This window comes from Rheinheimera sp. (assembly GCF_030690345.1).
Lineage (GTDB): Bacteria > Pseudomonadota > Gammaproteobacteria > Enterobacterales > Alteromonadaceae > Alishewanella.
This window is the reverse complement of the sequence record NZ_JAUYGV010000007.1, coordinates 1-57671: the sequence shown is the minus strand read 5'-3', so window position 1 is coordinate 57671 and position 57671 is coordinate 1. Positions and strand designations below refer to the sequence as shown.

General features: G+C 49.2%; 47 protein-coding genes, 1 other RNA gene and 2 pseudogenes (1 of these 50 running past the window's edge). 18 read left to right on the top strand and 32 right to left on the bottom strand.

What is annotated here, in order from left to right:
• The 3 genes from Q8O77_RS10870 to Q8O77_RS10860 all read right to left on the bottom strand — a co-directional run.
• Nucleotides 1-1084, bottom strand: partial view of a DUF4331 domain-containing protein gene (locus Q8O77_RS10870; protein ID WP_305552895.1) — the 5' portion only. Its footprint begins 497 nt before the window's first position; only the first 1084 of its 1581 coding nucleotides appear in the window; it begins with the start codon at nt 1082-1084; the stop codon falls past the left edge of the window.
• 136 nt (nt 1085-1220) lie between these two features.
• Nucleotides 1221-1901, bottom strand: a complete 681-nt coding sequence (locus tag Q8O77_RS10865; protein WP_305552894.1) for an anti-sigma factor domain-containing protein — start codon at nt 1899-1901, stop codon at nt 1221-1223.
• Entirely contained in the window at nt 1898-2452 is a 555-nt protein-coding gene (locus Q8O77_RS10860) for a sigma-70 family RNA polymerase sigma factor (RefSeq protein ID WP_305552893.1), read from the bottom strand. Before Q8O77_RS10860 ends, Q8O77_RS10865 begins: the two co-directional genes overlap by 4 nt.
• Nucleotides 2453-2644: 192 nt before the next feature.
• Between Q8O77_RS10860 and Q8O77_RS10855 the strand changes: the two genes are divergently transcribed.
• Nucleotides 2645-3685 carry a glutathione synthetase gene (locus Q8O77_RS10855; RefSeq protein WP_305552892.1) on the top strand — a complete coding sequence of 347 codons (1041 nt, stop codon included), beginning with the start codon at nt 2645-2647 and terminating at the stop codon, nt 3683-3685.
• Between the two features lie 86 nt (nt 3686-3771).
• Nucleotides 3772-3966, top strand: coding sequence for a PA3496 family putative envelope integrity protein (locus tag Q8O77_RS10850; RefSeq protein WP_305552891.1), 195 nt, complete (start codon nt 3772-3774; stop codon nt 3964-3966).
• Nucleotides 3967-4022: 56 nt separating this feature from the next.
• On the opposite strand, the gene fabB is transcribed toward Q8O77_RS10850, so the two are convergent.
• Complete coding sequence (gene fabB, locus Q8O77_RS10845) at nt 4023-5237, bottom strand: beta-ketoacyl-ACP synthase I (RefSeq protein ID WP_305552890.1); 1215 nt, start codon at nt 5235-5237, stop codon at nt 4023-4025.
• A gap of 174 nt (nt 5238-5411) precedes the next feature.
• On the opposite strand from fabB, the gene mnmC reads away from it, so the two are divergent.
• Complete coding sequence (gene mnmC / locus Q8O77_RS10840) at nt 5412-7277, top strand: bifunctional tRNA (5-methylaminomethyl-2-thiouridine)(34)-methyltransferase MnmD/FAD-dependent 5-carboxymethylaminomethyl-2-thiouridine(34) oxidoreductase MnmC (protein WP_305552889.1); 1866 nt, start codon at nt 5412-5414, stop codon at nt 7275-7277.
• A 137-nt stretch (nt 7278-7414) separates the two neighbouring features.
• Nucleotides 7415-7747, top strand: coding sequence for a hypothetical protein (locus Q8O77_RS10835; RefSeq protein ID WP_305552888.1), 333 nt, complete (start codon nt 7415-7417; stop codon nt 7745-7747).
• 32 nt (nt 7748-7779) lie between these two features.
• On the opposite strand, the gene Q8O77_RS10830 is transcribed toward Q8O77_RS10835, so the two are convergent.
• Nucleotides 7780-8649 carry an OmpA family protein gene (locus Q8O77_RS10830; protein WP_305552887.1) on the bottom strand — a complete coding sequence of 290 codons (870 nt, stop codon included), beginning with the start codon at nt 8647-8649 and terminating at the stop codon, nt 7780-7782.
• Between the two features lie 165 nt (nt 8650-8814).
• Between Q8O77_RS10830 and rnt the strand changes: the two genes are divergently transcribed.
• Nucleotides 8815-9495 (top strand): ribonuclease T, encoded by a 681-nt coding sequence (gene rnt, locus Q8O77_RS10825; protein WP_305552886.1) that lies wholly within the window; start codon nt 8815-8817, stop codon nt 9493-9495.
• Between the two features lie 46 nt (nt 9496-9541).
• Here rnt and Q8O77_RS10820 read toward each other — a convergent pair whose 3' ends face one another.
• On the bottom strand, nt 9542-9883 hold the full coding sequence (locus Q8O77_RS10820; protein WP_305552885.1) for a Grx4 family monothiol glutaredoxin: 342 nt from the start codon (nt 9881-9883) through the stop codon (nt 9542-9544).
• A gap of 239 nt (nt 9884-10122) precedes the next feature.
• Here Q8O77_RS10820 and sodB point away from each other — a divergent pair, with 239 nt between their 5' ends.
• The 4 genes from sodB (at nt 10123) to Q8O77_RS10800 (ending at nt 15704) form a co-directional block, all read left to right on the top strand.
• A complete protein-coding gene (gene sodB, locus Q8O77_RS10815; RefSeq protein ID WP_305552884.1) occupies nt 10123-10707 on the top strand; it encodes a superoxide dismutase [Fe] in 585 nt (194 codons plus the stop codon).
• A 227-nt stretch (nt 10708-10934) separates the two neighbouring features.
• Nucleotides 10935-12857 carry a PrkA family serine protein kinase gene (locus Q8O77_RS10810; protein WP_305552883.1) on the top strand — a complete coding sequence of 641 codons (1923 nt, stop codon included), beginning with the start codon at nt 10935-10937 and terminating at the stop codon, nt 12855-12857.
• Nucleotides 12858-12877: 20 nt separating this feature from the next.
• On the top strand, nt 12878-14143 hold the full coding sequence (locus Q8O77_RS10805; RefSeq protein WP_305552882.1) for a YeaH/YhbH family protein: 1266 nt from the start codon (nt 12878-12880) through the stop codon (nt 14141-14143).
• Between the two features lie 31 nt (nt 14144-14174).
• A complete protein-coding gene (locus tag Q8O77_RS10800; RefSeq protein ID WP_305552881.1) occupies nt 14175-15704 on the top strand; it encodes a SpoVR family protein in 1530 nt (509 codons plus the stop codon).
• Here Q8O77_RS10800 and Q8O77_RS10795 read toward each other — a convergent pair.
• Nucleotides 15701-16675, bottom strand: coding sequence for a sensor domain-containing diguanylate cyclase (locus Q8O77_RS10795; RefSeq protein WP_305552880.1), 975 nt, complete (start codon nt 16673-16675; stop codon nt 15701-15703). The genes Q8O77_RS10800 and Q8O77_RS10795 overlap by 4 nt on opposite strands.
• Nucleotides 16676-16677: 2 nt before the next feature.
• Nucleotides 16678-17694, bottom strand: a complete 1017-nt coding sequence (locus tag Q8O77_RS10790) for a response regulator (RefSeq protein WP_305552879.1) — start codon at nt 17692-17694, stop codon at nt 16678-16680.
• Between the two features lie 129 nt (nt 17695-17823).
• On the opposite strand from Q8O77_RS10790, the gene tpx reads away from it, so the two are divergent.
• A complete protein-coding gene (tpx, locus tag Q8O77_RS10785) occupies nt 17824-18444 on the top strand; it encodes a thiol peroxidase (RefSeq protein ID WP_305552878.1) in 621 nt (206 codons plus the stop codon).
• 69 nt (nt 18445-18513) lie between these two features.
• On the opposite strand, the gene adk is transcribed toward tpx, so the two are convergent.
• The 14 genes from adk to Q8O77_RS10715 all read right to left on the bottom strand — a co-directional run bounded on the left by adk (nt 18514) and on the right by Q8O77_RS10715 (nt 38445).
• The gene (gene adk, locus Q8O77_RS10780) at nt 18514-19158 is read right to left on the bottom strand and encodes an adenylate kinase (protein ID WP_305552877.1); all 645 of its coding nucleotides are present in this window, start codon (nt 19156-19158) and stop codon (nt 18514-18516) included.
• A 237-nt stretch (nt 19159-19395) separates the two neighbouring features.
• Nucleotides 19396-21327, bottom strand: a complete 1932-nt coding sequence (locus Q8O77_RS10775; RefSeq protein ID WP_305552876.1) for a methyl-accepting chemotaxis protein — start codon at nt 21325-21327, stop codon at nt 19396-19398.
• A 141-nt stretch (nt 21328-21468) separates the two neighbouring features.
• Nucleotides 21469-23403: a molecular chaperone HtpG gene (gene htpG / locus Q8O77_RS10770; RefSeq protein WP_305552875.1), complete on the bottom strand. Its 1935-nt coding sequence runs from the start codon at nt 23401-23403 to the stop codon at nt 21469-21471.
• Between the two features lie 115 nt (nt 23404-23518).
• A complete protein-coding gene (gene recR / locus Q8O77_RS10765) occupies nt 23519-24121 on the bottom strand; it encodes a recombination mediator RecR (RefSeq protein WP_305552874.1) in 603 nt (200 codons plus the stop codon).
• Nucleotides 24121-24447 carry a YbaB/EbfC family nucleoid-associated protein gene (locus Q8O77_RS10760; protein ID WP_068232296.1) on the bottom strand — a complete coding sequence of 109 codons (327 nt, stop codon included), beginning with the start codon at nt 24445-24447 and terminating at the stop codon, nt 24121-24123. The genes recR and Q8O77_RS10760 overlap by 1 nt, the downstream gene beginning before the upstream one ends.
• Nucleotides 24448-24575: 128 nt before the next feature.
• Nucleotides 24576-26744 carry a DNA polymerase III subunit gamma/tau gene (gene dnaX / locus Q8O77_RS10755; protein ID WP_305552873.1) on the bottom strand — a complete coding sequence of 723 codons (2169 nt, stop codon included), beginning with the start codon at nt 26742-26744 and terminating at the stop codon, nt 24576-24578.
• 46 nt (nt 26745-26790) lie between these two features.
• Nucleotides 26791-27339 carry an adenine phosphoribosyltransferase gene (gene apt / locus Q8O77_RS10750; protein WP_305552872.1) on the bottom strand — a complete coding sequence of 183 codons (549 nt, stop codon included), beginning with the start codon at nt 27337-27339 and terminating at the stop codon, nt 26791-26793.
• 234 nt (nt 27340-27573) lie between these two features.
• Nucleotides 27574-28335 carry a DUF2063 domain-containing protein gene (locus Q8O77_RS10745; protein ID WP_305552871.1) on the bottom strand — a complete coding sequence of 254 codons (762 nt, stop codon included), beginning with the start codon at nt 28333-28335 and terminating at the stop codon, nt 27574-27576.
• Nucleotides 28336-28339: 4 nt separating this feature from the next.
• Nucleotides 28340-29194 carry a DUF692 domain-containing protein gene (locus Q8O77_RS10740; RefSeq protein WP_305552870.1) on the bottom strand — a complete coding sequence of 285 codons (855 nt, stop codon included), beginning with the start codon at nt 29192-29194 and terminating at the stop codon, nt 28340-28342.
• A gap of 54 nt (nt 29195-29248) precedes the next feature.
• Complete coding sequence (locus tag Q8O77_RS10735) at nt 29249-29668, bottom strand: hypothetical protein (protein WP_305552869.1); 420 nt, start codon at nt 29666-29668, stop codon at nt 29249-29251.
• 91 nt (nt 29669-29759) lie between these two features.
• Nucleotides 29760-31238, bottom strand: a complete 1479-nt coding sequence (locus Q8O77_RS10730; protein ID WP_305552868.1) for a sulfotransferase — start codon at nt 31236-31238, stop codon at nt 29760-29762.
• Nucleotides 31239-31340: 102 nt separating this feature from the next.
• Nucleotides 31341-34307, bottom strand: coding sequence for a TonB-dependent receptor (locus Q8O77_RS10725; RefSeq protein ID WP_305552867.1), 2967 nt, complete (start codon nt 34305-34307; stop codon nt 31341-31343).
• A gap of 260 nt (nt 34308-34567) precedes the next feature.
• Nucleotides 34568-35542: a class I SAM-dependent methyltransferase gene (locus tag Q8O77_RS10720; RefSeq protein ID WP_305552866.1), complete on the bottom strand. Its 975-nt coding sequence runs from the start codon at nt 35540-35542 to the stop codon at nt 34568-34570.
• A gap of 80 nt (nt 35543-35622) precedes the next feature.
• Nucleotides 35623-38445 (bottom strand): TonB-dependent siderophore receptor, encoded by a 2823-nt coding sequence (locus Q8O77_RS10715; protein WP_305552865.1) that lies wholly within the window; start codon nt 38443-38445, stop codon nt 35623-35625.
• Between the two features lie 492 nt (nt 38446-38937).
• Here Q8O77_RS10715 and dinG point away from each other — a divergent pair, with 492 nt between their 5' ends.
• Genes dinG through Q8O77_RS10695 form a run of 4 tightly spaced genes read left to right on the top strand, consistent with a single transcriptional unit; the run spans nt 38938 to nt 43254 of the window.
• Nucleotides 38938-40977 carry an ATP-dependent DNA helicase DinG gene (dinG, locus tag Q8O77_RS10710; RefSeq protein ID WP_305552864.1) on the top strand — a complete coding sequence of 680 codons (2040 nt, stop codon included), beginning with the start codon at nt 38938-38940 and terminating at the stop codon, nt 40975-40977.
• Nucleotides 40978-40989: 12 nt separating this feature from the next.
• Nucleotides 40990-41772, top strand: coding sequence for a TSUP family transporter (locus Q8O77_RS10705; RefSeq protein WP_305552863.1), 783 nt, complete (start codon nt 40990-40992; stop codon nt 41770-41772).
• Nucleotides 41773-42312 (top strand): primosomal replication protein PriC, encoded by a 540-nt coding sequence (gene priC, locus Q8O77_RS10700; RefSeq protein WP_305552862.1) that lies wholly within the window; start codon nt 41773-41775, stop codon nt 42310-42312.
• A 3-nt stretch (nt 42313-42315) separates the two neighbouring features.
• A complete protein-coding gene (locus Q8O77_RS10695; protein ID WP_305552861.1) occupies nt 42316-43254 on the top strand; it encodes a histone deacetylase in 939 nt (312 codons plus the stop codon).
• Here Q8O77_RS10695 and Q8O77_RS10690 read toward each other — a convergent pair.
• The gene (locus tag Q8O77_RS10690; protein ID WP_305552860.1) at nt 43225-44322 is read right to left on the bottom strand and encodes a tryptophan 2,3-dioxygenase family protein; all 1098 of its coding nucleotides are present in this window, start codon (nt 44320-44322) and stop codon (nt 43225-43227) included. The genes Q8O77_RS10695 and Q8O77_RS10690 overlap by 30 nt on opposite strands.
• Nucleotides 44323-44448: 126 nt before the next feature.
• Here Q8O77_RS10690 and Q8O77_RS10685 point away from each other — a divergent pair, with 126 nt between their 5' ends.
• Both Q8O77_RS10685 and Q8O77_RS10680 read left to right on the top strand, forming a co-directional pair.
• On the top strand, nt 44449-44709 hold the full coding sequence (locus Q8O77_RS10685; protein ID WP_173500918.1) for a late competence development ComFB family protein: 261 nt from the start codon (nt 44449-44451) through the stop codon (nt 44707-44709).
• Nucleotides 44710-44844 (top strand): annotated as a pseudogene (locus Q8O77_RS10680) (DUF2496 domain-containing protein); the annotation flags it as partial.
• Nucleotides 44845-44873: 29 nt separating this feature from the next.
• Here Q8O77_RS10680 and ffs read toward each other — a convergent pair.
• From ffs to Q8O77_RS10665, 3 genes are all read right to left on the bottom strand, one after another.
• Nucleotides 44874-44970: signal recognition particle sRNA small type (gene ffs / locus Q8O77_RS10675), an RNA gene on the bottom strand.
• 79 nt (nt 44971-45049) lie between these two features.
• Nucleotides 45050-46675: a methyl-accepting chemotaxis protein gene (locus tag Q8O77_RS10670; RefSeq protein WP_305552859.1), complete on the bottom strand. Its 1626-nt coding sequence runs from the start codon at nt 46673-46675 to the stop codon at nt 45050-45052.
• Between the two features lie 134 nt (nt 46676-46809).
• On the bottom strand, nt 46810-47664 hold the full coding sequence (locus tag Q8O77_RS10665; RefSeq protein ID WP_305552858.1) for a DUF3014 domain-containing protein: 855 nt from the start codon (nt 47662-47664) through the stop codon (nt 46810-46812).
• A gap of 113 nt (nt 47665-47777) precedes the next feature.
• Here Q8O77_RS10665 and Q8O77_RS10660 point away from each other — a divergent pair, with 113 nt between their 5' ends.
• Together Q8O77_RS10660 and Q8O77_RS10655 are read left to right on the top strand one after the other, a co-directional pair.
• Complete coding sequence (locus Q8O77_RS10660) at nt 47778-48917, top strand: patatin-like phospholipase family protein (protein ID WP_305552857.1); 1140 nt, start codon at nt 47778-47780, stop codon at nt 48915-48917.
• Nucleotides 48918-49056: 139 nt separating this feature from the next.
• On the top strand, nt 49057-49956 hold the full coding sequence (locus Q8O77_RS10655; protein ID WP_305552856.1) for a GGDEF domain-containing protein: 900 nt from the start codon (nt 49057-49059) through the stop codon (nt 49954-49956).
• Nucleotides 49957-49967: 11 nt separating this feature from the next.
• Here the strand turns inward: Q8O77_RS10655 and tilS are convergent, their stop codons facing one another.
• From tilS to Q8O77_RS20085, 6 genes and pseudogenes are all read right to left on the bottom strand, one after another.
• Nucleotides 49968-51275 (bottom strand): tRNA lysidine(34) synthetase TilS, encoded by a 1308-nt coding sequence (gene tilS, locus Q8O77_RS10650; RefSeq protein WP_305552855.1) that lies wholly within the window; start codon nt 51273-51275, stop codon nt 49968-49970.
• Nucleotides 51276-51366: 91 nt separating this feature from the next.
• A complete protein-coding gene (accA, locus tag Q8O77_RS10645) occupies nt 51367-52323 on the bottom strand; it encodes an acetyl-CoA carboxylase carboxyl transferase subunit alpha (RefSeq protein WP_305552854.1) in 957 nt (318 codons plus the stop codon).
• Between the two features lie 17 nt (nt 52324-52340).
• Nucleotides 52341-55811 carry a DNA polymerase III subunit alpha gene (gene dnaE, locus Q8O77_RS10640; protein ID WP_305552853.1) on the bottom strand — a complete coding sequence of 1157 codons (3471 nt, stop codon included), beginning with the start codon at nt 55809-55811 and terminating at the stop codon, nt 52341-52343.
• On the bottom strand, nt 55808-56407 hold the full coding sequence (gene rnhB / locus Q8O77_RS10635) for a ribonuclease HII (protein WP_305552852.1): 600 nt from the start codon (nt 56405-56407) through the stop codon (nt 55808-55810). Before rnhB ends, dnaE begins: the two co-directional genes overlap by 4 nt.
• On the bottom strand, nt 56385-57551 hold the full coding sequence (lpxB, locus tag Q8O77_RS10630) for a lipid-A-disaccharide synthase (protein ID WP_305552851.1): 1167 nt from the start codon (nt 57549-57551) through the stop codon (nt 56385-56387). Before lpxB ends, rnhB begins: the two co-directional genes overlap by 23 nt.
• A pseudogene (locus Q8O77_RS20085) lies at nt 57551-57671 on the bottom strand (acyl-[acyl-carrier-protein]--UDP-N-acetylglucosamine O-acyltransferase); the annotation flags it as partial. The gene lpxB and the pseudogene Q8O77_RS20085, both read right to left, overlap by 1 nt.

Genomic DNA, 57671 nt, shown 5'->3' with positions numbered 1-57671 from the left:
TCACGTAATCGGCAAACTGGCCGTCATCGGCAGGTTTACTGCTGTTAAACTTATCTTTATCGGCCAGACCAATCACCAGCTCATTCACCAGCGGGTTACTTAAACGCGATACCTGTACTAAAGCACCACCATTAACCTCTGGCCGTGCAAAGTTAGCATTGGGATTTAAAATACGCGCCTGCGGCAAGCTGGCGGTGGTCCAGGCGCCAATAACGCCGTTACCGCTGCCGGTAATACAGGCTTTAGGTACCTCTATTGCCAATGCAGTGACGTTTTTATCGTTTAAATCGTCATTGGCACTGCTTTGGGTGATACCACCGGGAAAACCGCCGCCATCGCCGGCGCCGGGCGCGCTGTCACCTTCAACCGGCACATAGTTTACCAGGTCAAAGGTTTCGCCCAGGTTCACCACAAAAGGGTCCTTACGCTGGCCGGCAAATACCCGCGCCATCCCATCACAACCCGGCAGCGCTACCTCGTACAGGTATTGATTAGCATAAGCCTGATAGGCTGCAGCATCACCAAAGGTTTTGTTACCGACATAATCGTAAGGCTTGGTAAAGCTGGTTGCGCCTGCCGGAGCCAGCATGGCGCTGTCATTACCGCGGCTCAGCTCCAGCGTGTAATTCTCGATAAAATTCAGCGCCGCTGAACTGTCAGCACTAATGCCGCCAACGTTCTTCAGTGGCACCGCCACCATTTTTTGGTTATCTGCCGGGCCAATAGGTAACTGCACACCGGCGCCATCGTTAACCAGGCTGTTGCTAAAACGGAAGTTAAAGCTGAGGTTAGCCATCGCATCGCCATCATTATCAATGTGGATGCTATATACCGCCTGTGGGTCCATGGCGAAATAATTTGGCCCGCCGTAGGCATCCTGCAACGGAATATAATTGGCAATTAGCGTGACATAATCATCACGGCCGGCTTCATAACTGTTAAACAGATAAAAGTCGGTGGCATCCAGGGTTGGCATCCGGGTGATGTTTGGCGCTTCGCGGTGGCTGGATGCCTGCACGCTGCCAATCAGACTTAAGGCGCTTAAAGCGGCAGTAACTGCCAGAAAAGTTGTGGTACGTTTCATTGTTGTCGTCCTTTAAGTTAAGTTGCCACCCAGTAACGACTGACTTGCGGCATTGGATGCAGCCAGGTGCAGTCAAAGTTAAATAAATATAAAAAAAACCGCCGCAGCGGTTTTTTTATGTTGTTCTGAAGCCTGGTTACAACGTCACTATTTCGGCAGTAAACAGCACCGGCCCGGTAGGCGCCCCGGTAGTCGAGCCGCCCGGTGGCTCAAGACTCACGGCCAGGGCTGCTATCGCAATGCCATTCGCCGCTGCCGGCCAGCTTAGCGCGCGCTCGCCCTGCTGTGGCAATAAACCTAAAGATATCGGTGCCTGACCATCAGCCGGTAACATCCACAGCTCGTAGTCATGCGCAATATCATCCGTTACCGCAGAAGTGGCCTTAACCCGCAGCATGTTTTTGGCTTTACTTACCAACCACCATGCTTTAGCGTCACTGGTTTGAATAACCGCAATGTCCTGCGGCAACGGGCTTAGCAGCAAAGGTCGCAGCATAACGACAGCCAACAACAATGATGCGGCCGTGGCCAGTGCCAGCCAGTATTTACCGGTTCTGGCCGGTGCCGTTGTTGGCGGTGCAGCCGCAACCCAGCCCAGACGCTGCTGAATGCGCTGCCATACGGCTTTATCGGGCATCGTTGCCGGCAAACTTTCAGCCAGCGGGTTTAAATGCTGCTCCCAGCGCCACACCGTCTGGCGCACGTTCGGGCTGGCCATCATCAGGCGTTGAAATCTCTTGCGTGCAGCGCCTTTCATGGCGCCAAGAATAAAATCGACCGCCAGGGCGTCAAGTAACTCCTGATCCTGATACTTCATGCTTCAAGACACCTTTTCAGTTGGGTTAAACCGCGGCGGATCCAGCTTTTCACCGTTCCCAGTGCTGAGCCGGTATGTTGGGTAATTTCCTGATGGCTCAGCCCGTTAAAATAAGCCAACTGGATTGACTGGCGGTGCTCGTCACTCAGTCCCTGCATACAGTCATCCAGCTTCACCTTTTCACGAACCAAGCCTATCACCTCCCCCGGTTGTACCTCATCGCTGCTTTGATCATGTACCGGCTCTGAAATATCCAGATGCTCGGCCTTAACCCGGCGTGATTTCAACAAGTCGAGCGCACGGTAGCGGGTGATGCTAATCATCCAGCTCATTACACTGCCTTTTTCGGCATGGTAGTCGGCGGCGTTGTGCCAGATACGCACATAAGCATCCTGCAACACATCTTCGGCCCAGTCATTACGGCGCAATAAGTGCAGGCTGACAGAGAATAACTTGCCTGATGTGGCCTGATATAACTGTTCAAATGCCTGCTTATTACCCTGAGCCGTGGCATATAACCATTGCAGCAATTGTTGTTGTGATTGTTCCATTTGCAATCCTGTTAAGTTGACTCCTGCAGACAGTTACGACGCACGGCACGGTTCAGATGCAGTCACCCAACAGCATAATGCAAAATTCACGTGTGTTTTTTTGCGCATCCGCTATCATCCGCTTCCTTTTTTCTGCCGCTCTCGTATGCTTAGCGCAAAGTGGTAAACGTTAACGGCAAACCAGAGAAGCTTATGCGCATTTGTTTTTTAATGTACCCGTGGGAAAAAGTGCAACCGGATGGCGACAGCACTATCCGTATGATCCACGAAGCGGTAAGCCGCGGCCACAGCGTGGCCATTACCCATGCCACCAATTTAACGGTGCGTGACAGTATTGCTCAGGCATTTTGCAAAGTGTTTGTTAAAGGCCAGAAAATCTCCAGCAATATTGCCAGCTTTTACCGCAATGCCCAGTTTAACCAGCAGAAACTGCCACTGGCAGCCTTTGATGCCATCTTTATCCGCTTAAACCCGCCGCTGGATCCGATAGTGCTGAACTTTCTCGATTCGGTGCGGGAAGACACCTTTATTATGAATGATCTGGACGGTGTGCGGATTGCCAATAATAAGATGTACACCGCGTCGCTGCACGACCCGGATAACGAATTTATTCCGGTAACCCATGTGTCGAAAAACAAAGATTATCTGGCACGGGTGCTGGCAGAATCACCAAATGAAAAAATGATCTTAAAACCGCTGAATGGCTATGGTGGCAAAGGCGTTATTTTGCTGGAAAAATCTGCCGCACAAAGCGCCCGCTCGCTGCTGGATTTTTATATCGGCGATACCGAGCGCGGTAACTACGTTATTTTGCAGGAATACGTAGAAGGCGCAGAGCTGGGCGATATCCGCATTTTAATGCTCAATGGTAAAGCTATAGGTGCTATGCGGCGTATTCCGCCGGCAGACGATGTGCGATCTAACGTGCATGCCGGCGGCAGCGTGGTTAAACATCAACTGACAGAGCAAGAGAAGCGGTTGTGCGCCCATATAGGCCCGAGGCTGGCACGTGACGGCTTATTTTTTGCCGGTATCGACGTCATAAACGGCAAGCTGATTGAAGTCAATGTGATGAGCCCCGGCGGCATAGCGCGGATAAACCGCCTAAACGGCGTGCGGCTGCAGGAAAAAGTTATCGATTTTATTGAACAGGTGGTATATAGCAAAACCTTGCTGTCGCCACGTAAACAAGCGTTCAGGCCGCTGCTGAGCGAAGCCGAAGCGCTTATTTAAAAACTTTTCATCGTCGGTAAAAAAATATTTCGCTGTGGCGAATCAATAAATCCGGTAAATAAGCAGAAAAAATCTGAGGTGCGCTTATGTCACAGGTAGAGAGTAACGATTTTGAGCTGGAAGAGCCGATAGACGACGTGGAGATCATCAAAGAGTTGTCGCCCAAAGACAGCAAAGCCAGGCAAAAGCTGGAAGCCAGGCGTCGCATTGATGACCTGCTGGAGCAAAAGCGTCTGCGCCAGTTGCTGGATGATTGGGAGCTGGACGATACTGATGCATAAAACAAAACGGGCGCTTAAAGCGCCCATTTTTTATCGGTGTTGGCTAACGGTTGTTATTAGCCGCGATATTTCTGCATGACTAAAGTGGCGTTAGTGCCACCAAAACCAAAGCTGTTTGACATCACGGTATTCAGCTCAGCCGGTGTCGCTTTAGTAACAATATTCAGCCCTTGCGCTGCTTCATCCAGCTCGCCGATATTCACCGACGGTGCAATAAAGCTGTGCTTCATCATCAGCAATGAGTAGATGGCTTCATGCACACCCGCCGCGCCTAAGGCATGGCCGGTCATCGCTTTGGTGGCGCTGATGGCCGGCGACTTACCGGCAAACACTTGCTGAATAGCACCCAGCTCTTTTACATCACCTACCGGTGTGCTGGTGCCGTGAGTGTTAACGTAATCGACTTCAGCTGTCACGCCATGCATCGCCATTTGCATACAACGTATGGCGCCTTCACCGCTTGGCGCAACCATATCGTAACCATCTGACGTAGCGCCATAGCCAACAACTTCAGCATAAATAGTCGCGCCACGGGCCAGCGCATGCTCCAGCTCTTCTACCACCACCATACCGCCACCGCCGCTGATGACAAAGCCGTCACGGTTGGCATCATAGGTGCGTGATGCCAGCTCAGGGGTGTCGTTATATTTAGTCGACAGCGCGCCCATCGCATCAAATTCCATCGCCAGGGTCCAGTGCACTTCTTCGCCGCCACCGGCAAAGACCACGTCCTGCTTCCCCAGTTGGATCAGCTCTACCGCATGGCCGATACAGTGCGCACTGGTGGCACAAGCCGAACTGATCGAGTAATTCACGCCTTTAATTTTAAACGGTGTAGCCAAACAAGCAGAACAGGTGCTGGACATGGTTTTAGGTACAGCATAAGGACCCACCCGCTTTACGCCTTTTTCGCGCAGAATATCTGCCGCTTCTACCTGCACCTTAGATGAAGCACCGCCGGAGCCGGCTACCAGGCCAATACGCGGGTTGGAGATTTGCTCTTCAGTAAAACCGGCGTCCAGCATCGCTTCTTGCATCGCGATATAGGCGTAAGCTGCGGCATCGCCCATGAAACGCATGGCTTTACGGTCAATCAGCTCTGACGGTTCCAGTTTAATGTTGCCCCACACCTGTGAGCGCAGGCCCATTTGCGCAAATTCTTCTGCGCGGGTAATACCGGAACGGCCCGCCTGTAACGACGCCAGTACTTCATCTTTGTTATTGCCAATACTGGAAACAATACCAATACCTGTGATTACCGCTCTTTTCATGCTTACTCCCATCAACCGGTCTGATGCCGGCAAGGTTAAAATAATACTGTGCGCCATTGTACGTATTTTGTTTTACTAAGTGGTCAGCTTTCAGCGCACACTTGTACTCTGTTTTCAATTCTGCGGTAGCTTAGGGTAAACTACAAGCCGAATTTTGTGGTGGACCCGCCTGTTATGTCACAACCTAACACCAGCCAGATTAGCAACGCCAAAATACACTTTAATGACCAGGGCGCCCCGGTCGCGTCTGACTTTGACGATATCTATTTTTCCGAAGACGGCGGCATGGCCGAAACCGACTACGTGTTTTTACAGCAAAACGGTTTACCACAGCGCTGGCAAACACACAATAAGCCGGCATTTCATATTATTGAAACCGGCTTTGGTACCGGGGCTAATTTTTTGCTGACCTGGCTGCGTTTTCGCGGGCACAAGCAGTTATCCGGCGGTGCGACTTGCCAACGTTTGTATTTCAGCAGCTTTGAGAAATTCCCGCTAAGCCATGCCGATTTAAACCGCGCGCTGGCGGTACATACCGATCTGCAGGAGCTGTGTCAGCTGCTGCTGGCCGCTTACCCACCCGCCGTTGCCGGTTGCCACCGGCTGAGTTTTGACAACGGCAGCGTGATACTGGATTTATGGCTGGGCGATGTGAATGCCCTGCTGCCTGAGGTGAGCGCTACTGTCGATGCTGTTTATCTGGATGGCTTTGCGCCAGGTAAAAACCCGGACATGTGGCAGGACGAGCTGTTCAGCGGCCTGGCCAGGCTTAGCCAACACGGCAGCACAGTGTCTACCTTTACTGCTGCAGGCATAGTAAAACGCGGCTTGCAACAGGCAGGGTTCAGCGTAAAAAAAATTAAAGGTTTTGGCCGTAAACGCGACATGCTAACAGCCTGTTTTGATACACCAACAGCGCTGCCACAGCCTGCGCCAACGCAGGTTACCCTTGTCGGCGGTGGCATTGCCTCCATTTGTACGGCGCTGGCGCTGCAGCAGCGCGGCATAGCGGTACACCTGATTTGTGAAGACAGTAACGTGGCACAGCAGGCATCACAAAACCGCCAGGGCGCGGTGTACCCTAACCTGCATGCCAACCTGACAGACGACAGCCAGCTGCATGTGCAGGCGTTTTTATATGCCCGGCATTTTTATCAGTACTGGCATACACAAGGGCTGGATTTTGCTATGGATTGGTGCGGCTTATTGCATCTGGCCAGCAATAAACTGCTGCAACAGCGCCAGCAAAAGTTAATTGATAATGCCTTGTGGCCGCAGCAGCTGGTGCAGGCCGTTGACGCTGCCACAGCAAGCGAGTTGGCCGGTTTAACACTGCCACACGGCGGCATTTATTTACCGCTGGCCGGCTGGTTAAACCCGCAGCAGTTTTGCCAACAGGCGCTGGCCTGGCTGCAACAGCAAGCCTCGTTCCGGCTTAGCCTGAACTGTAACGTCAAGGCGATAACGACCAATGCCAACGGCGACTGGCTGTTGCAAACAACAGCTGGCCAGCTTACTGCCAACAACCTGGTGCTGGCCTGTGGCAGCAAGCTGGCGCAATTTGCGCCAACAGCAAAGCTGCCACTGAATAAAATCCGCGGCCAGGTCAGCCATGTGCAAAGTAAAGCCATGACAGCGCTGAAAACCGTATTGTGCCATAAGGGCTACATCACCCCGGGCTGGCAGGGGCTGCATTGTGTTGGCGCCACCTTCGACCGCACTGCAACAGAAGCCTTTGTCAGCGAGCAGGACAATATTGAAAATTTACAGCTGGTTAATGATCAACTTAACCAACCGGACTGGTTTGCTGACAGCAAGGCAGTCAGTGCGGCAGCAGCGTTTCGGGCTACGGTGCCGGATCATTTGCCGCTGGCAGGAGGCATAGACGGGCAGCCAGGTTTATATGTGCTTGGGGCTATGGGAGCCCGCGGCATTATGCTGTCACCATTGCTGGCAGAGCTGCTGGCATGCCAACTTTGCACTGAGCCCGCGCCGTTAAGCCGGCAGCTTATTGGCAAAATAAGTGCATCACGCTATTAACTTTGGTCGCTATGCACTTGTTAGCAAACCAGATCTTAGCCTCTGCCTGAACTGCGCCCACAATATAATGTCGGGCAAAGGCAAAAAAAATTTGCTAAGGTAAGCCAAAATATTGTTCTTGAAGCAAAGGAAAGATGATGCGTTCAGCCGTTTTATTATGCCTGGCCTTAACCTGTGGCAGCTTAAGCTCTGCGCTGCAGGCTAACGATTTTTACCAGATCCCAATCCCTGCAGATGCACGGGAATTTTCCCGGCTTGACAGCAAGATGCCGGCAGTACTGAGCTTTTTCAGTCAGCAAACCGAAAGTGAGTTACGTGATTACTATATTCAACAGTTAGGCGAGCCGGCAAACGAGCAAACGCTATATGGCCGGCAGCATTTATACTTTAACGTTAACAATAATCAGGTAAGAATTTTGATCTCCGGCCAGAATGACTGGCGCCAGGTAGATATTATGGTGCAGAACTAAAGCTGCAAACTACCAGCAGCTTGCTAAGCCCGTCAGGGCTTAGTCATTTGCAGCACTACGCGGCGGTTTTTCTTACGTTCAAGTGCAGTATCATTCGGCGCTGCATGGCGCCGCTCACCAAAGCCCTCTACCTGCACTTTATCGGCACTCATCCCTGCTGCAACAAAAAAGCTTTTTACCTTCTCTGCCCGCTTTACCGATAGCTGTTCATTCATCCAACGGCCGCCGTAACTGTCGGTATAGCCCTGAATTTCGATGTATTCGATGTCCTGGTCGTATTTTAAGTATTCGGCAATCTGTGTCAGCCGGCGCTGAGATTCCCGCGTTAACTGGTCGCCGCCGGTTTCGTAACTTAAAACCGTAAAGGCGATATCGTCAAAGCTATATGGCAGCAACGCAGAAATACATTGATTAAACTGCTGATATTGCTTTAAAAATTGTACCGGGTTTATCGAAGCCGCCACCTTGTCATAAGGGCTGTGCCAGTCACTGAAATAAAAGGTCGGGCTAAAGCCCTGCTCTAACTCGGTGAGCAATGTCCAGGCGGCTTTCTTCGGTAAATCACCGTTGTACTGTTTCAGCAGTTGCATGCTGGCCACCGCTTTGGCCGGCTCTCCTGGTCGCCATGCCGGCGGTACCGACAGCACTTCGGCTAAATCATAGCCGTCGGGCAAGCGCAGCATTTGCAGTTCAAAATCTAAATTCAGCGCTTTGCCGGCAACGCTGCGAAATACCGCCTGGCCAAAATGCGGTATTTCATGTTGTAGCTGACATTCCAATGGCGTATTGCGGTTTAACTGCCATACCGACTGTTCAATACCGGCAGAATATTGACGCAGCTGCGGCTGCGCCAGCAGATTGCAACTAAAGATGATCACACTAAAAGCTAATAAGGTTCGCATTTTCCGGTTTCCCACCACTATAGGCATATCAAGCCGTGCCCTTCAGGGTTTATCTGTACTGCTGATATCTGTAAATGATGATATCTAAAGCAAACACTATGCCGTAACAAGACGCTGCACTAATTTTTTGGCATAATAGCCACTGATTTGTTAAATGGCGCCGTTATGACACAACCCAATTCTCAACTGGCTCAGCGTTTTCGTGGTTACTACCCTGTAGTTATCGACGTGGAAACCGCAGGCTTTAATGCTAAAACTGATGCCTTGCTGGAAATTGCCGCCACCTTGCTCGATATGGATGAGGACGGCAATTTAATTCCGCTTAAAACCCTGCACTTTCATGTTGAGCCGTTTGAAGGCGCCAACCTGGATGCCAGCTCACTGGCATTTAACGGCATAGACCCGTTTAACCCGTTACGCGGCGCCGTGCACGAACGTGAAGCCATTACCGAAATATGCAAAGCCGTACGCAAAGCGCAAAAAGATGCCGGTTGTCAGCGTAGCGTAATAGTGGCGCACAACGCCGCTTTCGATCAGGGCTTTTTAAATGCGGCTATCGAGCGGCTTAACTTTAAACGCTCGCCGTTTCATGCTTTTGTCTCATTTGATACCACCAGCCTGGCCGCATTAGCGGTGGGCCAGACCGTGTTAGCAAAAGCCTGTAAAGCGGCCGGCATAGCCTTTGACAATAAAGAAGCACACAGTGCACTGTACGATACCGAGCGCACTGCCGAACTCTTCTGTTATATCGTCAATAGCTGGAAACAGTTGGGCGGCTGGCCGATGGCCAATATCCAGCCGGATGACAGTTCTGCTGATGATGATGACACTGACGCTGTCGCATAAAAGCACAAAGGCCGCAAACAGCGGCCTTTGTTTTTTGCAGCAGGGTTTATTCTGCCGCAGTATCGGTTTTGTGTTTCGCCGCGGATTCTTTAATTAACGGCTGCAACTCACCACGCTGAAACATTTCCAGCACGATATCACAACCGCCAACCAGTTCACCGTCAACCCACAACTGCGGGAAGGTTGGCCAGTTCGCGTACTTGGGTAATTCAGCACGAATATCCGGGTTTTGCAAAATATCGACATAGGCAAACTGTTCGCCACAGGCTATCAGCGCTTGCGATGCCTGCGCAGAGAAGCCGCAACTGGGGAATTTCGGTGAGCCCTTCATAAACAACAGAATAGGGTTTTCAGCAATTTGCTGTTTTATTTTGTCCAGCGTTTCCATTAATACCTCACAACAAGTGCATTTCTACATTGGCTGACATTTTACGCTGTTCTGTGCGCTATGGCACTTGAGATTTACGAAAAAAACCCCACTTCCGTGTTACAACGTACCAAACTGATCATCAAAGCGCGTTACACTGGATCAGCTTATAATCAGACACTGCAAAACTTGAGTATTTTAGTCAGGTTTTGTAGTCTACGCCATGCAGACATCATAAACAACGCCAACGGAGAACGACAATGGCCTTTGAATTACCCGCATTACCTTATGCAAAAGACGCCTTAGCGCCACACATTTCAGCAGAGACGCTGGAATACCACTACGGCAAACACCACAATACTTATGTAGTGAAGTTAAACGGCTTAATTGAAGGTACTCCTTTCGCCGGTAAGTCACTGGAAGAGATCGTTCGCAGCTCCGAAGGTGGTGTGTTTAATAATGCCGCCCAGGTATGGAACCATACTTTTTACTGGCACTGCTTATCACCAAACGGTGGTGGCGAGCCAACCGGCGCTGTAGCTGACGCCATCAATGCCAAATGGGGTTCTTTCGCCGCTTTTAAAACAGCCTTTAACGACAAAGCAGTAAATAACTTTGGTTCAAGCTGGACTTGGTTAGTGAAAAAAGCCGATGGTAGCCTGGACATTGTCAACACCAGCAATGCGGCAACGCCATTGACTGATACCAGCCTGACGCCGGTGATGACAGTAGACTTGTGGGAACACGCCTACTACATCGATTACCGCAATGCGCGGCCAACCTACCTGGATGCATTCTGGGCACTGGTTAACTGGAAGTTTGCCAACGAGAACTTCGCGAAGTAACACTATTTTTCTGCACAAAACCCGGCTGATGCCGGGTTTTTTGTCCACCCTGCTTTACATTTTGGCCGTTCGGCCTGACTAAACCTTTTCTCTGCCGCAGCCCGTAGCCTGAAGAAAATTGTAGATTTTTCTGTCAATTAGTCAGGCGGGAATCCGCTTTACTGTCTAACCTTAGAGTAACAGCCAGGCTGCTACCCTTTCCCGATGTTTATAAGCCGGAGGTGCAAATGAGTATTTTTGAGCACTACAAATCACGCTACGAGGCTGCCAAAGAAGAAGAATATAGTATTCAGGAGTTTCTGGCGTTATGTAAAGAAGACAAGAGCTGCTATGCCAGTGCGGCAGAGCGTCTGTTACTGGCCATCGGCCAACCGGAACTGACAGACACGGCACAGGATCCGAAGCTGAGCCGGCTGTTTTCCAACCGCGTGATCGCCCGTTACCCGGCGTTCTCTGAATTTTACGGCATGGAAGAAGCCATAGAACAAATAGTGTCTTACCTTAAACACTCAGCTCAGGGACTGGAAGAGCGCAAACAAATTCTGTACTTACTCGGTCCGGTGGGCGGCGGTAAGTCTTCGCTGGCAGAAAAGTTAAAACATTTAATGCAGCAAATTCCAATCTACTATTTAAAAGGCTCGCCGGTGTACGACAACCCGCTGTGCCTGTTCGACGTTAATGAAGACGGCAATATTCTGCAGCAGGAATACGGCATCCCCAAACGTTACCTGCGCAATATTATGTCGCCCTGGGCCAGCAAACGCCTGCATGAGTATAACGGCGATATCAGCCAGTTTAAGGTGGTGAAAAAGTACCCGTCTATTCTGGATCAACTGGCGATAGCTAAAACCGAACCCGGTGATGAAAACAACCAGGATATTGCCTCACTGGTAGGTAAAGTGGATATCCGCAAGCTGGAACACTTTGCCCAGAATGACCCGGATGCCTACAGCTACTCCGGTGCTTTGTGCCGCGCCAACCAGGGTTTAATGGAATTTGTTGAGATGTTTAAAGCGCCGATTAAGGTGCTGCATCCGCTGCTTACCGCCACCCAGGAAGGCAACTATAACGGTACCGAAGGCCTGGCGGCGCTGCCGTTTGACGGCATTATTCTGGCACACAGCAATGAGTCAGAGTGGCAGACCTTCCGTAACAACAAAAATAACGAAGCCTTTCTCGATCGCGTTTACATTGTAAAAGTGCCCTATTGTCTGCGTGTAAGTGAAGAGATGCGCATTTATCAAAAACTACTGGAGCACAGCGAACTGAATAACTCGCCTTGTGCGCCCGGCACTTTAATTTCGCTGGCGCAGTTTGCGGTGTTATCGCGGTTGAAAAACCCGGATAACTCCAGCTTGTACTCCAAAATGCGGGTGTATGACGGTGAAAGCTTAAAAGATACCGATCCAAAAGCAAAATCCTATCAGGAGTACCGTGATTACGCTGGGGTAGATGAAGGCATGACCGGCTTATCAACCCGCTTTGCCTTTAAAATATTGTCGCGCGTATTTAACTTCGACAGCACCGAAGTAGCCGCCAATCCGGTGCATTTATTCTATGTGCTGGAGCAACAAATAGAGCGCGAGCAGTTCCCGGCCGACGTAGCTGAGCGCTATCTGGAGCATTTAAAAGGCTATTTGATTCCGAAATATATTGAGTTTATCGGTAAGGAAATTCAAACCGCTTACCTGGAGTCTTATTCTGAATACGGCCAGAACATTTTTGACCGCTACGTGATCTATGCCGATTTTTGGATCCAGGACCAGGAATACCGCGATCCGGAAACCGGCCAGCTGTTTGACCGCGCCGCACTGAATGCCGAACTGGAGAAAATTGAAAAGCCGGCCGGTATCAGTAACCCGAAAGATTTTCGCAATGAAATTGTTAACTTTGTGCTGAGGGCCAAAGCGAAAAACAACGGCAAAAACCCCACCTGGACCAGTTACGAGAAACTGCGCACTGTGATTGAGAAAAAGATGTTCTCCAGCACAGAAGAGCTGCTGCCGGTGATTTCGTTTAACGCCAAGACCTCAACCGATGATCAGAAGAAACACGATGACTTCGTCAACCGGATGATGGAAAAAGGCTATACCCGTAAGCAGGTGCGGCTATTATCTGAATGGTATTTGCGCGTACGCAAATCGCAGTAATACGCGAAGCCGGAGGTAGTATGGCGCATTTTATCGACAGACGACTTAACGGTAAGAATAAAAGCGCGGTGAACCGTCAGCGCTTTATCCGCCGTTATAAGCAGCAAATTAAAAAAGCGGTGTCCGACGCCATCAGCAAGCGTAGCGTAACCGATATCAGCAGTGGCGAAAGCGTAACGGTGCCGGGTAAAGATATCAGCGAGCCGTTTTTTCATCAGGGCAAAGGTGGCAGGCGGCAGATTATCCATCCGGGTAATGATCAGTTCAGCCCGGGTGACAGGATTAAACGGCCACAAGGCGGCGCCGGTGGCAGTGGTCAGGGCGATGCCGGCGCCGACGGCGAAGGTACAGATGACTTTGTATTTTCTATCTCAAAAGATGAGTATCTGGATTTACTGTTTGAAGATTTAGAGCTGCCTAATCTGAAAAAAAATCAGCTGGATAAGCTGGTGCTGTATAAAAACGTGCGCGCCGGTTACCGCTCTGAAGGCGTACCAAGCAATATTGACATAGTGCGCTCTTTGCGCGGCTCTTTAGCGCGGCGCGTAGCCATGACCGCCGGAAAAAAAGCCAAATTGCGCGAGTTGGAGCAACAGTTAGCCGCGCTGGAGCACGAGCCGGTACCGGATCAGCAGCAACTGCGTTTGTTAAGCACTGAAATTGCAGAGCTGAAACAACGCATTGCCGCCGTGCCCTTTATTGACAGTTTCGATTTACGTTTCCGCAATTTCCAAAAGCGGCCCGAGCCTACCAGTAAAGCGGTAATGTTTTGCCTGATGGATGTATCCGGCTCAATGGACCAGGCAACAAAAGATATGGCCAAGCGTTTTTATATTCTGCTGTACTTGTTCTTAAGCCGCAGTTACAAGAATGTCGAAGTGGTGTATATCCGCCATCATACCCAGGCCAAAGAGGTTGATGAGCAAGAGTTCTTTTATTCGCAGGAAACCGGCGGCACTATAGTCTCCAGTGCGCTGAAAATGATGTACGACATAGTACTGGAGCGTTACAACCCCGCCGAATGGAATATCTACGCTGCTCAGGCGTCAGACGGCGATAACTGGACCGACGACAGCGCCCCCTGTGCTGAGTTGATGGCTAATAAGTTACTGCCGCTGGTACGTTACTACGCCTACATTGAAATTACGCCACGGGCGCATCAAAGCCTGTGGCAGGAATACGAGAAGCTGCTACCGGCCTTTGATAACTTTGCCATTCAGCATATTAAAGATGTCAGTGATATTTATCCGGTATTTCGCGAGCTGTTTAAAAAGCAGGCAGCCTGAGCGTATCTCTGCTAACGAGTGAGGTTTTTCTATGGCCAAAGCAAAAGCTAAAACAGCACCATGCTTATCTGACGGGCCCGACTGGACCTTCGATTTACTCGATGCGTATCATCAGGAAATTGCCCGGGTTGCAGCGCATTACAAGCTGGATACCTACCCCAACCAAATCGAGGTGATCACTGCCGAGCAAATGATGGACGCCTATTCCAGCGTGGGTATGCCACTGGGTTACCATCACTGGTCTTACGGTAAAAAGTTTATTCAAACCGAGCAGAATTATAAACGCGGCAATATGGGGCTGGCCTATGAAATAGTGATTAACTCTAACCCTTGTATTGCTTACCTGATGGAAGAAAATACTATTACCATGCAGGCCCTGGTGATGGCACATGCCTGTTATGGCCATAACTCCTTTTTTAAAAATAACTATTTATTTAAAACCTGGACCGACGCCGGTTCCATTATTGATTACCTGTTGTTTGCGAAACATTATATTAGCCAATGCGAGGAAAAGTACGGTATCAGCGAAGTTGAAGATATGCTCGACTCCTGTCATGCGTTGATGAACTACGGCGTGGACCGCTACAAAAGACCGCAGAAAATCTCTTTGGATGAGGAGCAAAAGCGCCAGCAGGAGCGCGAAACTTATTTGCAGTCTCAGGTTAATGACTTATGGCGCACCATTCCGGTAAAAGCCAGCAGTGCCGAACAGCACACAATCCGTTTCCCGGCAGAGCCGCAAGAAAACATTTTGTACTTTATTGAGAAAAATGCCCCGTTATTAAAATCGTGGCAGCGGGAAATTGTGCGCATAGTGCGCAAAATTTCGCAGTATTTTTACCCGCAAAAGCAAACACAGGTGATGAATGAAGGCTGGGCTACCTTCTGGCATTACACTATTTTGCAGCACCTGTACGACGAGGGTAAAGTCAGCGACCGCTTTATGTTAGAAGTGCTGCACAGCCATACTAATGTGGTAGCACAGCCGGAGTACCACAGTAAATATTACTCCGGCATTAACCCTTATGCGCTGGGTTTTGCCATGTTTTGTGATATACGCCGTATTTGCGAACAGCCTACAGCAGAAGATAAACAGTGGTTTCCCGATATTGCCGGCAGTGACTGGTTGGATACCCTGCATTTTGCCATGCAAAATTTTAAAGACGAGAGCTTTATCAGCCAGTACCTGTCACCTAAGGTGATCCGTGATTTTCACCTGTTTGCTATTGTCGACGATGACGAAGAAGGCAGCCTTGAAGTGGCGGCCATTCACAACGCCGAGGGCTATCAACGTATCCGCCAGATGCTGTCGCAGCAGTATAACCTGAGCCAGATAGAGCCGAATATTCAGGTGCACAATGTCGATTTTAACGGTAATCGCTCACTGACATTACGTTATATTCCGCAGAACCGTATCCCGCTGGCTAACAGCCAACAACAGGTATTGAAGCACCTGCATCGGTTATGGGGTTTCAGCGTGTATCTGGAGCAACAAAATGAGGATGGCAGCATTGAAACCTTGTACAGCTGCCCTGAACAAACCGATCTTCGTGATGATTAGCCGCCGGCAGCGTCAAACTGATGACAGGTTACTCTGTTGCGCCCTGCAGCTTTAGACTGATACAGGCCTTTGTCTGCTGCTTCTATCCATTGCCGGTGCTCTGTCATGCTGTTGCTGTGTTGCGCCAAACCGACACTTATGCTTGTAACAAGCACTTGATTATTATAATTAATTTTCAACTGCTCTACCGAATGGCGCAAACGCTCTGCCAAGCAGGCGGCCTGCTCAATATTGGTATCTACCAATAATATCGCATACTCTTCACCACCATAGCGGCCGGCAATGTCGGTGGCCCGCAGATTACTGCGCACCGCATCGGCAACGGCTCTGATCACCTCATCGCCGGCAGCATGGCCATAGGTGTCGTTAATACGTTTAAAATGGTCGATATCACACATCAGCAGTGTGCTCTGATGTGTATAGCGCTGCAGGCGTTTAAATTCCTGCAACAGGTTTTCTTCCCAATGGCCGCGGTTAAACAAACCGGTTAAAAAGTCGGTTTTGGTAAGTTGCCGCAAACGGCCATTCATCGACTCCAACTCCAACCGGCTTACAGCGACGTCTGTCACGTCATAAATAATAAAGCACAGATGCGTTACCGCCCCCCGGGTATCTGTGAGTGGAAAGATGGTACTGTTTTGATACATGTACTCGGCACTGCCGGTAATAGGCCGGTAGTTGCGAAACTTAAAAATATAGGGTCTTTGCTCCCAGATAGTAAAAGCACGGTTTTTCAGCAGTACCACCGGGTCACACTTACGCCGCAACCAGTCTTCATCTATTTCCGAGAATAAATCAAACAGATATCGGTCACGCACCTGCCTGGGTGTTAAACCACTGTGGTTCTCCATAAAGCCGTTCCATACCTGAATACGATAATCACAATTCAGTACTACCAAACCAACATCCACGGTTTGGAACATGTCCATCAGCCAGTGAATTTCGGAAACATCAACCTGAGTATGTGACATCGTTACTCCTCCAGCAAGAATGCGACTTTGTAGTTCAGCGTTTTCAAGCTGTCTTCGGTAAACAGCAGCAGTAAATCACAGCTGATATTATAGTTTTCAATACCGTAACTCAGTTCAATCGCCAGGGTTTTACGCCAGCGCTTGGCATTAGCAATAATCAGCTCGCTAACCGGCGCATGCTGCCCCAGCACCACAGGATGGCCCTGGCTGAAACTCATATCTATCTGTTCGGCCAGGCCTTTGAGCACAGCACCAATCAGAATATTGGCAATGTCCATCAACAGTTCCAACTCGACCTTAACTGTCAGCTCCCCCTGGTAATTCATCAGCCTGGCAATATCTTTGAAGCTGGAATCTGTCAGGATCAGCAGCGCTTCGCCGGCTACGCCACCACCAATAAAGCCCTGACATACGGCAGAGGTTGTCGCCTGGTGCTCTACCGACGCCAACGCCATATGCAACTCACTGACTTCAATCAGATTAACATTGGGAATGGGTAATTTGACAAAAACATTCAGCAACCTTGCTAACAGATCACCAGCCTGCCCCATGGCTACGTTAGTCAGTTCTTGCAGCACGTCGCGCATCTCTGCACTTAGCTCGGCAGCCGGTGCCGTGGCTTTGGAGATACCAGCCGACGCCGTTGTAACACGGGCGCTGACAGCATGTTGTTGCATCAGCTGTTGTAATTTGGCGCTATCAACCGGTTTGCGGATAAAGTCGAGCGCGCCCAGGCTTTTAACCCGTTCGAAAGCTTCAGGCTGTACATCACCGGATACCACGACCACATTCAGCACTATCTGGCGTTTTTTCAGTTCAGCCAGCACCTGATAACCATCCATTACCGGCATATTTAAATCCAGAAATAACCAGTCAATGCGCTGTTGCAGCAGAGTATCCATGGCTTCAGCGCCATGGCCGGCAAAAAACAGGTTGCTTTGCCACTCCTGTGGTAGAATTCTTGCCAATTGCTTACGGGCCAGGTTGGAATCGTCGCAAATCAGTACAGCAGTTGTCATCGGCTTCTCACTTCGCGCAGGCTTCATTTCAGTCTAGACTGAAATAAACAGTTCGCGCATAAACAACGAAAATATGTTGTGTTCCAGCTGATTACTTTTAATGCATTCAATATTAACAGGAGCTGTATCATGTCAGCATTATCTCATCTTTATAGCAAAACCTGCGTTGCCGCAGCCATGCTTTGTGTCAGTTTCGCCGGTAGTGCAGCAGACTTTCAGGCTTCTTTGCCAGAGCGCTTAAGCAAAGTAAAAGCCGGTAATCAACAAGTGGTATTGCTGGGCAATAAACTTAGTACCGGCGATACCGCACCGGCTTTTAAAGTGGTAGATGCCAGCTTTAAAACGGTAGCACTGGCAGATTATCGTGGTAAAACAGTGTTGATCAGCGTGGTGCCCAGTATAGACACCGGTGTCTGTTCATTGCAAACCAAGCGCTTTAATAGCGAAGTGGCGAACTTACCGGATAATGTGGTGTTGTTAACCATCAGCACGGATCTGCCCTTTGCGCAAAAACGCTACTGTCAGCAGGAGCAAATCGACAACGTAGTAGTGTTATCCGACGCAGTATGGCGTGATTTTGGCAGCAATTATGGCTTACTTATCAAAGATATGGGTTTACTAACCCGCGCTGTGTTAATTATAGACCGCAAGGGTAAACTGGCTTACCAGCAGTTGGTACCGGAATTAGCACAAGAACCGGATTACGCTGCCGCGTTAAATGCACTGCAACAGCTAATGCCGAAAAGTTAGGTGAGCTGCTGTGCTGTAGCAGACACAAAAAAGCCCTGAACAGTCAGGGCTTTTTGCTGTAAGTGCGGCTTAGCTAAGTAATGACACCAGCTCTGCAGTTACCGCATCAACCGCCTTGGTGCCATCAATATGGTGATAACGGGTGTTACCGGCGTCGGCTTCAGCGCGGTAATAGCCTACCAATGGCTCGGTTTGCTCGTGATAAATCGCCAGACGCTTACGGACGGTTTCTGCCACATCATCAGGGCGAATAACCAGCTCTTCACCGGTTACGTCGTCTTTGCCATCGGCCTTAGGCGGATTATAGCGAATATGGTATACCCTACCTGATGCTGGGTGTACGCGCCGGCCACTCATGCGCTCAACAATTACGTCATCCGGTACATCAAATTCAATAACATGATCAATGACGATGCCTTTTTCTTTCATCGCATCGGCTTGCGGAATAGTGCGCGGAAAACCATCCAGCAAAAAACCTTTACTGCAATCCGGTTCAGCAATGCGCTCTTTTACCAGACCGATAATAATATCGTCTGAAACCAGCTGACCGGCATCCATCACCTGTTTGGCCGCTAAGCCCAGTTCCGTACCGGCTTTAATTGCTGCACGCAACATATCACCGGTAGAAATTTGTGGAATGCCGTATTTACTCATTAAAAACTGAGCCTGGGTTCCTTTACCGGCACCCGGGGCACCCAACAAAATTATGCGCATAGCAACACCCTCATGTTCTGGGATTGATCCATTAATTATAAAGGCCGGATCTTTACATAATGTCTTGCCTGAGACAAGAAGTTTGTCTTGTTGCGCTAACTGGTCCGGCTATTTCATTGGCTTTTAGTCGTATAGCTGGGCAAAGACAGCAATCGCTGCGTTTTTTTACGCCAAACGGCTGAAAATCACATTTTTTTCAGCCGTAGCCGCACCTTACCCGACTAAAGTTGTAGCGGGTTACACCCTGAACTTAGCTAACAATGCTTTGAGTTGCTCGGCCAAATCGGCTAATGATTCACTGGCCTGAGTTGATTGGGTAACATTGTCCGCCGTCTGATAAGCCACATCGCTGATGCTGTGCAGATTTTTATTCAGATCCCGCGATACCGTGGTTTGCTGCTCGGTGGCACTGGCTATTTGCTGCGCAGTATCGTTAATCAACGACACTGCTGCACTAATGCTGGTTAAGGCATCACCAGCCTTACCGGCCTGCTCCGCAGTTTTTCGGGTTGCCTGTTCGCTTTTGTTAGTTGCTGATACCGCGTTATCGGTACCACGCTGTAACTTCTCAATCATCTGCTGAATTTCAGTGGTCGAGTCTTTGGTGCGGCTGGCGAGGGTTCTTACTTCATCCGCCACGACAGCAAAACCGCGGCCGGTTTCACCGGCTCTGGCGGCTTCAATTGCTGCGTTCAGCGCCAATAAGTTGGTTTGTTCTGCAATGCCCTCTATAACCTGTAAAATATTGCCTATCTTGTCGCTGTCTTGTTTCAGATGATTAATAATCTCTGCCGCGCGGCTGACCTCGGTTGACAAGCCGGCGAGATCTTTTACGGTTTGGCTTACCACTAACTGGCCCTGTTGCGTTTCTTTTTCCGCCGCACCTGCGGCGTCTGCCGCTTGCTGGGTATTACGTGACACTTCTTCCAAAGATGCGGTCATTTGGTTCATGGCCACTGCCGAGCTGTTAATCTCAGTATTTTGTAATTCAATGCCGCGCTGGGTTTGCTCGTTAATTTGCGACAGCTCTGTTGCCGCCGCAGCGACCTGATCGGAATAATCACGGATTTGCAGCAACATAGTACGCAGGTTTTGCTGCATCACATGGATTGACGCCAGCAAGCTGGAACTGTCGCCGGCTTTTAACCGCACGCTGGCGGTTAAATCGCCTGTTGCTACCTGATGCACGATATTTGCCGTGTAACCAGGCTCTCCGCCTAAGGTACGGGTAATGGTGCGCACCAGGCTGATACAAACCACTATTGCCACCAGTAACACCACTGCAGAAATGATCATTAAGGTCCAGAGCATTTCCCGCACTTCTGTCAGCGCTTCGTATTCACGACTTTCCAATACCAATCCCCAGCCCAGCATGGGAATAAAGCTGTAGCTGCCAATTACCGTTGTACCGGCTGCATTGCTATACTGACCAATATCACTTTGTTTTTGCCGGATCCCCTGAGCTGCCTGTGTTTGCAACGCCTGGTCGGTATTTTTAATCGAATCGGCAGGGGTGATGGCTTTACCATCGCTGTCGAGCAAATAAATTTCGGTATAGTCGTTGCGGCTAAGATCATTCACTCTGGCAAAAATAGTCGTCAGCTGCACCGCTCCGCGCATTACCGCAACAATTTCATTATTACGCCGGATAGGAATAGCAATAGTACTGATACGGTTACCGGTAGCGCGCGACACTATAGGTTGCGAAAATGCATCCCGGCCACTGATAGCCTGCTTAAACCAGGCCCTGTCGGCGACATCAAAAGCATTCGCTTCAGCAACATCTAAAATTTGTGCCTGACCGTTGACAAAACTGACACCGGCCATGCCCTTACCAGAGGGAGCGACGACAAAAATAGTGTCGTAATAGCCCTGAGCCTGCGCCAACTGCTGCATTAACACTGCAGTATCGTCCAATTGTAGCTGTTGTGCTTGCGGTAGCCGTGCCAGGTAGCGCATTTCCTCCTGCCGTGCTAACAACCAATCGGTAAAGGCGTCGGCATTTAACACACTGGTGGTTTGTAAGGTATTGACCACCGCGCGGGTTTGCGAATTACGGTATTCAATAAACACTAAACTGGTCAGCACCAGGATCGACACCAACAGCAGGCTAACCATAATCACGGTAAGCCGGCCACCAAAGCCCATATTGCGCCAAAAATTAAACATAAGCTGCTCCTTGCCGGTAACGGTAAGCTGTTGAAAGTATAGAAGCAGATTACAATATAGATAGGATAAACGCGGAAGAAACCCGGTTTGTTGATAAGCGCCTTTGCTGCAGCCCTGTGGCCACAGCAAAGGCTTTAGCGGTTACTTAGCTAACGACAGCAACAGATTATTCAGCCTGGCGACAAAAGCCGCCGGGTCTTTTAAGCTACCGCGTTCGGCCAACAAGGCTTGTTCCAGCAATACCTCTGCCCATTGCTTAAAGCGCGCTTCATCCTGCTCATCGGCAATACGTTTTACCAGCTGGTGCTCAGTGTTCAGCTCAAAAATTGGTTTCACATCCGGCACTTTTTGGCCCACCGACTCCATCAGCTTGATCATCTGCGTGCTCATATCGAACTCGTCCGTCACCACACAAGCCGGGCTCTCGGTTAAACGGTGGCTGACTTTGACATCTTTAACCTGGTCGCCCAGCGCTGTTTTAAAGCGGCCGATAACATCGGCAAACGCCTGTTCCGCGTCCTGCTGTGCCTTTTTCGTTTCTTCATCATCCAGCTTGGATAAATCTAAACCGCCTTTAGCCACAGAACGCAGTTTTTTACCGTCAAATTCGGTTAAATGCTGCACCAGCCATTCGTCGATGCGGTCGGATAACAGCAGCACTTCAAGGCCTTTTTTACGCAGCACTTCCAAATGCGGGCTATGTTTAGCCGCGGCATAGCTGTCAGCCACGATATAGTAAATCTCGTCCTGGCCTTCTTTCATCCGGCTGATGTAATCAGCCAATGCGACGTTCTGTGTGCTGTCGTCATTGTGGGTTGAGGCAAAGCGCAGCAGAGCAGCAATTTGCTCTTTGTTAGCCATATCTTCTGCCGGGCCTTCTTTTAACACCTGGCCGAATTCTGTCCAGAATGCCTGATATTGCTCTGCATCTTTACTCAGCTTATCAAGCATTTTCAGCGCGCGGCTGCTGCAACCTTTACGCAGAGTTTGGGTGACTTTGGTGTCTTGCAGAATTTCACGCGACACGTTCAGCGGTAAATCGCTTGAATCCAGCACACCTTTGATAAAGCGCAGGTAAGCCGGCATAAATTGCTCGGCATCATCCATAATAAATACGCGCTGCACATAAAGCTTCAGGCCATGTTGTGCTTCGCGGTTCCACATATCAAACGGTGCTTTTTTCGGCACATAAAGTAAGCTGGTGTAATTGCTGTTACCCTCTACTTTATTGTGGCTCCAGCTTAACGGCTCGCTCCAGTCGTGCGAAATATGTTTGTAGAATTCCTGATACTCGTCATCGGTAATATCAGATTTATCACGGGTCCACAGCGCAGTAGCCTTATTGGCTGCCTGCCAGTGGCCGGGCACAGCGGCAATTTTTTCGCCGTCAGCGCCATCGCGCTCCGGCTGCTCTTCCTGCCATAACTCTACCGGAATGCTGATATGGTCTGAGTACTTGGTAACAATGCTCTCTACCTTCCAGCGGTTTAAGAACTCGTCTTCACCTTCGCGCAGGTGCAGCACTATCTCAGTACCACGGCTGTCTTTGCTGATGGCTGTAATGCTGTAATCGCCCTCGCCGGCCGATTCCCATTCAATGGCTTCATTGGCGGCAGCACCGGCTTTGCGTGTACGTACCGTTACTTTGTCGGCCACGATAAAGGCAGAGTAGAACCCTACACCAAACTGACCGATTAACTTGGAGTCTTTGCTTTGGTCGCCGGATAACTGCGAGAAAAATTCTTTGGTGCCGGATTTAGCAATAGTGCCCAAATGGCTTATCACTTCTTCCTGCGTCATGCCGATACCGTTATCGCTTACCGTTAAGGTACGGGCGGCTTCATCCAGGCTTATACGTACCCGCAACTCGCCGTCATCGCCGTACAGGCTGCCGTCTGACAACGCCAGAAAGCGCAGTTTATCAGCCGCGTCTGAAGCGTTAGATACCAACTCGCGCAGGAAAATTTCTTTGTTGGAATACAGTGAATGGATCATCAGCTGCAGCAGTTGTTTTACTTCTGCCTGAAAGCCATGGGTTTGCTTTTGGCCGCTAGAAGTGGCTGTGGTGTCACTCATTGTGTTTATCCCCGAACATTAAAGTTTGACAGTTATTACGCAGGCTGCACCGGCAGCCAAACACTGACAACTAATATGGGGAGGATTAACCGGATTTCAAGCAGGGTTATAATAATCAGAAGGCTTTGCGACCACTAAAAGCATGCGACAGCGTAGTGCCATCGACAAACTCCAACTCACCGCCAACCGGAATGCCCTGGGCAATGCGCGACACCTTTACCCGGTGCTTATGGCACAGCTCAGCAATATAAAATGCAGTGGCATCGCCCTCTACCGTTGGGTTGGTCGCCAGAATAAGTTCGGTAACACCGGCTGTCGCCAATAAGTTGCTGAGTTTATCCAGCCCCAAATCTTGTGGACCTATGCCATCCAGCGGCGACAAATAGCCCTGCAGTACAAAATAGCGCCCTTTAAACTGGCCGGTTTGCTCAATCGCCATTTGATCTGCCGCAGAGCCTACCACACAAATAATGCCATCTGCCGCGCGAGCAGGGTCAGTGCAAATATGGCACAGCTCGGTTTCGCAAAAAGTACGGCATTGCTGGCAATGGCCCACTTTATTCATCGCAGCGCTAAGTGCAGCGCCCAACTGCAGGCCGCCCTCGCGGTTACGTTCTAACAACGAAAACGCCATGCGCTGCGCAGATTTCGGTCCGACGCCCGGCAAAATACGCAGTGCATCAATAAGTTGTTGCACCAGCGGCGTATGACGGCTCATCAGAATGGCATTTTCATACCCGGTGGCAATTGCAGGCCGCCGGTAACTGAAGCCATTTTTTCTTTGCTGGTTTCATCAACACGGCGCACCGCGTCGTTAATTGCCGCGGCAATTAAATCTTCCAGCATATCTTTGTCATCCTGCATCAGGCTGTCGTCAATACTGACACGGCGTACATTGTGATTGCCCAGCATGGTTACTTTTACCAGCCCGGCACCAGCTTCACCGGTCACTTCCATCGCCGCGACTTCAGCCTGCATTTTCTGCATTTTTTCCTGCATGGCTTGCGCCTGCTTCATAATGTTGCCCATACCGCCTTTAAACATAGCTTTGTACCTGCCGTAAAATTAAGTTGAAGTAGCAGTGTATCGGACACTGACCTTTTACCGGCGACAAGATAATAACTTCGTCGCCAAAATACAAGTTATGCGCACTTAACGCACAGCTTAAACCGCTAGTTTACCACTATGGTATCGGGTAGCAGCTGTGCATCAAACAGCTGTTGCAGTTGCTGTACTTTTTCGTCTTCCTGCAGCAGCCGGCTGACATAACCAAAGCGTTCCTGCACAATTTTCTGTTGGATAGATAACGGGCTTTGCGCCACCTCGCTCTGATAGGTAATAGCAATGCTCAATGGCTGATTGAAACTGTGCTCCAGCACCTGTTGTAACTTAGTACGAAAGCTATCTTTATCCAGATGCTGCTGGCTTTGCGCCACGGTTAAACTCAGCTTATTACCATCCAGTTGCATAGCGGCATTGAGTAAAAACAGCCGGCTTAAGCCGCCGGTATCGAGGCTTTCTACCCGCGCAGCCCAGGCATCAACCTGAGCTGCAAAACGGACGGAAAAATTCTGCTCATTAATACTGCCATCAAAACTGTGTGTCGGGGCCTGCGCCACCGGCGGCGCAGCAACGTGCTGCACATCCTGCTCGTACTGTTGCCATAATGCATCCGCCGCTGCCGCATCATATTGCGGCATGTCGCTATCATCCGGCTCGTAAGCATCGTCACTGTGCCGCTCAGGTTCCGCAGATGCCGTAGCCGCTGCCGGAGTTGGTAGAGGGGTAGCTTGCGGCGGCACATCAGGGGACGACACAGCAGTCGCTGCGGCCCTGCCCTGGCGCTCAGGCGCGATTGCAGCATGCGGCGCCTCACGGCGCTCAGGCTTTTTTGGCTCCGGCGCCGCAGTTACCTGTACGCCACGCCGCGCCATAATGCGCGCCGTTACCGGATCAATACCGGCGCTATGCTCTGCAGCATCCGCTGCTGGGCGGGTTTGCGTTTCCGGCTGAGCAACGCGGTTTGCTGGTATATCGCCGTCAACCGGTAAGGCCGCCGCTGCTGTAAGGTTGTGGTCTGTGCCGGCGGCTGCCGGTACCGCAGGCTCTGCAGCAACAGCAGGTATTACTGGAGTTTCTGCAGGCGTTTCTGTTACAGCTTGTGCGCTGTTAGCCTCTGTAGCGCGGGCTTGCACTGCTGTGGCAGCAGAAAGCGGCAACGCTATTGGGGCTTTAGCCGGTGCTGCCGCGTTACTTAGTGTCTCCGGCACAAACGCCATCGCCCGCAATAAGGCCATCTCCAGACCGGTTAACGGGTCCGGTGCATAAGGCAGCTCTTTTTTGCCGCTGATCAACAGCTGATAGTACAGCTGCACCTGAGCCGGCGCTAAAGTATCCGCCAGTTGGCGCACAAAAGCCTGCTGTTCAGAAAAGGCCGCGGCATTGTCACTAAACTGGGTTAACGCTGCCAGGTGCAGGATAGACAACATGTCGTCTAATACCTGAGCAAAATTACTTTGTTGCTGTACCAGCGCTGCCAGCTGAATTTGCAGCTGCGCTGCATCTTGCGCCAAAATGGCCTGCAACAATTGCTGCGCCCAGCTTTGATCCAAAAAGCCCAGCATGGTACGCACCGTATCCAGGGTAATATTGGCATTACTTTGCGCAATAGCCTGATCGGTTAAGCTTAACGAATCGCGTAAACTGCCTTTGGCCGCGCGCGCCAACAGCGTCAGTGCGCTTTGTTCAAAGGGTATTTGCTCTTCACCAAGCACAAACGCCAGATGCTGCTCTATTTGCAGCGGGCTTAACGCCAGTAAATTAAACTGCAGGCAGCGCGATAAAACCGTAACCGGCAACTTCTGCGGATCAGTAGTAGCCAGCAGAAATTTGACATGCGGCGGCGGTTCTTCCAGGGTTTTCAGCAGCGCATTAAAGCTGTGTTTAGACAGCATATGCACTTCATCTATCAGGTATACCTTAAAGCGACCGCGGCTGGGAGCATATTGCACGTTGTCGAGTAAATCTCGGGTGTCTTCTACCTTGGTGCGGGAGGCCGCATCAATTTCCAACAGATCAACAAAGTTACCGGCATCAATTTCAGTGCAGGCAGAGCATTGGCCACAGGGCGTGGCTGTAATTCCCTGTTCACAGTTCAGGCTTTTGGCAAAAATACGCGCTATGGTCGTTTTGCCGACACCACGGGTGCCGGTAAATAAATAGGCATGATGCAGCCGGTTATTACTCAGCGCATTGCCCAGCGCATTTTTTACGTGGTCCTGCCCAACCAGGCGGGCAAAATGCTGCGGGCGCCACTTACGGGCTAATACCTGATAACTCATAACGGCTGCTGATATCTTGGTTGTGGTAATCTGTCACAGACTAAACTTATTCGCCGCTATACTCAACCAAACTGAGGATATTTAACCCGGCCTGCTGCAGCCGTGCTACGCCACCCAGCTCAGGTAAAGCAATAACAAAAGCAGCGTCATCAACAATGCCGCCCAGTTGCCGTACCAGCTTAGCGGTAGCATCTATAGTGCCGCCGGTGGCCAGCAAATCGTCTACCAGCAGTACTTTATCGCCCGGCACTATCGCATCGGCATGCAACTCTAAGGCATCTTCGCCATATTCCAGCTGATAGCTTTGTGAAATACGCTGGCGCGGTAATTTGCCCGGCTTACGCACCGGCACAAAAGAAATACCCAGCGCATAGGCCAGCGGCGCACCAAAAATAAAGCCACGTGATTCAGTGCCGACAATCTTGGTAATGCCTTTATCTGCATACAGCTGGCAAAAAGCGTCGATGACTTTTTTAAAACTGGGGCCGTCCTGCATCAGGCTGGTCACATCACGAAATACGATGCCCGGCTTCGGGTAATCCACAACCGTTTTAATAACTTGTTTTAACTCAAGCGCTAAAGCTTGCTTATCCATGTTGGAAAACCTTTTATTAAGCGTCCCGGCCGGGACAAAAAAGCCGCCCTCAGGCGGCCTTCAATACTGTTGCTGTATTATGCCAGAATTTGAAACCAACGCACTATCGGCGCCAGGCACAGTAAGGACACGAATACTGCCACCAGGGCAAGAAATTGCCACAGGTTGAACGACTCTTTAAACTTTTCGTCTGCCATTACACTTCTCTTCTGTCATCAGCGAAATTAAGGGCGCCTATGGTAATGAATTTTGCCCTGCTTGAAAAGACACCAATACACCTTTTGCGGCAAAGTCCTGTAATAAACTGACAGCGCCCTGTTGTAACTGCGACGCATTAAACTGCGGTAACAGCGGTAACAGTTGCTGTACCAATTGCTGCTGTGTACTGCCGGGGGCTTGCTGCAGTGTTTGCAATAACGCCGCGGTCAGCTGGTTAATCAGCACAAACTTCACCTCATCTGCAACATTACGGTACAACAGGTAGCACTGCACTTCGCCAGGTTGGGCCGGCTGGTAAGCAACACTTATTTGATGCACCTGATATGGATAAGCCAGCAGCATACTCAGCCCGGATAACTGTAGTGCGCTGGTGGCCACCTGATCGGCGCTGACAGCAGTTTCAACGCATGGCAGCTGTTTGGTCGCCAGATATAATTCTGCCCATTCATAGTGCGCCAGCTCCAGCATAAACACCGGGTCCTGTTCAGCCATCTGGTAGTCTTGTTGCAAGTAATGCAGAAAATGTTCGGCAATATGCAAAAAGTACGGGCTGCTGCACTGATAGCCGATAAAAAAGCGGCGCACCAACTGCTGCCAATCAGCATCGTTATATAACGACCTTAATACCGGAAAAGCTGTACTGACAAAGCCCTGCACATTGTTAAAAAACAGCTCGCGGTAAATCGCCATGCGCCGATCTTCAATCCCGGCAGGTGCCGGCTGTTGCGGGTCTTTAATATGGGCGATAAACGCCTGTTGTAGCTGCTGAAACTGCATTGGTTTAAGCCCTTAACGCCAGGTCGTCAGCAGCGGCGCCTTGCTGCAACATTTTGATCTGCTCCAGCTCTTCGCATAACACGCTCAGCTCAGGGATATTAAAATCGCGCTCCAATAACGTAGGTTTCACACCATGCAACTGATACGCCTGCACCAGTAACTGCCACACCGGGTCTGTCACCGCTGACCCGTGGGTATCTACCAGTAAATCGTCGGCTTCGTTAAAGTGGCCGGCAATATGATAATAAGCAATACGCTCACCCGGCATAGCACGCAAAAACTGCAGTGCGTCATAACGATGATTTACCGAGTTAACATAAATATTGTTCACGTCCAGCAGCAGCTGGCAATCTGCTTCCTGCAGCACAGCAAGGGTAAAATCCTGCTCAGACATCTGCTGGCCAGGCGCGGCATAATAGGATACGTTCTCCAGCACCAAAGGTTGCTCAAGAATATCCTGCACCTGGCGCACCCGTTTTGCCACGTAACTTACTGCTTCTTGCGTAAAAGGGATCGGCATTAAATCGTACAAATGGCCGGCACCGGAGCAATAACTTAAATGCTCGCTGTATAAACTGATGTTGTAGCGGCGCAAAAACTGCTTTACCTGGCGCACAAACACCACATCCAGCGGCTCGGGGCTGCCAATTGACAACGACAAACCATGACAAATAAAACGATGCTGCTCGGCCAGTTGAGCAAACTGTTTTTGCAGCTTGCCACCAAACGGGATCCAGTTTTCCGGCGCCACTTCAAAAAAATCAATTTGAGCGGGTTTAGCGCTAAGTATATCGCTCAGCATTTCGCGGCGCAGGCCTAAGCCTGATCCGGCTAACGGCGGGGTTGACGGCACTATCATTACACGGCTCCTGCAAAGTAAAAGGCCTGCAATTGCAGGCCTTAGCTGGCTGCGTTATACACTACCGCCACATTTACCTTCACCGCATTTGCCTTCTTTGGCTTTATCTTTCATTTTGTCGGCTTTTTCTTTCATCTTCTCTTCGCCGCACTTACCTTCACCGCATTTGCCTTCGCCACATTTACCTTCTTTGGCTTTGTCTTTCATTTTTTCGGCTTTGTCCTTCATCTTCTCTTCGCCGCACTTGCCTTCACCGCATTTGCCATCTTTCATTTTCTCTTTGGCTTTTTTGGCTTTATCTTCACCACACTTGCCTTCGCCGCATTTGCCCTCGCCCGCCGCCATCTCATAGCCGGACGCCAGTTCCATAGCCGTAAACGGGTTGGCATTGGCTGTAATAGCTACAGTCGCCAGCGAACCAAATACCAAAGCACCTACTGCCATTGCCACGTTTGAATGTTTTACTGTTTTCATGTTTTCACCTGTTGTGTGTTAATTGCAAAAAAGCAGACCGACACATTTCAAATATTATTTCAAAATTTTGATCTGCAAGTCCATGACAAAATCAGCTAATATCCAGCTGTTCGCCAGCAACTTTGCTGGCCTGAGCCAGCTGCGAGACAAAATCAGGGTAGTGCTGCGATAAACCTACATTCCCTTGATGCAAAGGCTGATGCACCTGACCAACACTAGAGGTGAACACCGGGCCATTATTCTTATAAAAAGACAGCATGCTGGGTTCATATTGTAAATCAAGGTGCTGACATACCTTGGTTAATACCTCTTTTGGTTTGCTTACCAAGTCTTCGTAGCAAATATGCAAAATACGATCTGCATACAATTTCTGCCAATGTTGTAACAACTGCCTTTCATTCTTTATATAGGCAGCTATATGAGGTATAGACCAGCTCCAACCAGCTCGAGATCTGAAGTTACTTTTAAAACAAGACCAAGCAGTGTCTTCATCGTTACGACTAATATAAACGGCTTTCCCTTTAGGCATTGCTTGAGCCCATATACCGAAGTGTCTGTTCAGATTAAGAGATTTGTCAATAATATAACCTTGACCAGAGTATCGTTGCTCTGCGACCTGCTGATAAACATTCGCTATGTGTTCAAGAGCAGCAGCCGAATGCCCATGTCGCGCTATAAAAGACGGAAAATCAGTAAAGTTATCTTCACGCAAGTGCATGCATGCTGCACCTATAGCATTAAACTCGCCCGCCCCTTTCACTTTACTGTGCGCGCAAAGCATTTGCCCTAACAGAGTAGTACCGCTACGAGGTAACCCCAAGACCGCTACAGCTCTATGATACAAACTTCTGGATTGTGGCAACGTCTGCAAGGCCGCGTTAGTAAAACCAGCAATAATCCGATTAATCTCAAGCGTATCATTGTCGACAGAATACCCATTAAGCTTAGCCATTACTTGAGCACCGGCGGCATAAAACTCCCATGCTTTATTATAATCGCGCCGATCATTAAAAGCTTTTGCCAACGCATACATAAATTGCTGGATGTTGCGTTGGTCATCAGTCTGTAGCTGGCTAAACGCTAACTCCATCTTTTGCAACAAGCCTGGATGCTGGTTGAAATCTACAATATTGGCAAGGGTATACCAGCTGATCCCCAGTTGGGGCGCCAAAGCCAGTGCCTGCAGTAAGTTTAATCTGGCCTCGTGCAATTTGCCCTGTTGAGCTTGTACTGTGCCCGCCAGATGATACACCGAAGGTAAAGCCACTTTACGCACGATATAGGGGGTAACAACTTGTAAAGCCCTATCCAGATCGCCTATCTCTGCATACAAACCAGCGTACTGTATATCTGTTTCTGCATTTTTAGGACCACTACGATGAAATAGGTCTGCGGCCTGTGCTGCCAGGTTAGTATCGCCAATGCGCAATGCCAACGCCGAAACTTTTAACCAGTCTGTTTTCAAATCTGGTTTTTTTTCAATGAAATGTGCGATCAGAGCATGCGCTTCAGTTCTCTTCCCCTCTCGCACAACACAGAGAATATCATTTAAATCATACTGACTGACCACGTTGACTCCTGTAATCCTTAGTAAAAAACCGGGAAATGTTACCATTCCCCGGCTTTTATTCAGTCCTGCTATAAAACAACCAGCAAAATCGCTGTCAAATTATCAGAACTTAATTTCAGCACTCAGACGAACATAACGCGGCGTCTGATATGCATCCGGTAGTCCATAAAGCGCGCTTGGTCCGCCTATATAACTACCATCATCACGCTCGCCAGCATAAATTTCATTGACTTCATTACGCTCAGTAACGCGATTATTATCAAACAGGTTAAATACATCAGCACGGAACACAATATCAGTACCACGGAAGTCCATTTCATAGCGCGCTGTTAAGTCCAATGTCCAATTGCTTGAAGTACGGCCTTCTGAACCGCGTTTAACCAATTGACCATCCTTAACAAATGACTCTGCTTCATATAAAGACGCAAACGCATCGGTTGGATGGAAGCCGAATGAGCTAAGAGGACGACCAGACTCCCAACGGAAGTTTGCACCCAAGCTGAAATCCTCAGTCAAGGAGTAAGAGCCCTGGACTTTAACCATATGACGACGGTCATTTGGTAAATTGCCGTAAGCCCCATCAACTAAACCCGGCTGATCAAAGTTGGTCGTTAAACCGGAATCATCTTGTCCATTATCTGAACGGACAAACCCCTCATTATTACCCCAACTATGAGACCAGGTATAAGTAGCATCCAGCATCCATAAACCATCAAAAGCACGGCGTAGATTAATATCTACGGCTCCGTACTGGCGCTTGGCTTCTGGATAGCCTAACAGTTCTGATGGTATAGTGTACTGCTGGTTTTCCAACGGACCATCACCATCCGGATCTGTAGTGATAGTAATGGCCTGCCCAGGATTCGTCAGAACATAATAATGGAAGCCAGAACAAATAGTACAGCTTGAACCGAACTCTTGCTCAAGATACTCATTAAAACCATAATCTATAGCTATGTCTTCCAATGAACTTTTCAGCTCGCGATAAGTACCTTTAATACCTACTGACCAGCTGTCGCCAAGCATTCGCTCATATCCAAGAATAAACTCATCTTGATACATTGGGTCCAAGTCAGCATTTACAGTCTCTAAAGTACCTTTTAACGTACCGTCAGAGTATACTGCACCTGCAACAACATTATCTTCATCCACTATCGGCGTTAAATCTGGATTTATCCCCAGCACGTCATAAATGGTAATAGTATATAGCTCATCACCTGCCAGACGAATGTTGGTATTGGTCGCTACAGGCAGGAAATAACGGCCATAATTTGCGAATACTTTACTTTCGCCATCACCATTTATATCCCAACTGATACCGACACGAGGTGCCCATTGGTCTGTCACATCAACAAACTTGTCACCGGCTTTGTTATAGTTTTCGAACGTTTCATTACGTAAACCAATACGCGCCACAATATTGTCAGTTACCTGCCAGGTATCCTGAATATAGAAAGCACTCGACTTAGTTTGGAATGAGCCATCATTCACGTAAGTATTAAAACGCACTCGGGCACATTCGGCGTCCAGTAAATCACCAGCTGCAACAGCATCGCTGTTGGCACAGTTCTGATATTGATACAAAGTTCCGCCTACGCGGGTAGTTTCTTCAAATGCTTTCATATCCTCATAGTCTATACCAAAGCGCAAAGTGTGATCTTCATGCGCATACCAGTCCACGTCAAAACGATACGCCGTGCGCTCGTCTTCCTGCACAGATGGCGAGTTTAAACCAAACTGAGTGAACTGCCGACCTGATGGAAAGTGAACAGCACCTATCGCTGTATCACCAGCATTAACATTGCTGTACGAGGCTTCATTGACACCATAAAGCGCACTAATGGTAACATCGTCAGTCAAAATACCAGTGTATTGCAAGGCATAAGATTTGCCCCCTCGCTCCAGTACATAATCACCAAACAATTCACCTCGTGTATTAGTGGCAAAATCGTAGTCATATTTACTGGTATCAAGCTCGCTTGAACTATCCCAACCTGTGAATTCCAGTATGTGATTTGGTGTAATGTACCAATCTAACTTAGCTGCGTACAACAGATCACCGGCATCACGTTTATAAAATAATGTGTCTGTTGAGTAGTCACTAACGCGATCTTTATAATTAACCAAACCGAAGAAAAACAGTTTATCCTGGATAATGGCACCGCTAGCCCATAAATTAAGGTTATTCTCACCTATTTTATCATTGCTATTAACCAAGTAATAAGGAGTTGCATTCTCTTCGATAGCAGCTTCATCTGTCAGAGTGACATCCGGACTGTCAGAGCGCAATGATGAAGGCTCAAAGTAAGCGCTGGCGCCTGCCTGAAATTCATTTGAACCAGATTTTGTTCTGGCGTTAATTACGCCCCCGGTAGAACGACCGTATTCAGCTGAGTAACCACCCGTTTTTACTTCAAACGTCTCATACATTTCAAAAGGTAACTCAGCACCACCCAAGCCATTGCGGAAGTTAGTTACGTTTAAGCCATTAACATAATAAGCATTTTCGCCGACAGATGAACCACCGAACGAGGCATGATTACCGAAAGCAGAATCACCTTTTGTTGTCCCTGGTGCTAATAGTGCCACCGACGCTAAATCGCGTGGCACAGGAATTTTAGATAAAAACTCCTGACTTACCACCAGTTGAGATTCAGACGACATAGTATCGAGCATCGCTATCCGAGAACCACGTACTTCAATCGACTCAACCGCACCTTCTGCCAAAAGCACGATGTCCATATTGGTACTTCCACCAACGCGAACATTCACATTCTCTTCAGCCACAACGCCATAGCCAGCTTTAGTTGCTTGTAACGAGTAAGCTCCTGGCGGCAACAACGGAAAGCGAAAATTACCGCTTTCGTTTGATGTGACTGTTCGGGCTAAGCCCGTCTCTAAATTAGTTACAATAATTTCAACGCCACTGATAACCTGACCACTTTGATCTTGTGCCTGACCCACCAGATTTCCGCGCGAGACATCCTGAGCTGCTGCGGGGAGGACAATCCCCAATGACGCAGCAACTGCCGCAGCCGTCAACGTGTTCCTGAAAAACTTAGTTCTCATTTATTATTCTCCTTGGATTTTTATTTTTATAGCGCGTGTTACATTTCGTTACACACCATATCTTTAACAGATATACCTATTGACTACAACCTTCTGACAAAAAAAAATGAAATCGATAAATGGGATAGAGCTATCTTGTAGTCATCACGAATAAACATAGAGGTAACAGAGCTTTCCATGAGCATATGATTTAAGCAGTTCAGCGCAAAGAGTTATAATTTGCTACAATATTTGCCTGGTGGATATCAATAGCCGCCCTGTTAATCAGCTTTATGCCAATAAAGACTCCAGGCAAACAGCGCCTTTTCTTCATAAAATGGCGTAACCCGCAACGCAGCTAAATTGGATTGGAAAGTGTTGATAAAATTATCTTTGTTGTACTGAGACCAAGTGGCATTTACCTGATCTTCGAGCCTGGCCATATATAAGACAACAGTATGCCTGAAGCTAAGAAAGGAAGTCAGATTACCAGGCCTTGGACTGGCTAAAACCGGAGCTAAGCGACGCAGTAAATCATCACACCAGAATGCTGCAGCAGTGGAACTGCATTGTACTTTTAGATCAGTCGCGATTTTGAATAGAATTTTATTTTGTGCAATATAATCCACATTCGTTGTCGGTGATATTTTTTTCAGCAAGCAGCTTTCCGCCAAAATTAATAACTGCTCTACTTGCGTTAAAAACCCCGCTTCGCTTAGACAATGCTTGTAGAACGCCAAACCTGCCTCAGAATCTTTAGAGATAAAAGAGTCGGCATGATGTATCAGGGCATTGAAACAGCCCTCTGGCTTTAATACACGATTACATTCAGCAACCGCTTCAATCTGATTGGCGTATTCAAAACCAAATTGGCTGATAATCAGGTCGATACTATTATTTTCAAAAGGAAGATTTTCTATTGCCGTAGCGGGATAGAATTGGACTTTTTTAAGTTGTGTTAAAATATCCGGGTCAGATTGAAAAAGGACTTCAGGCTTTATATCCGCGATATCACATGCATATACAGTAAAGTTTTTGTTATTCCGTTCAGAAAATGCTACGGCTGAAATTGCCAAAGCACCATTGCCTGATGCAATGTCAACAATAACAGCACCTGTCGCTGTTCTGCTAAAAACATCATGCCAATAAAACTGCAAGTTTCCCGTATATCCCAATGCAGCATCACCTTCACTAAAGCTATTCAAGCTTTTGCTATTTTGCCAATAATGGCTCCAATGCTCTTTACTTTGTGTCATCTGAAAGATAAACCCTCGTAGCAACTCTTCAGGCAAATAAAAAAGGCAGGAAAACCTGCCTTTTTAAGATGCTCTCTAACTTAGAAAGTTTGAGTGAAACGAACGTAAGTTACACGTCCGTATGCGTCATACAGGTTGAAGTTATAGTTACGACCACCAGCATTAATCAACTTCGGTGCTTTCTCGAACGCGTTCAATGCGCCTACCGAAATCTTGCTGTTCCATGGTGTATTATAAGTTACCTGCAGGTCATGTGTAGTCCAGCTACCTAAGCTTTGAACTGTGCTTAAGTCTCTGTATCTATTCTGACCTTCAATCATGTTGATATTCCAGCTTAAATCGAAGTCAGAAATAGTATATACGTTACCAAATGCAACACGGCTGCGCGGCATAGAACCCGGAATACCAGGGTTACGCTCACCTACCAAATTACGGCCGCCATCAACTGTGCTGTCCAGTGCATAACTAACTTGCAAGTTTTGGTTTAAACGGCCCCATGAACCAAAATCAAAATTGGTTTTAAAGTTGAAGTCTAAACCCGATGTTTCCCAAGTACCTTGGTTCGCATAACCACCATTTACGCTAAGAATAGGCAAGTTGGGATTACCGCCCGGAACAGGCTGCGGGTTACCACCACGAATTACCCCTAAACCAGCAGGAATCGGGTCACCGGCAATTTCTAATGCAATTAATTCAACAGCACCAAAAAGCGCAATCCGGTCTTCAATTTCAATGTTGTAATAATCTACAGCAAAATTTAACCAGTCGGTTGGCTGATAAGCAACACCCAATGAGTACTGCGTTGATTGTTCAGATTTCAAACTAGGGTTAGCTTGGGTAATCTCACGAACCTGCACTTCACAGTCAGCCAGCTGGCCAAAGTTAAGACAGGTAGCGGCATCTTCTACACCAGGGTTACCTGATGAAGGTTGCTGAGTAATGATGTCCAGAGTAGGAGCACGGAAGCCCTGACCATAAGACGCACGCACCACTAAACCATCTAACGGCTCATAACGGAACGACACTTTTGGCGAGAAATCATTACCATAATCTGAATATTTGTCGTAACGACCAGCAACAGTAGCCTCTAAATTATCAAGCAGAGGGATCAACGTTTCGAAATAAGCAGATTTAACATCACGGCCACCGCCTGCAGAGTTACCGGCTGAACCACCTACTACACCAGCTTCGGACAGTGAGTCATACTGGTCGCTATATTCTTCCTCACGGTACTCAGCACCTACCACCATCTGAACGATACCGGCGTTCATTTCAAACAGATCAAAGTTGGCAGACGCAAATACTTCTTTCTGCACTGATTCACTTACACGGGCAATAGTTACGTTCATGCTCTTAACCAGCTGCTGATAAGCAGTGGATTGATCAGCATTATCATCATAACGTGAGCCTAAAGGATCACGCAGGTCGTAGAACACAAAATTAGGATCAGCAGCCTGACCAGCCACTACGTCTGCGGTGGTGATATTAACCAAATCATCAGCGGCGCTGCGTAACAGGTAGTTATACCCTATGCTGTAGGACTTCTGTTTGCTTTTACGTGCACCGAAGTCAATATCTACATCACCAACCATACCCTGAGCACCCACTAAGATGTCAGTAGCATAAGAGTCGTCATAGCCATCGCGATTACCGATAGAAGCGAAACGGTGCCAGTATTTCAAATCGCGGTTTTCACCGGCATTAGGGAACACGCTATTGCCTTCCCAATTGTCCTGATCACGTGAACCGTCAACAGACGCTGCGTCATATACACCACCAGCAGCAATGTTGTCAGGGTTAGTCGGGTTGTTCCAGCTGTCAGCATTCAATGTGCTGCCAGGATCGTTTAGCGATGGTGCATAACGGCCAAATGACTTGGTTTTAGCACCACTGAAATTACCAAATACACGCCAATCGTCGTTAATTTGGTGTTCAGCGTTTAGGAACAAGCCCTGAGTACCGGTAGATGCTTCGTTCGCGTTAGTGGCGTTGAAGTTATAACCACACTGCTGATAGGTATCAATTGTGGTCAATTCTTCCGGTTGCACATCTTCAATATCAGCTGGTTCGTTGATCAACGCATTATTATTAAGCGGATTGCCTAAAATAAAGTTTTCCGCTGTACAGCCACCGGGAATAGAGCGGAAACCTTGGCTGTTATTAGTTTCTGTATAGTTGTTACCGTAAATAGATGCGCCTGGTTGAACCCACGAATAAGCATTTTCGAAAATAATATCGCGGTTATTCCATGACACCCCACCGATAACCCGGGTTGTATCGTTAGAAGAACCAAATACAACGGAACCTTCTTCCCGATCACCGCCCTCTGAAGGCAGGCTAATTTCTGAAGCACCTAAACGTAATTCAACACCATTAAAATCTTTACGGGTAACAATGTTAATTACACCACCGATAGCATCAGAACCGTATACAGCAGAAGCACCATCAGACAGTATTTCAATACGCTCAACAGCAGCCAGTGGCACTGCGTTTAAGTCTTGGCCCTGACCTGCTGAAGGGGAATTCGGTAAACGGCGACCATCAACCAGAATCAGCGTGCGCGAAGCACCTAAACCACGCATGCTAACCGTTGCAACGCCCTGCTGAGAACTACCTGACTGAGGACGGAAAGAACCGGCAGAGTTAAAAGTAGTACCACGGATTACGTCGGTAATAGAGTTTTGGCCAGATAAATCAATGGCAGCACGATCGATTACGGTAACAGGTACAGATTGTTCTAAATCTGTACGTTTAATACGTGAGCCAGTAACTTCAATTCGTTCAACTTTTGCAACTTCGTCTTCTTCCGCTGCAGTCACTGATGCGGTAAACGCTGTGGCTGAAACAGCGCCAAATGCTAGAGCTAAGCGCACGGCTTTGCTTAATTTATTATTCGTATACATGTAATTCTCCCTGGACCACTATCTAGTGATTCTATTTTTAACAGTTACCAACCTTTTACGGCGCTTGGCACTCCGTTTACCCCGGATAACCTCCGGTTTGTCGCCTAGTGATAATAAACGTAATTTTTCAGCAGGGTCAACAGCTTTTACGGAACAATTTGTAATTCCTGCTGTCGAGCTTGATCAGTGGCCGATAAATACTCTGCATATTGAAACCAAACCCAGTAATCACATCCGACGACATTAAAATATAACCTATAAAATCAAAATGTTGTGCGAGACAAGCCAGCATGCAGCCGTTAATGCGTATGTTTTGAGCTCATCGGCCATCTCACGTACTGTAAAATAATGATTACAAGAATCCATATTCCTTACATCATTTAATCTACACACGGCGGAACTAAATTTCGATTACTTTGTTAGTTAACAGTTTTTGCTAACCTCTGGTAATCGGTATACAATTCAACAACTGTATAAAAACACATAACCTTTATGTTAACAGACCAGCTTAAAACGCAAATCCGCACTATTCATCAACACATTAAAACTGCTCTGCCGAACTATCAATCCAGGCCGGGACAGAATCAACTGGTGGCGGAAATGGCAAAAATTATCTCCGGCACTTATCACCGTAATGAGCGTATTGGGTTAATTGAAGCCGGTACCGGTACCGGTAAATCGCTGGCCTATATGCTGGCTGCTATTCCTTATGCATTGGCGCAAAAGAAAAAAGTAGTCATTGCCACCGCTACCGTGGCGTTGCAGGAACAGCTGGTAAATAAAGATCTGCCGTTTTTCCAGCAGCACAGTAAGTTGCTGTTTGAATTCAGCCTGGTAAAAGGGCGGCAACGCTATGCCTGTATCGAGCGGGTGCGTCAGCAGCAGAAGCATCCTGAACTGTTTACCACTGCCGCCGATGCGGCTTTTGACTGGCAAGCTTTGCTGGATAACTGGCAGCACCGTAAGTGGTTAGGTGACAGAGATACCCTGGCCACACCGTTAGCAGAAACCTTATGGCAACGCATAGTGGCCGACCCGGTACATTGCAGTAAAACAGACCGGCGTCATCTGCACTGCCCGTTTCATTTAGCCCGCGCCGAAGTCAGCTCTGCCGATGTTTTAGTGGTGAACCACGCACTGCTGTTGGCCGATTTAGCCAGCGGCAACAGCATACTGCCACCGCCGGATGAAACGTTGTACATCATCGACGAAGCACACCATTTACCGGACAGCGCACGTGAGTTTTTCGCCGCACAAGCCCAGCTGACCCACAATAATAGTTGGCTGGAAAAAGCCGCTAAAACCATACAACAACTGATTACGCTGTTACCGGCCACGGTAATGAAAGAACTGCTGCGTTTTGATGACAGCTGTAATGAACTCAGTAGCTTGCTCAAACCGGTAGAGCGTTGTGTTACAGAGTTTAAGCCGCGCTGGTTTAGCGAGAAAACCGACTACCGCTTCGCCGACGCTGCCCTGCCCAAGTTATTACAGCAACAAGCAGAGCAACTGGCGCAGGTAAGCCAAAAAGCGCTAACCCAGGTAGAGAAGATTCAGCAGCAGTTGCAGGAAAACGTTACTGAGCAACAGTTACCATTAAAACAGAGTATGGCGCTGTTGCAGGAGTTAAGTTACCTGCGGCAAAAGCTTGAGCAACAGCAAGCGCTGTGGCAACTTTATGCCCAAGAGCAGGACAAAAATGTCTACCAGGCACGCTGGGTTGAGCTGCAAAGCCAAAGCCAGTATATAGTTGGTCATGCCTGCCCGCTTGGCGTGGCCAATAAGCTGGAACAGTTGTTATTTAACGATGCCTTCGCCGTGATCCTCTGCTCAGCAACGTTAACGGCGCTTAATTCGTTTCAGTACATTAAGTATGATCTTGGCTTAACCCAGTTTGATGGCGTACAAACGCTGCAGGTTGTTTCACCTTTTGCCTATGCCGAAAAAGGCCAAATTGTTATTCCGAAAATGCAATGTGAGCCCACTGAGCAAGCTTATACTGACGAGCTGATAAGCTTACTGCCGCAGTATTTGCCCGACGATCAGGCCAGTTTGGTGCTATTTGCTTCGTATTGGCAAATGCAGCAGGTGGCAGAAGCGCTGCGCAAAACAGGTTTTTCGCTGTTGGTGCAGGGCGAAGCCTCACGCCAGGCTTTGTTGCAGTTACATGGTGAAAACAGTAAACACAACCGCACCAGCATTCTGTTTGGCACGCAAAGCTTTTCCGAAGGGCTGGATTTACCGGGCAAGTTATTAACCAATCTGGTGATCACCAAGCTACCTTTTGCCGTGCCTACATCGCCGCTGGAAGAGGCCTTAGCCGAAGCTATCAGCAAAAAAGGCGGTAATGCCTTTTTACAACTGACTATTCCGGCCACCTCGAAGAAACTGGTGCAGGCCTGTGGTAGACTGCTCAGGCAAGAGCAGGATGAAGGCCGGATAGTAATTCTGGACCGGCGCCTGGTGACTAAATCCTACGGCGCTGCAATGCTGAATGCCTTGCCGCCGTTTCGTCGACAAATTGAGTATTAGCAGGAAAGAACCTTGTTTGCTGAACTGGCCATAGAACCCTCTGTGTTACTTATCCTCTGCGCTGTGGCTTTTGCTGCCGGTTTTATCGATGCTATTGCCGGCGGCGGCGGCTTGTTAACAGTACCGGCTCTGCTCACTGCCGGCCTGCCACCGCATGTAGTGCTGGGCACTAATAAGCTGGCTTCAACCTTTGGCTCTTTTACCGCATCACTGACTTATTACCGTAAAAGGCTGTTTAACCCACTGTACTGGCGTCGCAGCTTACTGTTTACTGCCATCGGCGCGGTACTGGGTACCCTGGTAGTAGACATGATCAGTAAAGAAGCGTTGGAAAAAGTGTTGCCATTGCTGATCCTGCTTGCCGCCATTTACACCTTGTTTAACCGTATGCAGCCCGATGACAAGTTGCAGTTGCCACCTGAAGACTCTAAGTTGTTCTGGCAGCAACGCATGCAGGGGCTAACGCTGGGTTTTTATGACGGCATAGCCGGCCCGGGCGCCGGTGCATTCTGGATGGTATCGACCATGGCGATGTACCGCATTAACCTGCTGCTGACCTGTGGTGTGGCACGCACGATGAATTTTGTCAGTAACGGGTTCTCACTGGTTGCCTTTATTGCACTGGGTCATGTCAACTTTGCGCTGGGCATTGCAATGGGTTTGTGCCTGATGCTTGGTGCCTGGCTGGGTGCGCATTCTGCTATTAAGTTTGGCAGCCGCTTTATCCGCCCGGTGTTTATCTGTGTGGTCATGACAATAGCACTGCGTTTGGCCTGGCAAGCCTGGAGCAATTAAATGGACTTACAGGGCACTTTGAGCCATCAATTACAACAGTTACGCCAACAAGCTGAAAGTATTGACCGCCAACAACTACCCGGTAAACCACAGAACTGGTTTGACAGCACGGTATTCAGTTGTCGTTCGCCGCACTTAACCGACTACGTTGCCGAAGCACAGCGCAACTTAACTCATCTGCATGACGCTAAGCTGAGCATGGCAGCCAAACAACGCCTGGCACAGCGCCTGAGTGAGCAAACAGCAGCCTTAACGCAAGCATTTCGTAATGTTGATGTGCGGCGCAAACCTACCAGCAAAGGCCGCAAAGTGGCGGCGTTAGTACAACAGTTTAACGCCGGCAGCCAGCAACTGTACCAGCAACTGAGTGACACCCAGGAATTTGAGCGTCGCCTGTCAGACATGATTAGCCTGGCAGCGCGGGATAACTCAGCAGAGGCAATACAGCGCGGTCTGGCGCTACATGCCAGGTTAGGCCGTTGCCGCAAAGCGCTGTTTGATATAGAGCAGCAGATTCAGGAACTGGAGCGGCGTAATTAAGCCATGCTAAGCCCACTGCCCGCAATGCTGTACCACCCCTGTTACAGCGACCTGCTGTTACCGCCGTTACATCGCTACCCCATTACCAAGTACCGTGAGCTGTATCAGCAGCTGCGCAGTATCGGCGTGCCTGCCGGTGCTTTTACGCCGTCAGAACCGGTCAGCACAACGCTGTTGGCGCAGGTGCATTGCCCGCAGTACATTCAAAGCCTGGCTGACGGCAGTATTGACGCCAAAGCGATGCGGCGTATTGGTTTTCCGTGGTCTGAGCAATTGTTTCAGCGCTCGTTGCATTCGCTCGGAGGTACCTTGCAAACTGCACAGGCGGCGCTAACCAGCGGTATAGCGCTGCATTTAAGCGGCGGCTACCACCATGCGTTTTATGCCGAAGGCTCCGGTTTTTGTTTGTTTAACGATTTAGTGCTGGCGGCAAAAACCTTGCTTTGCCAAGGGCTGGATAAAATACTGATTATTGATTTAGATGTACATCAGGGCGATGGCAGCGCAGCAATGCTAAGTGACGAGACGCGTATTATCAGCTGCTCCATTCATTGCGGGAAAAACTTTCCTTACCGCAAGCAACAATCAGATTGGGATATCGCAGTAGAAAAAGACTGCAGCGACAACGATTATCTGCAGGCAGTACAACAAAGCCTGCATAGCCTGCTCAATTGGCATCAGCCGGATTTAGTCCTGTACGATGCCGGCGTGGATATTCATCAGCTTGACGAACTGGGTTTGCTGAATATTTCCACTCCGGCACTATACCAGCGGGATTTGCTGGTGCTGCAAAGCTGTGTCGACAGGTCAATTCCGGTGGCGGCAGTTATTGGTGGCGGCTACCAGCGCAATGTTGCTGCGCTGGTAAAACTGCATCTGCAGTTATTTAAAGCTGCTTTTACGCTGTGTGGTTCAGATCTCGCCGGCAAAATAGAAACCTAAGCGCCGTTTTACCTGCGGAGGTAACACCGGCAAGTCGGCTTTAGGTAATAAAAACGTCGCCATATTAAACAGATCAGTAAAAATACGGTTCTTCTCGGTAGTCCGTTTCAAATAATCATGGCCGGATGAACCACCGGTGCCGATTTTAGTACCCAGCATGCGCTGCACCATCATGGCATGTTTATAGCGCCAGATAGTAAACAACTCATCAATTTCAGTTAAACAAGTCAGTAACTGAAACGGCAGGTTAAATACCGGCTCTTCCTGATACAAAGTAATAAACAGCGCCGACAACATCGCGCGTTGACTTAAGCGAAAGGTGCCGGATTGTTGCAACTGCACGTACTTATCTTTATCCAGTAAGGCAGCGAATTTTTCTGCCGTACGGGCAATTTCGGCCAGTTGCATTTCGCGTTCATGTTCCGCAATTTGTGTAATAGCCTGCACCGTACTTTTGTCTTCTGCCAACATAGCATCGGTGGCTTGCTGATACATTTGCCAAAAGCTGAAGTTCTCCAGTTCTAAAAACGGCATGCGCTCCAACCATTTTTCAATGCGTTCAAACAAGCTGGGCTCATGCTCCAGTTGCTGCAGGAAAGTACGGTCTTTTTCATTCAGCCGGCTGTAAAATGAGTTTTTATCAAAATCGATACGAAAATCGCTTTTTAAGCCCAAACCAATTTCCAACATTTTGAACTGAATACTCTGAAAACCAGACGCCGGTACCAGGTAATCACGGAATGACATAAAGTCTTGTGGTGTCATGGTTTCCATCACACCTATCTGCTGATTCATCAACTGCTGAATCGTCATAATCCGTTTAAGTTTATGCACAATACCGGTGAGTTGTTCATCTCTCACCTGCGCGCCGGCAAACACCTCCATGACCGCTTTCAGTTCATGCAAAATTTGCTTAAACCACAGCTCATACACCTGATGTACAATAATAAATAAGGTTTCATCATGCGCTTCGTCAGCATATTTGGCGCTTTCCGGTGCCTGAGCTGTCAGTATTTTGTCCAGCTGTAGATAATCGCCGTAATAGCAAGGAGTGGTATTTTTTTGCATGAGTGTTCTTCTGTCATCACTGTTGCGCGCATTGTAGCAGCCACTGTTGCTAACTCAATCTTTCAGTGGTGTTTTCGGCTAAAGCTGATTATGCTTTGGCTGACACTTAATCACTAAGGGGCAACTATGAAACTTGACGACGATATCCATAACTATTACGAAAAACTTACGCTGGATCATGTTGTTGAACTGGGATTAGACCAAGAAAAGGACGCCGAATACCTTGCCGATCTGTGCTGTATTTCCCTAAACCTGTTGCCACCGCGTTATATCCGCTATGAAGTAGATATGGCGTTTTACCTGCCGCAAAGCGAGCGTTTTGAAATGCAGATGAAAGTAAAAGAAGCAGTAGCACGGGCGCGGCAATTTTTGGATAGTAATGCCTGAGTGCACGCTGTGAAAACAAAACTGGAACAGGCGCCTGAGTATATTAAACTGGCGGTCGATTTAATTATGCTGTTAGAGCAACAGCAGATTGACACCGATACAGTGTTACAGGCGCTGGAAATTGTGACACGGGATTTTACACAGAAGCGGAATTTGGGTGGCAACCCCACCAGCCACATCCCGGCACATACGTCATAAACTGTGGCTGCTTCCTTCCGGACCTGACCAGGTTCGCCTACTAGTATTGCGAGAGGACCAATGGGGTTACCATTGAACTGCTGAATCCTCAACAGGCGCGCATTATGCGCAAAAGCAGGCTTTGTTGCAAGCCTGACAGCGGCTAAACCTTAAAAACCGCAGCCTGAGATTGCAATTTAGCCGCCAGTTGAGCCAGCATATCGCTGGCCTCTGCGCTTTGCTTCGCGCTGTGTGTTACTTCACTGATACTGACAGTAAACTCACTGATATTTTTACTGATATCTTCAGCCACTATGGTTTGCTGTTCGGTAGCAGTGGAGATTTGCACATTCATATCAACAATAGCGCCGACAGCGTTTTTAATCTGCTCAATCACCGTTGCCGCGCCATTTGCATTATCAACACTGGTCTCTGCATAACGTTTTGAGTCATCCATAGAGCTGACCGCCTGCTTCGATGAGCTTTGCAGGTTATCTATCATCCCTTTGATGGACTCTGTTGCTTTTTGGGTGTTAGTAGCCAACTGCCTTACCTCATCGGCAACCACAGCGAAACCGCGCCCGGCATCACCGGCACGTGCCGCCTCAATAGCAGCATTTAATGCCAACAGATTGGTTTGTTCAGCAATAGTGCGTATTACTGCCAATACCTGGGTTATTTTTTCCGATTCTGTATTCAGGTGGCCGATAACCTTACCTGCATCTGTCAGCGTCACAGCCAACTGCTCAATAGATCGCATGTTCTGCATTACCCGGTCAAAGCCATCCTGCGAGTAGCCATCTGCTTCATTTGCTTGTTCTGAAGTGCGCAAAGCACTGTTAGCCACTTCCTGGATTGCTGCAGACATTTGTGTGACAGCAGTGGCAATTAAATTCGCTTTTTGCTCCTGCTCCATTGCAGTGCTGCTGACTTGTTCACTGACATGGCTCATTTCCTCTGATGCCGCAGCCAATTGGGTAATCGCTTGCCCCAGCTCAGTAAAAAACTGCTGCAACCGTTGCAGAGTGGCATTTAGTGCCCGTGATGTTGCTGCAATTTCGTCTTTGCCGCATACATCAGCCCGAACACGCAGATCCAGATCATTGCCAACAGTGACAATGCTGTTTTGCAATAACCGTAATGGATGTTGGATGGAGCGATAAATAAACCAACCCAGCAGGCCAAGTCCTGCAAATACAACAACGAGAACAACACCAAATAATAATTGAAAGCTGTCATATTGCTGCTGCGCCTGCTGGCGAAATCTATCGGCCTCGATCAGCTGTAACACAATCAGTTTATCCAGTGCACTACTGAGTGGATCGGCGACCTGATACAGCGCCTGATTAAACGCTTCGGCATTGCCGGCACGCAAACTGTTATCACGGATCGCAACCTGATACCCTTCGATTGCCGCCAAAAACGGGGCCATTTTTTGCTCTGCATCGGCAACCAAACTGCTCTCTTCTGATGTAAGTTCGGTTTGCTTGTAGGCTTGCCATGCCTTTTCAGCACTGGACAACGCTTGATTGAGATTTGCAGCTGCAGTAACACTGTCTTGTATTTGCCCGCGATATTTATGCAGTGTGTCTACTGCCGTAACCGCATAAGCGTCTGAGACTTGCTTAATTTGCTGCAACGGTTTTACCCGGTCAATATACAAGCTATTGATACCACGATTAAGTAGTTGCATCTCTTGCAATGCAACCCAGGTAACTATCAACAGTATTACCAGTGGCACAGCCGCCAACACTGTCAGACGGCTTTTTACAGAGTAGTTGTTCAGCATAAACCGGCAAACCTCGCTAAATGTTAACAATCAACATTCAGCATAGGCGAGTTTTTCTATTCAACCACTTGTTTTCACTGTTAAGATCAAAAAAGCCCTGTCAGGCTGCTTAATCGCAAACAACCCGTAGAAAATTAAGGCGCAGATGTTAACTCTGCCCGATATCGCTGCAATAACGCTTTGATTTTATTTTGATTATCAGGCCCAAGCCGGATCATTTGCTTTTGCGGCGCCGGCAATTGTTCTATGGCCGGATCGGCAAAAATATACACCACTGACGGCCGCTCCAGCTCTAACGGGTACTCTACCTCCGGTGTGGCTAACAGCAGGTCTATCGCTGCTATAAGCTTATTTTTAAACAACTCATCCGGATAACCCAACTCTGCATAAGCTTGTTGCAATAAAGGTTCATAACGCTGAAACAACGGTATCAGCTGCTGTGGTGGTACACTTTCCAACAACTGAATATAAGGCTCGTAACGGCCGAAGCTCTGCTGCTCCAATAGCAGCGGTTCGCTTTCGTCCAGGCTAAAGCGCTGCTCTAACGGCATTAACACCGGCTGACCTGCAACCAGCTGGCCCTGTGCAATATTATCAATTTGTACCACCAGGCTGCGCAGCATATCTTCAGTAACAAATAAATTGGCCAGCCCCGGGCGCCAGTCCAGCGCCAGCAAACGTTGTTTCACCTCGACATCGGATTGCTCCAGCGCCGGCAATACCGGCACTTCAACCGCTGGCTCCGGCTCGGGTTCAGTTTGTGCTGTAACCGGCGCTTCTGCTTCTGCTTCACCGGCGTCAGTTGCAGGCTGTGGCTGCGGTTCTGCTTCAATCACTGCCGGCACCTCCACCGGTGCGGGAGCCTGTACAACCGGTTCCGGTTGCTGCGGCGCAAACAGCCACCATAGCGCAACCAGCAGCACAATAATGACGGCGGCTATACCGGCATAGTACAACTGTTGACTGTTGTTTGATTTTTGCTCTGTCATAACTTCTCCGCTCGCGATCTGCCATTGAAACGCTTTTAAGCGTTGCATTCCTGAATTATTCCAGCACTATACTAGGCAAAGAGCCTGTTGTATGGAAAAAGTTCAACCCCGTTATGTCTGAAACAGAAGTAAAGCCAGAAAAAAAGACGGCCCTGCTGCTCTCCGGCGGTGGCGCCAGGGCGGCATATCAGGTTGGTGTGCTCAAAGCCATTGCACAGCAATACCCCAGAAGTGCCAAATTACCGTTTCAAATTATCAGCGGCACATCCGCCGGTGCAATAAACGGCGCAGCCATGGCCTGCTATGCCTCCTGTTTTCATCTGGGGGTTAAAAAGCTGGAATGGATTTGGCGTAACTTCCATACCAACCAGGTGTATTACTCTGACTATCCGCGTATTTTCCGTCAGTTATTGCGCGGTATTTTCAGCTCGTTTCAGGCCGATTATGCCAATAAACATGCAGTAAGTTTGTTTGATAATAAGCCGTTGCGACAGCTGTTGAGCAAGGTGCTGGATTTAAAGCGGATTGACCGCAATATTATGGGCGGCTATCTGTCGAGTGTGTCTGTTACGGCATCATGCTATAACAACGGCGATTCTATTACTTTTTTTCAGTCTGACAGTGCGCAAGAGTGGCGCCGCGCCAAACGCTGCGGTCAACGGACTTTGTTAGGTGTGCATCACCTGATGGCCTCAGCCGCCATTCCGGTGGTGTTTCCAACCGTGCGTATTCATCAGCAATATTTCGGCGACGGCTCGGTTAATCAACTGGCACCACTTAGTGCCCCTATCCATTTGGGCGCCGACAAAATTATGATCATTGGTGTGGCCGACCCGCGTAAAAATGAACACAACCAACGTATGCTGCATCACCCGGATTTGGCTACCATAGCCGGCCATTTACTGGATACGGTGTTTACCGACAGTCTGAACTCAGATTTAGAGCGCATGCAGCGGGTAAACAATACCATTAGTACCTTGCAGCAACATGGCGTTAAATCCGACTTAAAACCGGTGCAAAGCCTGCTAATCAACCCAAGCCAAAATTTTGGCCAAATTGCCAGCGAACACTTTCTGTCCCTGCCACTGGCGGTACGCACTATGCTGCGTTTTACCGGTATACGCCAACACTCGGATTCCAGCCTCGCCAGCTACCTGCTGTTTGAACAGCGTTATACCCGCAGATTAATTGAGCTTGGTTATGAAGATGCGCTGGCGCAAATGGACACTATTATGCAATTTCTTGCCGATTAACCAGCCATTACGCTGTCAACGACTTGACAGCTTTGCCTAAATAGCAGCACTCTGTTTATAAGGTATTGAATTAAATTGTATTTAATATATGGCCTGATATTTGCTTTTAAACAGCAGATAAGTAGCAAAAGGTCATTTTATGGAATACGCATTACTACACGATGTCGCGTTAAGCAGTGCGCCTTGTTATGCCGCAATAACCAAACTGCAGCACTGGCCTGAGCTACCGGCAAGTGCAGAGCAAAGCCTGATCAGCCAGTTACAAACCACACTGGATATCCAACAGCAGGTAAATATCGTATCAATGGCGGTGGGCAAAATTTTGCCGCTGTCCTTACTGCAGCTTAATACTGCAGTAGGCGAATTCCCGGCCCGCGGCTCTCAAGCCGCCGCTTTTGAGCATCGCAGTATGCTGATATTGAATCAGCAATGTTTGGCCGAGTTAGTGTACCAAAGCGACTATGCCTTCACACCTATGCTGCAGCGCGAACTGCTGCTACTCGAGTCAGAGTGGCTGTTTTCGCTGCGTAATGCGCTGGTAGTGGCCCGCTTACAGCAACTGGCACTGAAAGATACGCTGACCGGCTTAGGTAACCGTCGCTTTTTTGACGATGCCATTGCCAAAGCAGTTCAGTTGGCACAACGTAACGACAGCAGCTGCGCATTACTGTTACTGGATTTAGACAACTTTAAGCAGGTAAACGATGTTGCCGGCCATGCGGCAGGCGATGAAGTGCTGTTGGTAGTTGCCGGCTGTTTGCGCGACACGCTCAGAGCAACTGACAGTGTATTCCGTTTTGGTGGCGATGAATTTGCCGTAATTTTATCAAGCCAGGATGCGGACAGTGCACAACTGGTGGCCAGACGACTGCTTAAAGTGATTAATCAGCACCATCTTTGCCAGCAGTATCAGGTTAGTGCCAGTGCCGGTTTGGCACAGTTAAAACCGGGCCAGGATGTCGGCCGGTTATTTAAAGCCGCTGACGACGCCTTGTACGACGCAAAAAATGCCGGCAAAAGCACGGTGCGTTTTGCCTGAGTAAAATGCAGCTAGCGGCGCCAGCTTAGCCAATAAACGGCCTCTGACGACGCATAGCTGCTGGCATAGCCGGCTACAGCAACCAGCTCGTCATTAACCAACAGCAACGGAATGCGCTGGCGCTGCCAGGGCGGTACCCGCCACAATTTAAACCATTGCTTTAACGGCCTGTGCACCGCAGCACCGGCCGGTTTAAAGCGCAAACTAAGCTTACCGAAAACCACACTGGCAGTGCTAACCGCAAGCGGTAAAGCGCCCTGTTGCGACTGCGCGCTAAAGTACAACTGCCCGCACTGTGCCGGCAGCAATAACTCCGCTTCGCCCTGCCAAACCAGCAGCTGCTGCGGCTGTTCCACCTCTGCGGCACTGAGCAAGAACAACTTACCGCCATAGCGGCGTACCTGATAATCAGCCAGCACCAACACGGGCGTGGCATCCTCCCTGGCAGCTATTACCTGCTGTTTCAGCGTGTTTAACCACTGACTTTCGGGGATTAACCCATAACCACTTAACCAACGCCGGATAACCAAATCCTGTTGCAGCGGCAGCAAGCTTGCCAGCGCCGCCAGTTGCAGGCAGTTATCAATTAAGCACTGCGCCAATGCCAGCTGCGTATAATGATCGGCCAACTGCTGTAAATCGGCCAGATGCTGCATGCTACGGGCAGCACTGGCTGCAAAATGCGGCCAACGCTGCAGTAATACCGGGCTGACCTGATGGCGGATAAAGTTACGCTCAAAACGCAGATCGCTGTTGCTGTCATCGCTAATCCAACTTAAGCGGTTTTCATCAGCATAGCTTGCCAGCTCAGCGCGGTTAAACGCCAATAAAGGCCGCACTAAGGTGCCTGCAGCAAAGCGGCGCTGTGCTGCTATACCACTTAACCCGGCAGCACCTGAGCCACGTTTTAGCGCCAATAACAGGCTTTCTAACTGATCATCGCCATGATGTGCGCTCAGCAGCATATGTGTGTCGTCACGGATAAACTCAGCCAGCGCATCGTAACGTGCTTGTCGTGCTTTGTGCTCCAGGTTATCACTGCCATGCAGCTCGACCTGGCGCTGAGTAAAACTTACGCCGCGCGCCTGACATTGCTGTGCACAAAAGTCGCCCCACTGCCCTGCATAAACGCTGATACCATGGTTAACATATACTGCCTGTAATTCGAACGGCTGCAGTAACCTGGCTTTGGCTAATAAATCGAGCAGCACCATCGAATCCAGCCCGCCACTGAGCGCCAGCACAATATGGCTGTCAGCTTGCAGCGCTAACGTCTGCAATAAATAGCGGGGACTCAGCTCAGGTGTCAGTTCGGGCATCGGGTGTTTTACCGGGTTATCAAGGCGCTAAGGCTACCACAAAATAAAAAGCCAGTGCAGAGGCACTGGCTTAGGGGCGCTAAATTAGTGTTTAACAGTAGCCGTAAGACATCAGACGCTTGTAGCGCACATCCAGCAGCTCTTTACTGCTCATCTTCTGCAGTTTCTGTAAATCACGCAGCAAGGCTTGCTTTAACGTTTGTGCCATTTGCTCCGGTGAGCGGTGAGCACCACCTAACGGCTCCGGTACCACTTCATCAATCAGCTTCAGCTCTTTAATACGCTCGGCGGTAATACCCATGGCTTCGGCTGCCAATGGTGCTTTTTCAGCGCTTTTCCACAAAATTGACGCGCAGCCTTCCGGTGAAATAACCGAATAAGTGCTGTACTGCAGCATATTCACTTTATCACCGACACCAATCGCCAAAGCGCCACCGGAACCGCCCTCACCAATCACGGTGCAGATCACCGGTACTTTAAGTCCGGCCATTACTTTTAAATTGCGCGCTATGGCTTCAGACTGGCCCCGCTCTTCAGCGCCAATACCAGGGTAAGCACCCGGCGTATCAATAAAAGTAACAATTGGCAGGTTAAAACGCTCGGCCATTTCCATCAGGCGCAGCGCTTTGCGATAGCCTTCCGGGCGTGGCATACCAAAGTTACGCTTAATTTTCTCGCGGGTGTCACGGCCTTTCTGATGACCAATTATCATCACCGGAATATCGCCGAGGCGCGCAGTACCGCCAACAATAGCCTGATCATTGGCAAAGGTACGATCGCCGGCTAAATCGTCAAAATCAGTAAACATATGCTGGATATAATCCAGCGTATAGGGCCGCAGCGGATGGCGCGCTAATTGCGCAACCTGCCAGGCACCAAGCTCAGCAAAGATTTTTTTCGTCAGGCCCAGACTCTTTTCTTTTAATTTGTTGATCTCTTCTTCCAAGCCCAAATCGTAGTCGCCATTGCGGCTGACATTACGTAATTCGTCTATTTTTGCTTCAAGTTCAGCAATAGGTTGCTCAAACTCTAAATAATTCAGCATCATCGACAGTCACTACCTAATTAATTAAATTCCAGTTCTATTGTTGCCAATTGCTTTAACTGGTGCAACAAAGCGTCGGCCGGCGTTACCCACCATTGCGTTCCAAGCTGTAACATTACTTCGCCTTCCGGGCGTTGATAGCGGAGTTTAACCGGCACCGTACCTGCTTTAAATTCACCCAGTACCTGCTGCAATCTTTGCAGGTAATTGTGGTCTATTTGTGCCGATTGTACAGTGATATTCAACGATCTCAGAGATTTTTCCCGTACTTGTGTGATCTCGCTGACATCGCGGCCGGTCATTGTAAGGCCACCGTTAAAATCATCAAAGCTGACCTGTCCCGTTATTACCAGGATCCGGTCTTTTTGTAGCTGTTGCTCGAAGTTTTCCAGCAGATCCGGAAAAAACCGCACATCAAGCCGTGCTGACTTGTCATCCAACGTAACAATAGCCCAGCGCCGGCCCTTCTTATTTATCATCACCCGCACCGATACAACCAAACCGGCAACAGTGACACTTTGATCTTTTCGTGTCGGTTGTAAATCTACTAAGCGACAAGAAACGTATCTGGGTATCTCTTGCAGATAACGATTTATCGGATGACCGGTTAAATACAGGCCCAGGGTTTCGCGCTCGCCTTCCAGCCAGACTTCATCCGCCCAAGGCTCTACCTGTTTAAAGGCGGCGGCCGCGTGCTCCGGTTCGGGGCTTAATAAACCAAATAAATCATCCTGGCCCACCGCCTGCGCTTTGGCGTGCTGCTCGGCAGCCTTCATCGCTTCTTCTAACGTGGCTGACAGCGCCGCGCGGTGCGGACCCAAGCGGTCCATAGCGCCGGATAAAATCAGCTTTTCTATTACGCGCCGGTTCAGCTTTTTTAAATCAACTTTGGCGCAAAAATCAAATAAGTCGCTAAAGCTGCCGTGCTTGTTGCGTGCCTCCAAAATAGCATCTATCGGGCCTTCGCCGACGCCTTTAATGGCGCCGATGCCATACACAATATGGCCTTGCTCATTAACGGTAAACTTATACACCCCGGCGTTAACATCGGGCGGAATAAGCTTTAGCTTCATGCGCTCGCACTCATCCACCAGGGTCACAATTTTGTCGGTGTTATCCATATCGGCCGACATTACCGCCGCCATAAATTCGGCCGGATAATGCGCCTTCATCCACAGCGTTTGGTACGACACCAACGCATAAGCCGCCGAGTGCGATTTGTTAAACCCGTAACCGGCAAATTTTTCTACCAGGTCGAAGATTTTAATTGCCAGGTCGGGGTCGATGCCATTTTTTGCCGCGCCTTCCTGAAAGGTATCGCGCTGCTTGGCCATTTCTTCCGGCTTTTTCTTACCCATAGCACGGCGCAGTAAGTCAGCGCCGCCAAGCGAGTAACCCGACAGCACCTGGGCTATCTGCATTACCTGCTCCTGATACAGGATAATGCCGTACGTTGGTTCCAAAATCGGCTTTAATGAATCATGCTGCCAGGTGGCGTCCGGATAAGAGATAGCTTCACGGCCGCGTTTACGGTCGATAAAGTTATCCACCATGCCCGACTGCAACGGCCCTGGCCGGAACAGCGCTACCAGGGCTATCATATCTTCAAAGCAGTCCGGCTGCAGGCGGCGGATTAAGTCTTTCATGCCGCGCGATTCCAGCTGGAATACCGCTGTCGTGTCGGCCTTTTGCAATAAGTCGAAACTTCTCTTATCCACCAGCGGAATGCTGTTGATGTCGATGCTGTCGCGGCCTTCTTTCTTCAGCCGCGTGTTGGCCATATTCACCGCCCACTGCAAGATAGTGAGGGTGCGCAGGCCTAAGAAGTCGAATTTTACCAGACCGGCATATTCAACGTCATTTTTATCAAACTGGGTAACCGGGTTATTGCCTTCATCATCGCAATACAGCGGGGAGAAATCGGTAATTTTGGTTGGCGCTATGACTACACCACCGGCGTGCTTGCCGGCATTACGGGTGACGCCTTCGAGCTGACGCGCCATATCAATCAGATCTTTTACTTCCTGATCCTGAGCGTACAACTCCGGCAGGCGCGGCTCTTCTTTAAACGCCTGCTCCAGCGTCATGCCGGGCGTGGGCGGAATAAGCTTGGAGATGCGGTCAACAAAGCCGTACGGGTGGCCCAGCACCCGGCCAACATCGCGTATTACCGCTTTAGCAGCCATGGTACCGAAGGTAATAATTTGCGATACCGCTTCGCGGCCATACATATCGGCAACGTGGTCAATAACTTCGTCGCGCCTGTCCATACAGAAATCTACGTCGAAATCCGGCATCGATACCCGTTCGGGGTTTAAGAAACGCTCGAACAGCAAGTCAAATTCCAGCGGATCCAGGTCGGTAATTTTCAGCGCATAAGCAACCAGAGAACCGGCACCCGAACCGCGGCCCGGGCCAACCGGAATGTCGTTATCCTTACTCCACTGGATAAACTCCATTACCACGAGGAAGTAACCCGGGAAACCCATTTGGTTTATTACGTCGAGCTCAATTTGCAAGCGTTCATCGTAACCGACACGTTGCTGCGCACGCACGCTGTCATCGGGGAACAGCTGCAGTAAGCGTTCTTCCAGGCCTTCGCGCGATTTCATTACCAGAAAATCCGCATCGGTCATGCCACCGGTAGGAAACGCCGGTAAAAAGTATTCACCCAAGCGGATGGTGACATTACAGCGTTTAGCAATTTCGACTGAGTTTTCCAGCGCTTCGGGCAAGTCAGCAAACAACTGCAGCATGTCTTGCTCAGATTTCAGGTATTGCTGTTCTGAGTAGTTTTTCGGCCGGCGTTTATCATCCAGGGTGTAACCGTCATGAATCGCCACCCGAATGTCATGTGCGGGGAAGTCTTCCGGCAGTAAAAACACTACCTCATTGGTAGCAACCAGTGGTAAATCATGTTGCTCTGCCAGGGTTACCGCTTTTTGAATATACAGTTCTTCATCCGGCCGGCCGGTGCGGGTAAGCTCGAGATAAAAACGTTGCGGAAAATACTGCTGATAAAACGCCAGTAACTCCGTCACGCTTTGGTTATTTTCTTTTAGCAACGCCTTACCAAGCAGGCCATCTTTGCCGCCGGACAAGATAATGACACCTTGGGCGTACTGTGCTAACCAGTCGTGGTCAATTTGTGGTTTACCCTCAACATGGCCGCGCAGATAAGCTTTAGATATCAGCTGGCTGAGGTTCTGATAGCCGGCATTGTCGGCCGCAAGCAACAACATACGGCTGCTTTCACTGCCAAACAGCGGGTGCTGTACCCAACAATCTACGCCGATAATCGGCTTAATGCCGGCTTCGTGCGCGGTGCTGTAAAAGCGCACCAAACCACAGAAGTTCATCTGATCGGTTAATGCCAGTGCCGGCATGCCGAGCTTTTGTGCCGCTTTAATAATCGGTTTTACTTTGGCGACACCATCGACCATAGAAAAGTCGCTGTGCACGCGCAGATGAATAAAAGCCGGCGAGCTCATAGTCCCTGTTGCTCCAGTACCAACCGTACCGGTTTAAAGCTGCGCCGGTGTTGGCTTAACACGCCGTGTGCCGCTATTGCCGCCATGTGTGCAGCAGTCGGGTAACCTTTGTGAGCATCAAAGCCATACTGCGGATGCGCCTGATGCAGACTGTGCATTTCAGCATCGCGCGCTACCTTGGCCAAAATAGACGCCGCGCTGATTTCCGGCACTAACAAGTCGCCCTTTACCACGGCCGTGGCCGCAATGCCAAAATCGGGTGTGCGGTTACCGTCTACCAATATCCATTGCGGTTTAATACTCAGGCCGGCCACAGCACGGCGCATTGCCAACATAGTGGCGTGCAGAATATTTAACTCATCAATCTCGTCAGACTCAGCACGGCCCAGCGCCCAGCAAAGAGCATTTTGCTTAATAAGCTCAGCCAGTTCAGTACGACGTTTTTCCGATAATTTCTTTGAATCTGTTAAGCCGGCAACAGGATTGGCCGGGTCAAGAATAACCGCAGCGGTTACTACAGCACCAATCAGCGGGCCACGACCCACTTCATCCACGCCGCAAATAAGCTGAACATCAGGCCGCTGGTACAGCATCATTTTTAACTACCTGTAATATCGCCTGCGCCGCTTTGGCACTGGCGTCGCACTTAATGCTTTGATGAATGGTACGGTACTCTGCCAGTAAAGCATCACGTTCAGCACTGAGCTGAGGTGTCATCGCCTCTGCCAGCGCTTGTGGCGTAACCTGATGTTGCAACAGCTCAGGCACCATGGCACGGCCGGCTAATAAATTAGGCAGGCTAAAATGCGCCAGCTTTACCAGCCGCCGGCCAATTTGATAAGTTAACCAATTGGCGCGATACGCCACCACCATTAAGCATTTCGCCAACATCGCCTCAAGCGTCGCCGTGCCTGAAGTAATAAAGGTAGCGTCGGAAGCCAACAGCACCTGGCGTGCCTGACCGGTAAATTCAGTGATGTGCAGCTGCGGCGCTATTTGCTGTTTAATCGCATTAAATTGTGCGGCCTTAGCCGGCGTTACCATATTGGTAACAAACTGTATATCAGAGAACTGCTGTTGCAACAGTAAGGCTGCCTGCAGAAAATCAGCCGCCAGCAGTTTAATTTCGTTGGTACGGCTGCCTGGCATAATCGCCAGCACCAGCTTGTCCGGTTGTAACCCCAATTCGGCTTTTGCTGCGGCTTTATCCACATCCAGCGGCATAGTGTCGGCCATGGTATGGCCAACAAAGGTGCAAGGTACCTGATATTTGTCGTAAAAGGCTTTTTCGAACGGCAGCAGCGATAACACCATATTGGTGGCCGCGGCAATTTTAAAGATACGTTTATGCCGCCACGCCCACACTGATGGGCTGACATAGTGCACAGTTTTAATACCAGCTTGTTTCAGCTTTAATTCCACCGGCAGATTAAAGTCCGGCGCGTCGATACCAACAAACACATCGGGTTTATCAGCAAGCAAAGCAGCAAGAATTTCGCGTTTAACCTGCAGTAAACGCGGCAGACGGCCCAGCACTTCAACAATGCCCATTACCGCCAACTCTTCCATATCAAACAGCGCGTTAAAGCCCAGCGCCTGCATACGCGGCCCGCCAATGCCGTAAAACACCGCATCTGGGTGCATAGCTTTAAGCGCAATGATCAGATCAGCACCTAAAATATCGCCGGAGTGTTCTCCGGCGATAATAGCGACTTTTAACGGCCGGTCAGTTGCAGGCATCAGCGCACTATACCTCTGCTGGCGTTGGCGATGAAATCGGTAAACAGCTTAAGCTCGGGCACTTCAGCGGCTTTATCCTGCAGTGCGGCTAAGGCTTCGGCTACCGTTTGGCCTTTACGA

Coding starts and splice junctions, on each gene's coding strand:
- Q8O77_RS10850 (WP_305552891.1), top strand. CDS start 3,772: ATGTCACAGGTAGAGAGTAACGATTTTGAGCTGGAAGAGCCGATAGAC.
- Q8O77_RS10665 (WP_305552858.1), bottom strand. CDS start 47,664: ATGACAGAGCAAAAATCAAACAACAGTCAACAGTTGTACTATGCCGGT.
- sodB (WP_305552884.1), top strand. CDS start 10,123: ATGGCCTTTGAATTACCCGCATTACCTTATGCAAAAGACGCCTTAGCG.
- accA (WP_305552854.1), bottom strand. CDS start 52,323: ATGATGCTGAATTATTTAGAGTTTGAGCAACCTATTGCTGAACTTGAA.
- Q8O77_RS10685 (WP_173500918.1), top strand. CDS start 44,449: ATGAAACTTGACGACGATATCCATAACTATTACGAAAAACTTACGCTG.
- apt (WP_305552872.1), bottom strand. CDS start 27,339: ATGGATAAGCAAGCTTTAGCGCTTGAGTTAAAACAAGTTATTAAAACG.
- Q8O77_RS10760 (WP_068232296.1), bottom strand. CDS start 24,447: ATGTTTAAAGGCGGTATGGGCAACATTATGAAGCAGGCGCAAGCCATG.
- mnmC (WP_305552889.1), top strand. CDS start 5,412: ATGTCACAACCTAACACCAGCCAGATTAGCAACGCCAAAATACACTTT.
- Q8O77_RS10860 (WP_305552893.1), bottom strand. CDS start 2,452: ATGGAACAATCACAACAACAATTGCTGCAATGGTTATATGCCACGGCT.
- dnaE (WP_305552853.1), bottom strand. CDS start 55,811: ATGAGCTCGCCGGCTTTTATTCATCTGCGCGTGCACAGCGACTTTTCT.
- Q8O77_RS10745 (WP_305552871.1), bottom strand. CDS start 28,335: ATGCAGTTTCAGCAGCTACAACAGGCGTTTATCGCCCATATTAAAGAC.
- Q8O77_RS10695 (WP_305552861.1), top strand. CDS start 42,316: ATGCTAAGCCCACTGCCCGCAATGCTGTACCACCCCTGTTACAGCGAC.
- Q8O77_RS10660 (WP_305552857.1), top strand. CDS start 47,778: ATGTCTGAAACAGAAGTAAAGCCAGAAAAAAAGACGGCCCTGCTGCTC.
- Q8O77_RS10715 (WP_305552865.1), bottom strand. CDS start 38,445: ATGTATACGAATAATAAATTAAGCAAAGCCGTGCGCTTAGCTCTAGCA.
- Q8O77_RS10830 (WP_305552887.1), bottom strand. CDS start 8,649: ATGCGAACCTTATTAGCTTTTAGTGTGATCATCTTTAGTTGCAATCTG.
- dinG (WP_305552864.1), top strand. CDS start 38,938: ATGTTAACAGACCAGCTTAAAACGCAAATCCGCACTATTCATCAACAC.
- Q8O77_RS10720 (WP_305552866.1), bottom strand. CDS start 35,542: ATGACACAAAGTAAAGAGCATTGGAGCCATTATTGGCAAAATAGCAAA.
- lpxB (WP_305552851.1), bottom strand. CDS start 57,551: ATGCCTGCAACTGACCGGCCGTTAAAAGTCGCTATTATCGCCGGAGAA.
- adk (WP_305552877.1), bottom strand. CDS start 19,158: ATGCGCATAATTTTGTTGGGTGCCCCGGGTGCCGGTAAAGGAACCCAG.
- rnhB (WP_305552852.1), bottom strand. CDS start 56,407: ATGATGCTGTACCAGCGGCCTGATGTTCAGCTTATTTGCGGCGTGGAT.
- Q8O77_RS10790 (WP_305552879.1), bottom strand. CDS start 17,694: ATGACAACTGCTGTACTGATTTGCGACGATTCCAACCTGGCCCGTAAG.
- Q8O77_RS10795 (WP_305552880.1), bottom strand. CDS start 16,675: ATGTCACATACTCAGGTTGATGTTTCCGAAATTCACTGGCTGATGGAC.
- priC (WP_305552862.1), top strand. CDS start 41,773: ATGGACTTACAGGGCACTTTGAGCCATCAATTACAACAGTTACGCCAA.
- Q8O77_RS10810 (WP_305552883.1), top strand. CDS start 10,935: ATGAGTATTTTTGAGCACTACAAATCACGCTACGAGGCTGCCAAAGAA.
- Q8O77_RS10655 (WP_305552856.1), top strand. CDS start 49,057: ATGGAATACGCATTACTACACGATGTCGCGTTAAGCAGTGCGCCTTGT.
- Q8O77_RS10690 (WP_305552860.1), bottom strand. CDS start 44,322: ATGCAAAAAAATACCACTCCTTGCTATTACGGCGATTATCTACAGCTG.
- Q8O77_RS10865 (WP_305552894.1), bottom strand. CDS start 1,901: ATGAAGTATCAGGATCAGGAGTTACTTGACGCCCTGGCGGTCGATTTT.
- htpG (WP_305552875.1), bottom strand. CDS start 23,403: ATGAGTGACACCACAGCCACTTCTAGCGGCCAAAAGCAAACCCATGGC.
- Q8O77_RS10800 (WP_305552881.1), top strand. CDS start 14,175: ATGGCCAAAGCAAAAGCTAAAACAGCACCATGCTTATCTGACGGGCCC.
- rnt (WP_305552886.1), top strand. CDS start 8,815: ATGACACAACCCAATTCTCAACTGGCTCAGCGTTTTCGTGGTTACTAC.
- fabB (WP_305552890.1), bottom strand. CDS start 5,237: ATGAAAAGAGCGGTAATCACAGGTATTGGTATTGTTTCCAGTATTGGC.
- dnaX (WP_305552873.1), bottom strand. CDS start 26,744: ATGAGTTATCAGGTATTAGCCCGTAAGTGGCGCCCGCAGCATTTTGCC.
- Q8O77_RS10855 (WP_305552892.1), top strand. CDS start 2,645: ATGCGCATTTGTTTTTTAATGTACCCGTGGGAAAAAGTGCAACCGGAT.
- Q8O77_RS10735 (WP_305552869.1), bottom strand. CDS start 29,668: ATGAAAACAGTAAAACATTCAAACGTGGCAATGGCAGTAGGTGCTTTG.
- recR (WP_305552874.1), bottom strand. CDS start 24,121: ATGAGCCGTCATACGCCGCTGGTGCAACAACTTATTGATGCACTGCGT.
- tilS (WP_305552855.1), bottom strand. CDS start 51,275: ATGCCCGAACTGACACCTGAGCTGAGTCCCCGCTATTTATTGCAGACG.
- Q8O77_RS10670 (WP_305552859.1), bottom strand. CDS start 46,675: ATGCTGAACAACTACTCTGTAAAAAGCCGTCTGACAGTGTTGGCGGCT.
- Q8O77_RS10835 (WP_305552888.1), top strand. CDS start 7,415: ATGCGTTCAGCCGTTTTATTATGCCTGGCCTTAACCTGTGGCAGCTTA.
- Q8O77_RS10740 (WP_305552870.1), bottom strand. CDS start 29,194: ATGATAGTGCCGTCAACCCCGCCGTTAGCCGGATCAGGCTTAGGCCTG.
- tpx (WP_305552878.1), top strand. CDS start 17,824: ATGTCAGCATTATCTCATCTTTATAGCAAAACCTGCGTTGCCGCAGCC.
- Q8O77_RS10725 (WP_305552867.1), bottom strand. CDS start 34,307: ATGAGAACTAAGTTTTTCAGGAACACGTTGACGGCTGCGGCAGTTGCT.
- Q8O77_RS10775 (WP_305552876.1), bottom strand. CDS start 21,327: ATGTTTAATTTTTGGCGCAATATGGGCTTTGGTGGCCGGCTTACCGTG.
- Q8O77_RS10820 (WP_305552885.1), bottom strand. CDS start 9,883: ATGGAAACGCTGGACAAAATAAAACAGCAAATTGCTGAAAACCCTATT.
- Q8O77_RS10805 (WP_305552882.1), top strand. CDS start 12,878: ATGGCGCATTTTATCGACAGACGACTTAACGGTAAGAATAAAAGCGCG.